The following is a 57,671-nucleotide window of genomic DNA, read 5'->3' on the forward strand; positions in this document are numbered from 1 at the left end:
CGTCTTCATTATAGATAAACCGTGTTCCACTATAAATTACATTTGCTTGTGTAAAAAAAGTAGAACACAGAATTATGATAAATAAAATATAAACATTATACTTCATAATAAAATAATCCTGTGTTTTTTTAATTAAGAATATTTAACGGTAAAATTTACTGATGTATTGACAGTTCCTGATGTTGGATTTGGAAGATAACTCGCGTAATTGGCATGGAATTTATAAGTTGCTGTTTTATTTTCAATTCTCTTAGTTATTGCTTGGTTACCATTTAAATGAATAATATTTTTATTACCTTCATCACTACGAATGAAAATTCCTACTCCTTTAGCACTATTATTTGTGATGCTTTTATTCTTCATAATTTTATTTTCACCGGCTAAATCAGTGCCGTTAAATGTTAATGTTGCATTATTATTGCCACAATCTAATAGTTTAATTTCAAAATTACTACCTGTACTGCTTTTGGCATTGGCCCAATCTTTATCTAAGACTATTTCCGATTTATTAATTGTAGGCAAAGTGATAGGAGAACTAGGGCTATCTATATTGCAGGATGTTGATATTACTGTTCCACTAAAATTAATAATATTGTTATTTTTCTTTTCTGTTGTTTTGCTATTATCTGCTAATACATTCATGCTAGAAGAGATAACTAATAATGCAGATAGTAATCTGATATGATTTTTTATTTTCATCGTTTTTCCTTTAATAAATAATTTGATAATGCAATAGGTTTATCCTATTTGTTGCGACGGAGTGGATAATATAGTTTTCTAACAAAAAGTAAATAAAGTGTATTTATCTACTTTTTGTTGAAAAATCAGTTTATTTGTCTGTCTATGATATTACTTATGGTTGTATTAACTAAAAATAATATATTTTATTGTGTTATTCACTGGTTTTTTAAAAAACATCATATAAAAAATGAATTTTATATAAAAATTATATGTGTAAATTGTAGTCAATTAGGGAAATAATTAGTTACAACATACAATTTATCCTTCTAATATAATGCACTTAACCATCATCAATAATATTTACTTGCTAAGTAATCAAAACATGGCGTTATTCAATTTCTAATGACAAAGCTTAAGGAAATGAACAAGAGAAGCTTGGGTAGAAAAAAAGGGAGTGAAGGGAAAGAGATGCCCCCTTGCTTCTTTCTCAAGGGGGAATATAGATCTTAATTAAATACTAAATAGCCACAAGCAGGAATTGCGCCAATTAATACCATCATCAGTAGTATTTTTTCACTAGTATTTAATGACTGTTTATCTTTATATTGTTTTCGTGAATATAAAAATATTAATACACCGGGTGCATAGAGAACGACGGAAAGTAATAAATTAATTACACCTGATGCATAAAGTAACCATAAACCATAGAGGCTTGCAGGTATTGCTATCAGTAATAATCCTCGGCTACTGCGTTCTATGGCAACTTTAAATAAGAAAGCACCAACCAGGAAATAAGGAACGAGGATCATTTCTGACGCGATGGTCAGTAGGGTATTGTAATTACTACCAGTAAGCCAAATTAATACTAGTGATAATTGAACAGCTAAATTAGTAAACCACAAGGAAGAGGAAGGCGCATCATTGTGATTTTGTTTACTCAGTTGTTTGGGAAAAGAGTGGTGTAATGCGGCAATATAAGGGACTTCAGCAGCCATAATTGTCCAGCTTAAATAAGCGCCACATACCGATAGAATAAGGCCGGCGGCAATAACTATCTCACCTATATTTCCAATTAGTTGAACCAGTAAAGGTGCCATAGATGGGTTTTTCATCATAGCAAGCTCTGGTTGGCTAACTAATCCTTGAGATAATAGGGTAACGAGAATATAAATAATCAGCGCGATCACAACCGCAAATATTGTCGCTAAACCAACATCTCTTCTATTTTTTGCTCTTGCAGATACGACAACGGCCCCTTCAATACCAATAAATACCCATAAAGTAATTAACATGGTATTTTTTACTTGTTCCCAAACGGGCACGCCCATTTTTATCCCTTCGAAATCAAGGGTAAAAATATCCATATTAAAGGCAAGTAGGGCAACAATAATAAATAACCCCAATGGTATTAATTTTGCCATCGTGGCCATTAAATTGATACTAGCGGCTGTTTGCACACCTCGTAGAACTAAAAAGTGCACAACCCAAAGTAAGATTGATTCACCCAACAATGCCTGCCATGTATTACCATCACCAAAAATAATATTATTAGGGCTGTCGGTAAAAAAACTCACAGCAGCGAAAACGATGACTAAATAAGAGACATTGGCAACTACCGCACAGACCCAATAGCCCCAAGCAGAACAAAAGCCAATAAATTCACCAAATCCTTCTTTCGCATAGGTAAAAATACCGCCATCAAGATCAGGTCTTAAGCGAGAAAGCAATAACAATGATAGGGCGAGAAAAAGGATGCCAACCCCTGTTATTATCCAACCGATAATCAGTGCCGCAGGGCTTGCAACCTCAGCCATATTCTGAGGCAAACTGAATACACCTGCACCAACCATTGAGCTTAGCACTAACGCTGTTAGTGACATTAAACCAAGTTTTTTATTCAAAGATAAGTTCCTGCATGATTAAAATTGTGAATAAATAGCGTATTTTCTTGTTTTTGGTTTAATAATTAGCATAAATATGAATCTGTTAATTTAAGACAAAGATAAAACCACTAAAAAACAGCGAGATTTTACGGAGAGTTGACCTGGTTGTCTATGCATAAAATCATAAATTTTATGCATAAGGATAAGAAATTGAGTGAGGTTATTTGGACAAGTATAAAAAAACCTTGCATAGAGCAAGGTTTTTAAAAGAGAAAGTAACAACAGATTATTTAAATAAATCCGCTGTGATTGTTACCGTACCACCATTACTCTGCCATTCACGAGTAATATGGTAGTATTTTGCACCTTTCTCTGCGGCACGTTTAGCAACTTGATAAGAAACTTCCGGTGAGTTCACAAAATAACCACTGAAAGTAATGGTATCAAAAGGTTCCATTAATGCAGCCGCTGCTTTATTAACCTCTTGAATTTCAGTGCCATCAGGTAAGGTGACAGTGTAACGTCCGCTTTTACCTGATGATTGTGTTTCAGCAAATACACCTACATTTCTATCAAAGTCACTATTTGACGCAAGTCCTGGTTTTTCAACTTTATTGGCTGCACTTCCACCTTCGGCAATAAGCGCTCGACCCGCATCAGAGTCATAAGGAACCACGGCTTCTGAAGACTGTATGGCTCTTTTAGGGGCATCTTTTTTATAGATATAAGCAGTAACTTCTTGGTTACCACCATCATTTACCGAGATATTACGGACAATAAAGAATGATGCTGCACCTTTTTTTGCTGCTTCTTTCCCGATTTCGTTATTAATATCAGGTGTTGTTGGATAGTAACCATGAATAGTAACGGTATCAAAAGGCTGTAGCAAAATAGCTTCAGGTTTTGGTAATTCTTTTACACCATGAAATACGCGGTATTCTTCTTCAGTTGCTTTTGGTGCATCTTTTCGATACAGATCGGCAGTCACACTCATGTTACCACTATCACTGATATCATCTAGACCTTGAATGTAAAAACTATCAGCACCGATTTTATCAGCACGACGAGATACTGCGTCAGCTGCTTCATAAATCGCATTAAAACGACCGATGACTGTAATTCTTTCAAATGGTTTTAGCTCTGCCGCTTGTTCTGGAGACAGTTCCTGTGCAGCCTGCGCAACAGTAATATTAGTTAAAGATAACACCGCTGCTGCGATGACTGAGGTTTTCAGCTTCATACAAAATCCTTCCGCCTTGCGCAATTAATATTGGTCATGTGCTGAACATAGTGATCTATCACATAGAGTGCAATTATTACATGTAATAATAGCGTTTGTCGCATTATTTTATTTAGTGAATAGCCACTGGGTCAAATGACCAGTATATGTTACCAGATATTTACTTAAATATAGTGAATAATTCATTAATATGCCTTTTCGACTAAAATGATCGCATTAAGTTCAATTTTAGCTTTACACAGATCTAGATTATTGGTTTTATTTTCAGTAGGTTATTAGTACCCCAATAAATGGCATGTGAATGATAATGCTTAACAATTTTTTTGCATATTAATGAAATTAGCCATGAAATTTTAACAGTTTTCGGATGGATAAGAAGGGAAAATTATGCGAATTGGTATACCCAAAGAGCGACTTTCTAACGAAACAAGAGTTGCAGCAACACCTGCTACAGTCACACAACTCTTGAAATTAGGATTTACAGTCGCGATAGAAAATGAAGCTGGCATTGCTTCTAGTTTCGATAATGACGCTTATCAACAAGCAGGGGCTGAGATCTTAGATTGTCAAAATATTTGGCAATCCGACATTATCTTAAAAGTTAATGCCCCCCTAGAAGATGAAATTGCTTTACTCAAAAAAGGCTCGACTTTAATTAGTTTTATCTGGCCCGCACAAAATGCACCATTGCTAGAAAAATTAGCTGAAAAAGAGATTAATGTAATGGCTATGGATAGTGTACCGCGTATCTCCCGTGCACAATCTTTAGATGCATTAAGTTCAATGGCGAACATTGCCGGCTATCGTGCCGTAGTTGAAGCCGCTCATGAATTTGGCCGTTTCTTTACTGGGCAAATTACCGCTGCAGGTAAAGTACCACCAGCCAAAGTGATGGTGATTGGTGCGGGTGTCGCTGGGCTTGCCGCTATTGGGGCCGCAGGTAGTTTAGGCGCTGTTGTTCGTGCATTTGACACTCGACCTGAAGTCAAAGAGCAAGTGCAAAGTATGGGCGCTGAGTTCCTAGAGCTTGATTTTAAAGAAGAAGCGGGGAGTGGTGATGGCTATGCTAAAGTGATGTCAAAAGCATTTATTGATGCAGAAATGGCATTATTTGCAGAGCAAGCCAAAGATGTTGATATCATTATTACAACAGCACTAATTCCAGGAAAACCTGCACCACGTTTAATCACTAAAAAGATGGTTGATTCAATGAAACCAGGCAGTGTGGTGGTCGATTTGGCAGCCCAAAATGGTGGTAACTGTGAATATACCGTTCCTGGTGAGATTTTTACCACTGAACATGGTGTAAAAATTATTGGTTATACTGATTTAGCTGCCCGGTTACCGGCTCAATCATCTCAACTTTATGGTACTAACTTAGTTAACCTATTGAAATTACTCTGTAAAGAAAAAGATGGTAATATCAATATTGATTTTGATGATGTGGTTATTCGTGGTGTTACCGTTATTAAAGCGGGGGAAGTGACATGGCCGGCGCCTCCTATTCAAGTTTCAGCGCAACCTAAAGTAGCTCCTGCTGCAAAACCCCAAGAAAAACCCGTTGCAAAACCTATTTCCCCGTGGAAAAAATATGGTTTATTGGCTATTGCCTTTTTACTGTTCGCATGGTTGGCTAATGTTGCGCCAAAAGAGTTCTTATCACACTTTACTGTCTTCGCACTTTCTTGTGTTGTTGGTTATTACGTTGTTTGGAATGTCAGCCATTCATTGCACACCCCATTAATGTCAGTGACAAATGCCATTTCAGGTATCATTGTCGTTGGTGCATTACTACAAATCGGTAGTGGTGGTTGGGTAAGCTTTTTCTCATTTATCGCTATTTTAATTGCCAGTATTAATATTTTTGGTGGATTTACCGTCACTCAACGTATGTTGAAAATGTTCCGTAAAGGATAAGGGAGACAATTATGTCCAGCGGTGTTGTTACAGCGGCATATATTGTCGCCGCAATATTATTTATTTTTAGCCTTGCAGGGTTATCCAAACATGAAACCTCAAAACAGGGGAATTACTTTGGTATTGCAGGGATGGCTATCGCGTTATTTGCGACTATCTTTGGGCCTTATGCTGATAATGTAGGTTGGATCATTGTTGCTATGGTTATTGGTGCCGTTATTGGTATCCGTTTAGCCAAAAAAGTTGAAATGACGCAAATGCCAGAGTTAGTGGCTATTTTGCATAGTTTTGTAGGTTTAGCCGCGGTTCTGGTTGGTTTTAATAGTTATCTAGATCACAATCCTGCCATTGATCCTGTAATGGCCAACATTCATCTCACAGAAGTCTTTTTAGGTATCTTTATCGGTGCGGTTACTTTTACCGGCTCCATTGTCGCTTATGGCAAGCTAAGTGGCAAAATGTCATCCAAACCTATGATGTTGCCTAATCGCCATAAACTTAATTTAGCGGCTTTAGTTATTTCATTTTTATTAATGATCTGGTTTGTCAAAACTGACAGTGTTGGTTTACAAGTCTTTTTAATGATTGTGATGACTGTCATTGCATTAGCATTTGGTTGGCATTTAGTTGCCTCCATTGGTGGTGCGGATATGCCTGTTGTTGTGTCAATGTTGAACTCTTATTCGGGGTGGGCCGCCGCCGCCGCTGGTTTTATGTTAAGCAACGATTTGTTAATTGTAACCGGGGCATTAGTGGGTTCATCGGGCGCTATTCTTTCTTATATCATGTGTAAAGCAATGAACCGCTCATTTATTAACGTTATTGCCGGTGGTTTTGGTACAGATGGTAGCAGCTCCAGTGACGAAGGAGAGATGGGGGAATATCGTGAAACAACCGCAGAAGAAGTTGCTGAACTATTGAAAAACTCAAGTTCAGTGATTATTACGCCGGGTTATGGCTTAGCAGTGGCACAAGCACAATACCCAGTACATGATATAACAGAAAAGCTTCGTCAGCGTGGTATAAAAGTACGCTTTGGTATTCATCCAGTTGCGGGTCGTCTACCGGGGCATATGAATGTATTGTTAGCAGAAGCGAAAGTACCTTACGATATTGTCTTAGAAATGGATGAAATCAATGATGATTTTGCTGATACAGATACCGTTTTAGTTATTGGTGCAAATGATACTGTTAACCCAGCCGCACAAGACGATCCTAATAGTCCAATAGCAGGTATGCCGGTATTAGAGGTATGGAAAGCTCAAAACGTGATCGTGTTTAAACGCTCTATGAATACCGGCTATGCGGGGGTACAAAATCCATTATTCTTTAAAGAAAATACCCAAATGTTATTTGGTGATGCTAAAGCCAGTGTCGATGCGATTTTAAAAGCCTTGTGATCTGTTTAGCTAATAATCTTTAATAAAAAACGCCCGACTATTTAAGCGATAGCGGGCGTTTTGCTATACAGTATTAAAAGCGTTATTCGTTATCTGAATCGACAGTGATAGGACAGGTAAAGCCATCAGGTTTGATAGCGAGTAAATCACATTTTATATGGTCGATCAGCTGTTCTGCTGTATTGCCTAAGAAAGCGGCAGAAAGTCCGGTTCTCCCTAAAATACCTAATACGACAATACCCGCGTTTAGCTCTTCGCATACTTGAGGGATAACTTGCTCAGGCAATCCTTCTTTGACATGTGTTTTTTCCTCAGGAATAGAGAATTTCTGGCGAAGCTCTTTCATTGCTATAAGGTGTTGTCCACGCAAGGCATTGTTATAAAGATTAGGATCAAAGTCAGGTAACTCAATTGCAATATTAATGGGTGCAACAGGGTAGGCACTGAGTAAATGAACGTCGGGATCTTTTTGTATACGGTGAGATAAATCGTTAGTTAATTCAATTAACTTTAAATTTAATGCATCATGATATGACTCTTCATTGGACAGATTAGCGGCGACAACAATAGTGCCGTATTCTGGCCACTCTTTATCTTTTACCATCCATACAGGAGCAGGGCATTTTCTTAACAATTGCCAATCTAGGGGAGTAAAAATTAAGGAGCCTAACTTATCATGTTGATGAGCCATTTTAATCAGTAAGTCATGCTTATCGGTGATCACTTCTTCAATAATGGCTTCATACGGTCGGTTATGCCAAATCACTTTTATGTCGATTTGAATGCCGGCTTCAAGATAATAGCGAGCTTGCTGTTTTATCCAAGCGGTTTTTTGATTAATCACGCCTTTGCGCATCGCATTACGTTCATCGGGAGATAAAAGGGTGGTCATGTCATATGAGAGATCATAAACAGGTAGAAAAGCTTTTATCCGCCCACCATTACGCTGAACGATATAAACAGCACGACGTAGTGCTGGTTGGTCATCTTGGTTAGGATCAATGACAACGAGAAGGTTTTGATATTTTTCCATTGCTATATCCTCTTTAGGGCTGGATTTATCCATCTACATTTTTAAAGATAACCCAAGAAGCTAAAATGCAATAGCACAAAATAGAAAACGGGACACAAATTTGTGTGCCCCGTTATAAAAATAGGTGATGTAATGTAAAAGATTAAGCTTCTGTTGAGGAAGGCAGTTTGCCTGCGAGTTCACTTAACATTTCACTATCTTCAATAGTGATGTATTTACCTTTTACACTTAACATACCACTTTTCTGGAAACGACCTAATAGTCGGCTAATGGTTTCTACTGTCAGGCCTAAGTAATTACCAATATCACCACGAGTCATGGTTAAACGGAACTCACGAGGTGAAAAACCGCGCTGCGCAAAGCGGCGAGAGAGGTTATAAATAAAGGCGGCTAAACGTTCTTCTGCATTTTTCTTTGATAGCAGTAAGATCATCTCTTGGTCACCTTTGATTTCGCCACTCATTAGACGCATCATTTGTTGACGTAAATTAGGCATTTTGCCTGATAAATCATCTAGTGTTTCAAATGGTATTTCACAAACCATTGATGTTTCAAGAGCTTGTGCAAAGCTTGGGTGTTCGGTGTTGATAATGGCATCAAATCCAACCAAGTCACCTGCAAGATGAAAACCTGTGATCTGTTCGTCGCCTTCTTCAGTGATCGTATAACTTTTAATAGTTCCTGAACGAATGGCATAAAGTGACTTCAGCTCATCACCGGCTTTAAACAAGGTTTGACCTTTCTGGATAGGTTTTTTACGCTCGATAATATTATCCAGTTGATCAAGCTCATGCTCGTTTAAAGTAAACGGGATGCAGAGCTGGCTAATACTGCAATCTTGACAATGGATTGCACAACCGCCAGATTGGATTCGGCGAACGACGCGTTTTTCTGGGATCATAAGCTTGCTCATTACAAATAAAAATATTGATATGTGTCAATTTTAACACACATTGCTGTAATTGGTAAGGGGAATAATGGTACGCATAGAAATAATTCTGAATGTAAAAAACGATATAGATTGATTAAGCCCGTGTTTTGTTTGGTGACTTATTTAGAATAATTTGCGCTAACCCTATACACGATTGGTATATTATTCGATTTTTTAAGGAAGTCATAGGGTATTTGCTAAATTATCTTTGGTAAAACTAAAAATTAGGAGGGAACTCAAGAAATTTTATTCAAGGATTAACATCTTATTCACTTTATTTTCTTAACTTTTCGTTTTGCCAACAGAAATTAATCATCTGTTAACACTTCCTAAGTAAAGTTAGCTAAATGTATTTTTGATACAACTTAATGCTAACTTGAATTAGCTTTTCCTTATAAAATGGCAGATCCCATACAAAGACGAATGGAGTTTTGAAACATTCGCTTACCTATTAAGTGGTATTGATATGTATCAATAAGGGTTATCCACTATCTTTTATCATTTTCATTAATAAAAATAGTTATGTGAGAATGATATGTCTATAAAAAAACAAGAAAAAAGGCTTGCTAATCAAGAGGGGATGCCATTAACGCGTCGTCATTTTGTACAAGCCAGTGCAGCATTAGTGAGTATGCCTTTTTTCGCACAAAATGCACAGGCCAATCTTGATAAAAGCCTACCTATTGCCAACATTGATGAGAAACCTGCTACTGTCGTCGCAACATGTAGCACCTTTGACTGTGGTGGTAAATGTGATATCCGAGCTCATGTTAAAGAGGGGATTGTTACCCGTATTACCACAAGACCAGATGCTGATTTAGATGAACAAATGCCGATAATGAGGGCCTGCGTAAGAGGTAGAGGTTATCGTAAATTCACTTATCATGCGGATAGACTTAAATATCCCATGAAACGTGTGGGTAAGCGCGGTGAAGGCAAATTTGAGCGTATCTCTTGGGATGAAGCAACCTCTTTAATTGCTGATAATGTAACACGATTAACTCAACAGCATGGTGCAGCAAGCCGTTTTCTTACGGTAAATACCGCCGTCACTGGGGGGATCTTCTCTGGTGATACTATGATGAAAAAACTCTTTAATCTCACAGGAGGATATCTTCCTTATTATCATTCAGTGAGCTTAGGGAATACCGCTAAAGTAACACCTTATACTTATGGCGTATCTAAAACAGGAAGTTCTCTTGATACTTTAGCGGATACGCCTTTAGTTATTTTGTGGGGACATAATCCCAACGAAACCATTTTTGGTCACACCAATCACTATTTTCAAAAAATGAAAAATAATGGGACCAAATTTATTGTTGTCGATCCTCGTTATTCAGATACAGCTCAATCTTTAGCTGATCAATGGATCCCATTACTTCCTACCACAGATAATGCACTGATGGATGCAATGATGTATGTCATTGTGACCGAAAATTTACATGATAAAGCGTTTATCGATAAATATGTGGTAGGTTTTGATGAAGATCATATGCCAGAAGGGGTACCAGCTAACGAATCATTAATGGCTTATTTGTTAGGGAAAAAAGACGGTATAGCGAAAACCCCTGAATGGGCGACAAAAATCACACGAGTCCCAGCCAATACTATCCGTCAATTAGCACGTGAATATGCGATGACAAAACCCGCGGCCTTAATTCAAGGTTGGGGGCCACAACGTCATATTTGTGGTGAACGTACCGCCCGTGGTTCAACGTTATTAGCAGCAATTACTGGGAATGTGGGTAAAAAAGGGGCTTGGGCGGCTGGATATGGCGGAATTGGTAACCGTCAATCTATTCGTGGTCCCAATATTGGCAAAAATCCGGTAACTGCACAAATATCCATTATGAATTGGATGCAAGCTGTTGAGGACGCGAGTAAAGTGACGCCAGAAGATGGTCTTATTGGCGTCGATAAACTTGATAGTAATATCAAAATGATCTTTTCTTTAGCGGGTAACTATCTTGTCAATCAAAACCCTGATGTTAATGCGGCAGCTAAGTTACTTGAAGATGAATCTAAAGTAGAGTTTATCGTTGTTAGTGATCTATATATGTCTCCGTCAGCCAAATACGCAGACTTAGTTTTACCAGAAACGAGCTTTTTAGAGTGTTGGAATATCGGTAATACTTGGGGAACGGGCAACTATTTCTTACTGTCAGAAAAAGTCGTTGAACCTGCTTTTGAAAGACGTTCTGATTATGAATGGATCAGCGATGTTGCTGAGAAAATGGGAGTCAAAGAGGCTTTTACCGAAGGACGAACAGAAAAAGAGTGGATAGCTTATCTCGTTAATACTAACAAAGAACGCTTTAAAGATAGACCTGATTTCCCAACTTTTGATGAATTACTCAAGACTCGCCGCTATCTTTTCAAAGATGCACCTTTTGTTGCATTTGAAGAAAATATTCGTGATCCAGAAAATCATCCTTTCCCAACTCCATCAGGAAAAATTGAAATTTTCTCTAAACGTCTCTATGACATGAATAATGTCGATATTCCTGCATTATCTCATTATGTTCCTGCAATTGAAGGTCCAGAAGATAAATTGACCGAGAAATATCCACTACAAATGTTAACTTGGAAAGGAAAAAATAGAACCAATTCAACGCAATATGCTAACCCTTGGTTACAAGAAGTACAACGCCAAGAAATGTGGATAAACCCTATTGATGCACAAAATAGAGGCATCAAAAATGGCGATATGGTGCGTATCTATAACGACAGAGGGATCACCCAAATACCCGCTTTAGTTACCGAGCGAATTATTCCTGGTGTGGTTGGTTTACAGGCGGGGGCTTGGTGGTCTCCTGATAAAGACGGTGTTGATCATGGTGGGTGTCCTAACGTTTTGACATCAACACGTATGACACCATTAGCCCATGGTAATTCACATTTAACCGTTTTAGTTGAGGTAACCAAAGCATGAGTGAATTCAAACAATATGCGCCTGTTAGCGATGAACAGCTTGGTTTTTTTATTGATTCTTCTCGTTGCTCAGGTTGTAAAGCATGCCAAGTTGCATGTAAAGATAAAAATAATTTAGAGGTTGGGCGCCGTTTTCGCCGTATTTATGAAATACAGGGCGGGGGATTTGCACCTAATGGGCAAGGTGCATTTGAAAATAATGTCTTTGCATACACATTAACGATTTCATGTAATCACTGTGACGATCCTATATGTGTAAAAAACTGCCCAACAACAGCAATGCATAAACGCCCCGGAGATGGCATTGTCCGTGTTGATACCAGCAAATGTGTTGGGTGTGGTTATTGCTCATGGTCATGTCCTTATGGTGCACCACAAATGAATACTGAAACAGGACAAATGTCGAAATGTGATTTCTGCGTAGATTTATTAGCAGAAGGTAAAAATCCTATTTGTGTTGATACATGTCCATTAAATGCGATTAAGTTTGGAAAAATTAAAGATCTACGCGCTAAATATGGTCATTTAAGCCAAGTTCAAGGGTTACCTGATTTTACAATCACTCACCCTAATTTGGTCATTAAACCACATACTGGTGCAATTAAAAAAGGAGGGAACCAAGCATGAGTGAATGGCCATTAGTTACCTTTACTTTGTTAGTACAAAGTTCTGTTGGTGTTACTATTTTTACTGCCCTCTATTTTTGTTGGTTAGAAAAAGAAATAGGTAATCAACGAGCAACACGCACTTTGCGCCCCGTATTACTGACAAGTGCTATATTGGGATGCTTAGGATTATTAGCCTCAACACTGCATATGGGATATCCGTGGAATGCGTTTCATGCCTTACGCCATATATCATCATCATGGCTAAGCCGTGAGATTATCTTTGCTGCTCTTTACCTGGGCGCACTATGTTTATATACCTTGCTAGTACTAATAAAAGGTCATATGAATAAAACCCTCTTAGCCATTATCGGTTTACTGGGGTTAGTGGATATTTTCTGTATGGCTTCACTTTATTACAGCACATCGATGATAACTTGGATGCATGTTAATACCTATTTTATGTTTATCGGCTCTGTTTTTTCTGCGGGAGCGGTGATCACGTTATTAATCACTTCAATAAGGGTTAAAGCCTTTGCTGATGGCGAACTTACTAAAAAAATAGTATTAAGTGCTTTAGTTGGTATTTTTCTTGCCGTGACTATCCGTATGGCAGAGCAACCACTTTATTTATCATGGATGTCAGAAATACAATTAACCAATGATGCAATTACTTTTCCTCATACCCCTATAATTGCGTATAATGAGACTTTCGGATTAAGAATATCTGCATGGATATTGTCTATTATCAGTATATTAATGATGGGATATAGCCTGTATAAATATCGTATAGCTGTATTTACTTCTGGGTTATCTCTAATTTGGGGTAGCGGTATTGTCCTGTTAATTGCTGAAATACTTAACCGATTTGCATTTTTTATTGTTAAGTAATAGTAATGGAGTCATGAAGTATGAGGCGTTTTATTAGGGTAGATCTTCCTCCTGAACCTATCATTAATGATAAATGTGTTAGGAAACGCCTCAAACAAAGCCTTTGTGATAGCTGTTCAAAAGTCTGTCCTGTGGACGCTATCACTTTTAGTCTTTTGAACGTTGAAATAGATAATGAGCGTTGTTTCCAATGCGGTAATTGTCTATTTACTTGTCCTGTTGATGCTATAGAAAATATCTCCCCCCATGAACGTAGCTTTCAAGATAATCTATTAGTCATTAATCATGATGAACCACTGGCCAGTATTGAAGAGCTTTTGGTTTGGCATCGACAATATCAAATACGCGGTATGAAAATAGCGGAACCCTTGGTTGATAAGTGGCTGCCGATACTCGCACAACTTAATTTGCAATTAAAAACCTTACAAGAGCCTATTTGGCAATTAGTTTTAGTGGAGCCTGAACCGGTCGATAGTGGTCGTCGCTTTATGCTATTTCGACAAAAATTAGATGAAAAGCCACTTAATAAAGGTCACGTAAAAACAGGATTAAATGCAAGGAAACAGCTTTATCCGCAAGATAGCTGGTTCCATATTCAATTAGATAAAGAAAGTTGTATTCTTTGTTCTGCATGTGCCAAGGTGTGTGATGAAGGTGCAATCACAATCGAAGATAATCGCTTTATCATTGATGAAAAACGTTGTACCGGTTGTATGAACTGCCAAGTTGTCTGTTTTCCAAAATCAATAAAAGTCGTAGAACAAATTGCTAAAAATAGCACACCGACACACTACCATTATTATGATGCGCAATGTGATAAATGCCGCCTTGCTTTTTTGGCTTGGGAGCCTAATGCCACCTTATGTCCGATTTGTACTCAGCATCAAAAACAGGGATGGCTATAACAGTGTTTATAATTTGTTCTATGCAAAAATAAATTTATCTCAATAACATCATTACTTAAATAAAATGACTATTTTTATGCGATAGTGATTGTTGATAAAGATCTCATTCATTTCTAAGTAAGGTGACATCATGATAAAAAATAATGACTTACCTGCTTTTATGACGCAAGTGGTTATTACTGAACCCGGTGGCGTTGATAAACTGCAATTAGAAAATAGCCCATTACCGTCATTGCCCCCTCATTATATGTTGGTAAAAGTTAATGCAGCGGGTGTTAATCGCCCTGATATTTTTCAACGTCAAGGTAGTTATCCACCGCCAGCCGATGCATCTCCTATATTAGGATTAGAGATTGCTGGCGAAGTGGTGAAATTAGGTGAACATTGTACAAAATGGGCAATAGGTGATCGTGTTTGTGCTTTAGTTGCTGGTGGCGGTTATGCTGAATATTGTTTAGTCCATGAAGATATCGCTTTACCGTCGCAAGGATTAACCGATATTGAAGCGGCAGCATTACCTGAAAATTTATTTACTGTTTGGGCAAATCTATTTCAACTCGGTCAGTTAAAAGCCGGGGAATCGGTTTTGATCCATGGGGGCACTTCTGGGATTGGCTCTATGGCGATTATGTTAGCACACAATCTTGGTTGTGAAATTTACACAACGGTAGGTTCAAAAGAAAAAGCCGAAGTTGCCCAAAAATTAGGGGCTAATCATGTTATTAATTACCGTGAGAAAGATTTTGCTACAGAAATTCCTGTATTAACTCAAGGCAAAGGCGTTGATGTCATACTTGATATTATCGGCGGCGATTATGTGGAAAAAAATTATCAAGTTGCGGCGAAATTTGGCAGAGTGATCCAAGTTGGCATGATGAAAGGGGCCCCTAAAAACTTAAATATGATGCCACTGATGCTTAAGCGATTAATTCATACAGGTTCTACCATGCGTTCTAGAACGCCAGAAGAAAAAACACATATAGCACAAGAATTAAAACAACAAGTATGGCCGTTGATTATCAAAGGTCAAATTAAGCCTATTATTAATGCGGTCTTTTCTTTACAAGAAGTTGCCAAAGCACATCAATTAATGGAGTCTGGTGACTTAATTGGTAAAGTAGTGCTTGAGATTGATATGAATAAATCACTTGTGTAGAGCGAAAATAAATTTATTTTATTTATTATAAGTTATAAAAGCATTCTCATTCTCAATCACGATTATTCTGAAAAAACACATAATAAAGATATTATGTGTTTTTTTATTCTCTATAAAAAATTTAAGAAGCTTTAATATGATCCTGTGCTTTTTGCGTCATTATAAAAATAAACCTCACTTAATAATCCATCTTATCTAAGATAAAAAATCACTTATTTAAAATAAAACAGATTTAAGTATCGACTATGGTAAAAATATTATAATAAGTTTTGAAAAATAGCATAAATCAAAATTGATAATGAAATTTATAAACTAATTAATAAAACTAAATCATTTATCATGAAAAAGTAAAAACTTTAGAACGAACTTGGAAAATCTTATCTGATATCAATAAAATAAAGAAGATTCTTACTCATCATGTAGTATATCATTTAAAAAGAGACTAATTATTTACGTAAAATAAACTCAATTCTGATTAAAATTGATAACAAAAATTTATATATAGGTGCGATGATGGCAAATCACAAAGAAACCTGTCTGAGTGCTGCAGAGCGTGTGTTTGATACCCGAACCGTGGATACCCTAACATGTTATCATCGAGAGATGGTAAAGATGTTGATGGATAGTGAGTCCTTTTATTCTAGTCCAAATAACTCACAGATAAATACTAATGAGAGATTAGAGAACAAAATAAAAAGCAATACTATTGAAAATAAAGCTGTGAAGGGATCTTATGGTGATATTTTAAATAATTTAAACCAGCAGCTAATGAATAATAAACCTGAGATTGAGCCTTATTTCTCACATTACAACTCTCCCGTCATGCGATTGGCGAAATTAGGCTACCTTTCTGCACTGGCCTATAATGCTGATAATGTTTTTAACAAACATTCACCCATACAAAAACAGCAAGAGCAAAAAATAACTCATGATTTGTGTAAACTAATCGGTTTTGAGCCAGATAAAGCATTTGGACATATTACCACCAGTCATGTTTTTGCTTGTTATGAAATTTTGTGGGCTTTGAGAAATTTAAAAACACTGCCGATGGCGATTGCACGTCATCCAAAATCAAGAGATCTGGTTGCAGATAAAAAAGCATTTGAGTTATTTAATATGTCTATCACTGATATTTTATCCATCAGTGAACAGCTATATGAGCGAGATATTTTTGATGATGTCAGCCATTTAACTTGTCGTGGTACAGGCATGACAAGAACGATGCATTTAGGTAAATTACTAGTACCGATATACCGCTTCGAATTTTGGAAGAAGGCGATGGATATCTTGGGGTTAGGTTATGATAATCTCATTGCCTTACCAATAGATGAAGAGTTTAAAACAGATATAGCTAAAACGCGTCATATTGTGCTTCGCTTAATAGAACAGGGAGAGCCGATACTCGGTATTATTGGCGTGTTAGGCTCATCGACATACGGTAGCATTGACAAACTTAAGCCTCTTTTCGAATTACGTGAAGAGTGTGAAAAACAACATAACAACTCATTCTATATTCACATTGATGCATCCCAATTAGGCTATATGAAAAGCCTTTTTCTTGACGAAAATAATAGCATCATCCCTTATAACATATTGTGCGATAAACTTAAGCAAGAAGCACCTTTACTTGAGTTAACCTCGGATATTTATGATAGTTTTACTCAGCTATCAAGAGCTGATTCTGTTTCTTTTGAGCCATTTCAAGCGGGATTTTCTCCTTATCCTACGGGGATTGTTTGTATAAAAGATGCTCGATTAAGCCGTTTTCTCGCTAACCCGCCAAAACTGTGCCCAGAAGAGGGGAATATTCCCGATGAAATTGATGGGATCCAATCAGCACCTGCGGTTGCATCAATGTGGGGGATCCATCAGCTATATGCTTTTAATCATTTTGGGTATGGGCAATGCGCTCAAAATCAATGGGAAGCTAGAGTAAAACTGGAACAACAATTAAAACAAGAGAACGAATTTGAAAAATCGGGTATCTCTTATGCTATTCATATTTTGCCAGTTTCAGATTTTAATAAACTCACTTTTGCCATTGCAATTAAAGGCAACCAATGTTTAAAAATACAAAATCAGCTAAATAATGCTATTTATAAAAATTTAGAAATAAAGAGCCAATATAAGCAAGATCTCAACCTATTAGTGCTGTGTGCTCGTAATAGCGATGATATACCTGCTCAGTTTTGTCAACAATGTCATTTAGGCAAAGATGAATGGAAGCAAGTTAACCACTTAAGTCTTTTACAATTAACGATAAAAAACACTGACAAATGGAGTGAAGAGCATATTAAAGCAGGGTGCGACTATATTAAAAAAGTTGTCCTATCTGCATTAAAATAGCTATTTTGTTCTATTTATTATTTAACATAGTAAAAGTTAGCAAGGAAAAGGTTGCTAACTTTTTTAGTTTACCCTTATAAAAGTGACGCTGTCACTAAAGTTACTCCTTCCTTTGCTTGTTTCGTTTGTCTAGCTCCTTATTTTCGTTATAAATAGCACATAAAATCAAGCTCGAGAATGAGAATCATTCATAATTAGGCGTGAATGATAGAATGTAACTATAGATAAATCATATTGTTACTATTCCTTATGATAGATAAAAGTAAATAGATATATCTAAAACTTGATCATTTAGATATATCGGATTATATTGGTCATCAATGATTTCGATATATCTAAAAAATGAGGGAATATTATGATGATCCAAGCGTTACATTCGCTTTATCAACAACACACCGATAATGGTGGTCATGGCATCGGACGTTGTGGTGGTAAAGGTAAACACAGAGGACAACACCATAATGGCAATAATGAACATTGTTGTCATGGTGAAAGAGGCCATCACCAAGAAGGTCATGGCAAATGTTGCCAACAGGGTGAGCAAAGTCATGAGCATAATGATCATGCCGAACATGGCTGTTGTCACGGTGAAAAACAGCAAGAGCATGGTAAACGACATGGCCGAGGTTGTGGTGCTAGTAAAGGAAAAGGAAGAGGCCAAGGTCGTCAATTAAAACGTATGTTTGACCATGGTGATTTACGTGTCCTTTTGTTGAGTATGATCGCGGCAAAACCTAGCCATGGGTATGAAATTATTCGAGGAATAGACGAAGCATCTTCAGGACTATATGTACCAAGTCCAGGGGTTATATATCCAACACTGACACTATTAGAAGAGCAAGATTTAGTTGTTGCTAATATCGCTGAAAAAGGCCGTAAAAATTATAGTATTACGCCAGAAGGTTCAGCATTTTTAGCAGAAAACCAAGAAACAGAAAAAAATATTCAAAATAAACTGGCTTATGCACGTGATTTATCACAAAACGCAGGGGGAGTTTCTGAGGAAATCGAATTTGCGGTAGGAAAATTAAAAGCGGTATTACGTCATAAGTTAGTATTGAAACAACTTTCTGTAGAAAAAGCGCAACGCATTGCTTTTATACTTAATGAAGCAGTCGAAAAAATAGAAGCCATTAATGAGGCATTGATCTCTGAGGTAAGGGAAGATGAATAAAACAGAAACACCATTACGGAACAGAAGCAAAAATAATGATATTGAAAAAGAAGAGCTAGAAAATAATCCAGCCGTCAAAGAGCAAATTTGTCCTAAAATGCCAGTATCCTATTTTCGACGAGCGTTACGAAAAACAGGTAGACTATGATAATGCTAGACAGAGGCTATCCATATGCTATAGCTTCTGTCGTTTTGAGCATGCTGCCTCGCATATTTCTTTTATCATGTCATTATTTTTTTCAACGCACTGTTTTTTCAAATAGTTCTCACTACTAATGAGGCACTTTATAACTATTTCGGTGGTTTTTTATTAGTTTTTTATTATAAGTTGTGAGACTCCTCGCTTTTTTATTCTTAGTTCATTACTTGCTGATTTTATTGATACTGTTATTTTTTAATTTGTCATAATATTCGAGATACCATTGATATATGGTAAAACCAAAATGCTACCCATGCATCTATATGAATAAGATGATAGATAGATAAATAAGATGACAGATAAGATAGACAGTACCTATATGCCTTACAAACATTATAAAAATAGCATAGCAATATTATTTCTCGCCTCTGCCTTGCTACCTAGATTTTCTGTGGCTGAACCACTCACTCATTTACCTCAAAAAGATCGCATTTCTTATTTTGCTCAAGCGGAGAAAATGGCCATCACTGGTGTGGCTATCAAAACCAAACCCGTTTTAGCCAGACCTGCAAAAGAAGGGGAAGTGATCACCACTTACATAAAAGGTGAAGGGGTTGAAACTATTTCGGAGCCAGCCAAAGCGGGTGATTGGGTTGTACAAAATATTTGTCCAGCAACAGGTAATGAAGAAATTCTGGTCAGAAAAGATAAATTTGCTCAGCGCTATAATCTGGCTGATGCAGACAAAGCGAAAAGCATCACACCGATAAGGCAAGGCTATCAAGTTTTTATCCCTAAAGGGATTGAAATGAATTATTTTATTGTTCCAAAACAAACCGCTGAGTTTGCAATGGAAGCGCCTTGGGGAGAGCTACAACGTTTTCAAGCCGGTGATGCAGTTGTGCAATCTACCACCGATAAACAAGATATTTATCGGATCCAGCAGGCCGCTTTTAAATGCACTTATACTATTTTAAAAACCGCCAAAGAGATTTGATCTATATATATGTGATAAAAAGCGCTAAATTGAAAAAATAATTGTTACTTTTTATAGAGTTAATTTTATATTTTTACTGCTAAAAATAGCAATAATTAGCTTGTTTTGTCATTAAATCGTGTTTTTTTGTATTTTTTTTAGTCATTTGCGTTAGTCGCTACATTTCGTTAATCTATCTCTATCAATTTATTAAACTCATTAGGTAAAACCTATTGATATGATAGTAGGAATGTATTAGATATTCTCAATTGGAATAGGTACATTAGATTCATACCAAACAGGAGGAAATACAATGTCTTTAATTAATACCCCAATCAAACCATTCAAAAACATGGCATTTAAAGACGGTCAATTCGTAGAAGTGACTGAAAAGGACGTAGAAGGCAAATGGAGCATTTTCTTCTTCTATCCAGCTGACTTTACCTTTGTTTGTCCAACAGAATTAGGTGACTTAGCTGATCATTATGAAGAATTCCAAAAAATGGGTGTAGAAATTTACTCTGTTTCTACTGACACTCATTTTACTCATAAAGCATGGCATAGCAGCTCAGAAACTATCGGTAAAATCAAATATGGCATGATCGGTGACCCAACTGGCGCATTAACTCGTAACTTTGAAAATATGCGTGAAGCGGAAGGTCTGGCAGATCGTGGTACTTTCGTTGTTGACCCACAAGGTATCATCCAAGCAATCGAAATTACTGCTGAAGGTATTGGCCGTGATGCAGCTGACCTGTTACGTAAAGTAAAAGCGGCTCAATATGTTGCTAGCCACCCAGGTGAAGTTTGCCCAGCAAAATGGAAAGAAGGTGATGCAACTTTAGCTCCATCACTGGATTTAGTTGGCAAAATCTAAAAAATTCTAAATAAGAATCAAGCCACTAAAGAAGCTACTAACGTAGTTATTTATCGGGTGTTTCGGCACCCGATTTTATTGAGGGTGCAAAAATGTTAGATAATAATTTAAAAGCTCAACTGAAAGCTTACCTAGAACGATTAACCCAGCCAGTTGAGTTAGTTGCAACATTAGACGACAGCAAACATTCTGCTGATATCCAAGCCTTATTAAAAGAAATTGAACCGTTATCTGATAAAGTCACATACCGTGAAGATAACAGTGCTAATGTGCGCAAACCATCTTTTCTTATTACCAACCCAGGGAAAACAACTGGCGTTCGTTTTGCAGGCTCGCCATTAGGTCATGAGTTTACTTCTTTAGTATTAGCATTATTACAAACCGGTGGTCATCCATCTAAAGAAGCCCCAGAATTACTTGAACAAATTCGTCAGTTAGACGGTGAGTTTCATTTCGAAACCTATTATTCGCTCTCTTGTCATAACTGCCCTGATGTTGTTCAGGCATTAAACTTAATGGCGATTTTAAATCCGAACATCACCCATACGGCGATCGACGGAGGCATGTTCCAAAATGAAATTCAGGAACGTAATATCATGGGCGTTCCTGCGGTATTCTTAAATGGCAACGAGTTTGGCCAAGGTCGTATGACTTTAGCTGAAATTGTTAGCAAAGTAGATAGCAATGCAGAAAAACGCACTGCAGAGTTATTAAATAAAAAAGATGCCTTTGATGTTTTGATCGTCGGAAGCGGCCCTGCGGGGGCGTCAGCGGCAGTATATGCTGCACGTAAAGGCTTAAATACAGGTCTTATCGGTGAACGTTTTGGTGGACAAGTTCTCGATACTGTTGATATTGAAAACTATATCTCTGTACCTAAAACAGAAGGTGCAAAATTAGCTGGGGCTTTAAAAGCTCATGTTGATGATTATCAAGTTGATGTCATTGACAGCCAAACTGTCAGCCGTTTAATTCCGGGAGCAGCGGAAGGTGATCTACACCAAATTGAAACCGCATCTGGTGCGATTTTAAAAACCCGTAGCTTAATTATTGCCACGGGTGCTCGCTGGAGAAATATGAACGTACCGGGTGAAAACGAGTACCGTACTCGCGGTGTAACATACTGCCCACATTGTGATGGTCCTCTATTTAAAGGTAAAAGAGTGGCTGTTATTGGTGGTGGTAACTCCGGTGTTGAAGCTGCCATTGACTTAGCGGGTTTAGTGGAGCACGTGACCGTACTAGAATTTGCCTCAGAAATGAGAGCCGATGCTGTTTTACAAAAGAAACTGCGTAGCTTAAGTAATGTCGATGTTATCTTAAATGCCCAAACAACAGAAGTATATGGAGATGGTACTAAGTTAACAGGACTGAAATATAAAGATCGCACTAACGATTCAATGCATGATATTGCCTTAGCGGGTATTTTCGTCCAAATTGGTTTACTGCCAAACACACAATGGTTAGACGGAACTGTTGAGCGTAATAAAATTGGTGAGATCGTGGTTGATTCACGTGGTGAAACCAATATTAAAGGGGTATTTGCTGCGGGTGACTGTACAACTGTTCCTTATAAACAAATTATTATCGCCGCAGGTGAAGGCGCAAAAGCCTCATTAAGCGCCTTTGATTACTTAATTCGCACGACTGCAAAATAAGTAAATCAAAATAATCAATAAGTTATAGAGAAAGGCATCTTTTTTAAGATGCCTTTTTTTGTATATAAAATCATCAAAAATGGCTGAAAAGTGCCCTTAAGTATTCAAGTATGGACAGAATGTTGTTTAAAAATAATTTCTCAAAACAAAAGCCGTTTTCTGCCTATTTAATTTTTAAGCAATTTAACCATTCCAATTAAGATACTTTTTACATCTATTTTTCTTTGTTCAAGAAAAATGCTATTCAAAATTTTTAAGCAACCTATACTATTATTCCACTACTTAAATAATCTATACGGAAATTGATTGATATGGTTCTAAAAAAGAGATGTTTTAGACAAATTGCTCCTGCGCTTATTTTTTCTTTACTAACAATTGGTACTTTCTCGGCGAATGCGAATATCGATGTTCGCGATGAAACCTTATTTGAAGCACATCAGCGTTTTAAAACACAAATTATAAATGATAGTTTTGACAATACTGAAGCACCTTGGGAAGCGCCAGCAGAAATATTCAATGTAGTTAAATATCCCGCCAAACTAGGTGATATGTATGCTTATTTAACCCCTCCGCCGGCGAATAAAAAAAATAAACTACCTGCGGTTATTTGGCTGAATGGAGGATATGGTGGGATAGGAGGAGATGATTATTTTTGGACACCACAACCAGTTGAAAATGACCAAACAGGAGCGACGTTTCGTGATCCTAATATGGTACTCATGATACCTTCTTTTCGTGGTGAAAATACCAACCCTGGTCGCTATGAAATGTTTTATGGTGAATTAGAAGATTTAGACTCAGCTAGAGAATATTTAGCGTCATTACCTTATGTTGATCCTAAACGTATTTACGTAGTAGGACATAGCACTGGGGGAACGAGAGCATTATTGGCTAGTGAATACAGTGATAAATTCAGGGCAATATTCTCTTTAGGAGGAATACCTGATCTTAAACTACGCACAGAAGGGCGGATGATGGTTGAATTACCCTTTGATAAAAACAACGAAGAAGAATTTAATGTCCGCTCTGTATACCGCTATATTAAATCAATAAAAACACCAACATTTTATTTTGAAGGTCATGATTATTTTTGGGATGAATTCAATGAATTACGTGTGGTTGCAATGGAACACGATATTCCTCTGAAAATTTATAATATAAAAAATGGAGACCATTTTAATATTATTGTCCCTGTTAGCCAATTAATTAAAGACAAAGTCTTGCAAGATACTGATACAAATAAAGAAAGCAATATTCGATTCACTAACGAAGAAATTAAGTGGATCAATAAAATGGTGAAATAAATTTCAAAATGATAAAACCGCTCTATTATCAATTAGATAAAAGAGCGGTAGTGTCTATTTTGAGCCGATATAGTGAGTCTAAAATTTCATCATATGTGCTTAAAAGTATTTAGAACTTTGTTGATTGTCTCTTTCAATAATCAAAATAGAAGATGTTAGAATTGCTTATACTGTCTTATAAACATATAGGTTTAGGTAAAAATATTAAGTATATTATATATGATATGAAAGAATACAATTTTAAAATAGAAAGGATTGAATATGAAAACTAAAATAGTTTATCAATGGAAGGAAAAAAGACGGGATAGACTCTCTTTTTTAGGAGCAGAAGTGGTTTTTTCTGTGTTATTTGGTATTGTAAACGGTTTAATATATATGTTATTTATGACCTTGTTACCTGATTCCGTTGAGAATGATCCTGATAAATTATTTTTCTACCAATTCTCTTTTAGTTCTTATGGTATAGTCGAATTCATATTATTAATAGCACAAATCTACGTATTTACACTTATTTTAACTCAACGAGTAAGAGATTTCGGTTTCAAATATCCTATCACTATTGCACTGATCTTTACCATTGGCACCATGGTCCTTACACCATATCCATTACTTATTTCTTCAGATACAATGGTGATAGTGCGTTTTATTTTATTATTAGGATATATTATTGCATTATTATTGCCATCTTCGAATAATGTTGAGTGTAATAACGATGAAAATAACAAGATAACTATACTAAAATAGTTAACTAACAAGTGAATTAGCCTAAGTGTATCAGGCGTAATGGATACACTTAGGACATTATAAAAATAATCTTATAATAGTGATATAAAAATAAAATAGTGAATAATAACTTCTATAATTGCAATATATACAGTGGCTAATGAGGTTATAATGGAAGGTGTTCAACTTAGGCTTGCGGAGCCTCATGAAGCAAAACGATTATGGTATTTAAGAAATAAAGCGTTACGTTTTGGCTGTCAACATGTCTATCCGCCCGATATATTAGCCGCTTGGACTCCTGATGAAATGCCTGACGGCTATAGACAATCTATTATTAATAATCCTTTCTATGTTATTGATGATAAAAAATTATCTATTCCCGTAGCTTCTGGATTTTTAGATCTTAAAACAGGCTTTGCTGAAGCTATTTTTACATTACCGGAATGCATGGGAAAAGGATATGCAGGACTTATTCTTAAACAGCTACAATATGAAGCTAAACAAAGAAATTTTGTTCAGTTATTTTTAGATGCAACGCCTAATGCGATGCTATTTTATTTAAAACAAGGGTTCACTGTTTTAGAAGAGCGAGAGTACTATTCTAGCTTGGCTCAGGCAAATTTACACTGTTATCGAATGTATATTGATTTATAAAATTTATAAATAGTGCCTTATTGACATAAAAATTATACCTAGCATTATAGAACAGAAAAAGTTGGGCTTAAAATGCGAAAATTTTTTATTTTTATCATTTTTTGAATTAGCTTTTATATTAACAATATCAGTTGGTAATTTTGCTAATGTTACGATATTGTAAATTATGACTATTTTTCTGGGGCAAACACTATGCAAAATGTGTTGTTAACGTTATGGCCTTTATTTGCGTTAATTGCGCTAGGCGCTATTTTAAGAAGAAATAAAGCATTTGAACCTGCATTTTGGGTAGGGGCTGAAAAATTAAATTATTTTTTACTCTTTCCTGCATTACTTCTCAATAGCTTGGCTAATGCTCCTTTATCTGATCCTCAATTACCTCACCTTGCTGGGGCTATTTTCTCAGTAGTCATCATTACCACTATTTTGTGTGTTATTTTAAAAAAAATAACCGGTTGGTCTGCTGGCCGTTTTGGTGCGATCGTTCAAGGCAATATTCGGTTTAACACTTATTTAGGTTTAGCTATTGTCGCTGATTTATTTGGGGTTGAGGGTTTAGGAATAGCTGCTTTGATATTAGCAACCTTGGTTCCTCTATCAAATGTGACTTCAGTGCTTTGTTTAACCGCAGGACAAAATGTAACTTTTCGTCAATTAATCTTCCCAATTATTAAAAATCCATTAATTATCTCTTGTGTAATAGGGATTGTAATCAATTTATCAGGAATAGGGCTTCCTTTTGGTAGCGATCAGTTTCTAAAATTGTTAGCTGCGACTAGTTTACCTTTAGGGCTTATCTGTATTGGTGCGGCATTACATTTATCAACATTAAAAGCAGAAAGTAAAATGATTAGTATTAACACAGTGACTCGGTTGCTTATTGTACCGATAATTGCATATAGTGTTGCTAATTTTTTAGGTTTGTCTTCATTAGTTATGATGCTTTTAGTCATTTTCTTTTCTATCCCTACAGCCCCAACTTCTTATATTTTAACTCGACAGCTAGGAGGGGATTCTGAGCTAATGGCGGGGATCATTACATCACAAACCATGCTTGCAGCAGTTACCTTGCCGATCGTATTAAGTTTTTTAATTCCATAAACTTAAAGGAAATACGACTAATATGATTTATAGTGGGTGATTTTTTATAGCATAGTTTCACTAAAAGTGTTCTTCTCTTAAATGTAATTTTAATTATTATATGGTTAATTTAAGAGGAAAATATGATGAGTGTAAAAATTAATCACAATGATATTTCTAATTCACAAATATTAAGAATATCACAAGGAGAAAAAACAAAAGATGTGATGTCATTATGGGATAAAATAAAAGACTGGTTCCAATCAAACAAAAGAGAAAAAGCACTAAAAACAGTTGAAAATATTGTATGTCAAGATCTATTTGATGACAAAAATCATTTTAAAATGCTATATCATGTTTTAATGCTAAAAACTATGGCTTCAGATGCATATAAAGAAAGAATAAAAATCAATACTAATGATAATGATAAAAATATTACGATTTCAATAGATAATTATAATATTTCTATAACGGATATAGACAATGAACAACTTAATAAAATGTCAACAATAATTAATGCATTTAATCGGCATTCATTAATTTTTTCTAATGAAATTGCATTGAAATGTCTATATGAAAAGTTAGATAAAAATGAGCTTAATGATCAAATTTTTGCTGAGTTGTATATTGAATTAGATAATAAAATACGTTCTGGTGAAATAGACTTAAAGCTTAATAAAAGTAACTTTAATCAAGTTAACTTTAGTGCTATAAGACAGCTCGTAAGCAAAGCGATAGAAAATGATAATACTAACTTAGATACAGAAAATGATAATGCTAACTTAGAAAATGATAATGCTAACTTAAATATAAAAAAGGCACTAATAAAAGATATAAATAGAAATACTTATATTATCAATGGTGAAGAAATAAAAAGTAAAGATCAAGACGAGGCAATGAAAGAATTTGAAACTTTAACTAAAGATATCTCAGAGGAAAATAAAAAGGCAATTTATTATTTACTAAATCAAGAAGGGATAACCTTAATTAAATCATATAATGATTCTTTTGATTACTACACATTAACAACATCTTTTTCTAGCAATGATGTTGTTAAGCAAGAACAAATTTATAGTATAAAGACTCTTTCTGATGATTTAATTGAATTAAAAATAAAATTTTTTAAAAAAAGTAGCGATAAAATAAATCTAGATATTCCCTTAGCTCAACCATTTGAAAGTAAGTTATATAATTTTATCTATGATATGGTTGCTATTAATAATAATATCGAAATAACTTATGATAAAATTTTAAATGAAAAGATGAACGAGATAATAAAACAACTAAATAATAAAAAACCAAGGCTAGGAGAGCTATTCTCCCATCTATTGAGTCGAAATAAAATCATTAAAGAAGACAGCGTTGATATTACGTTAAAACTAAATAAAGGACAACTAGTCTCATTAGGTGGAGAATGCTCATATAATTTTTATTAATTTTATTCTTTGGTCAAAATAGAGCTTCTTGCTATGATGTGAAAAACGTGAGAATAAGTAGAGGCTCCTTTATGTCAAAACCTCATAACCCAGAAATTCAAAAAATTATTAATGAGTTAAAACAACAATATCAAAATGCTGTTGATGCCTTACGTAATGCTATTATTATGTATGCTCAAGATGGAAAATTACCTGATATAAAACAAAGGGCTGAAGGTCTATTTGCTTATCCGCAATTAACCGTACATTGGTATGGTGATGTTAAAAAAGAAGATAAAACAAGAGCTTATGGGCGTTTATCAAAATCAGGTACTTATTCTACTACTATCACCAATCCAACTTTATTTGAAAATTATTTAACTGAGCAACTGCAACTTATTGCGGATGCTTATCATGTCTCTTTTGAAGTGACGGCCTCAAAACAGGAGATACCATATCCTTTTGTCATTGATGGCACTGGCATTGGTTTTGATCGGTCAATGAGCGCTTCTTTAGCAAAATATTTTCCGACTACCGATCTCTCTAAAATTGGTGATGATATTACCGATGGTTTAATTGATGACAGCGAGCTTTTACCTCTTTCACATTTTGATGCACTACGGACGGATTTTTCTTTGGCTCGTTTAAAGCATTATACCGGAACTTTACCTGAAGATGTGCAACCTTATATTTTATTCACCAATTATAACCGCTATGTGGATGAATTCGTTCGTTGGGCCTGTGCACAAGTTGCTGATAAAAATAGTCCATATTGCGCACTTTCTTGTGCAGGTTTTCAGCAAATAACCGCCGATACGGTTGATCCGGAAAAATTAATTTCTGATCTGACATGGAAAAAATATCAAATGCCCGCCTATCATTTAATTGCAAAAGAAGGGCCGGGAATAACATTAGTGAATATTGGTGTTGGGCCGTCAAACGCCAAAACAATTTGTGATCATCTGGCGGTTCTACGTCCTCATGTTTGGTTAATGATTGGTCATTGTGGAGGCTTAAGAGAAAGCCAATTATTAGGTGATTACGTTTTAGCTCATGCTTATTTACGAGATGATCATATTTTAGATGCTGTATTACCGCCAGATATTCCTATTCCTAATATTGCTGAAGTTCAGCGTGCACTTTATGATGCCACTAAAGCCATTAGCGGTAAGCCTGGACATGAAATCAAACAACGATTAAGAACAGGAACGGTTGTGACAACCGATGATCGCAATTGGGAATTACGTTTTTCAGCAACATCAAGGCGATTTAGTTTAAGTCGAGCCGTTGCCGTGGATATGGAAAGTGCCACTATTGCCGCTCAAGGTTATCGTTTTCGCGTTCCTTATGGCACTTTGTTATGTGTATCTGATAAACCGTTACATGGTGAAATAAAATTACCAGGACAAGCTAATCACTTTTATGAAGGTGCGGTATCAGAGCATTTGCAAATAGGTATTCATGCAATTGAGTTATTAAAAGACGAAGAAGATAAATTACATTCTCGTAAATTAAGAACCTTTAATGAGCCGCCATTTAGATAAGCCATAGCTAAAATTAATAAGATGAAAATTTATATACCCAATATCATTGATTGAATTGGGTATATTTTTACAATATAAAAGGTTAAAAACGTAAATGTCGAGCCGCTTTTCTAAGACGATCATCACCACGTCTATCATAGCGCTGTGTAGTCATAATACTGGCATGACCCATGGCATCTTTTACGGTTACAATATCTTCGCCATTATCTAACATTGCAGAGGCAAAAGTGCGTCGCAGATCGTGAGGAGCAAATTTATCAATGCCACTTTCTTGTTGGCGTGTCTCTAAAATATAATAAATGGCTTGGTCTGTTATTCGTTCATCCGTTACATCATCAAAGCGGCGAATACGTGTGAAAAGGGCGCCATCTTGTGATCCCCTTATTTCATCGATCCATAATTGAACACGCTCCCAAGTATCTTCTGGCATATAGGATATTCTTTCTTTATTACCTTTTCCTCTAACAATAAAAGCTTGATCACGAAATTGAATATGCTCGTAATTAAGCGCAACAATTTCTGAACGGCGTAATCCACAACCAAGTAGTACACTTAATATGGCCGCATCTCTTAAACCTTTTGAGGAGTGGTCTTTTTCACAACAGCGAAAAAGTGCGCGAATTTCATGTCTAGTAAGCGCTCGACCTTTAGGTAATCGACTTCCTCTTACCGATTTTACTTGGCGAATATGTTGATAGCTTTCTGTATCCATCAACTTCATCGCCCATGCTTCTAAAGCGACACCTTTTAGTGCAGCTAAATAAGTGTTAATTGTGGCGGGTGCTTTATCCGCATCAGATAACATGTCGATAATTGCTTGAATATGGTGGCGGCGAAGTGCTCCCCATTGGCAATGCTTTATTGAAGAGAAACCAATCATTTTTGCCACGATCGTTAAAAACGATCCCATCGTTTGGCGACTACGTTTAGAGCCTAAACTGCGTAAATAAGCCAGTGCAGGGTTAGTTTGTGTCGGAGAGGTGAAAGTTGCATTGAGATCTAATAATGGTTGTTTTTCCGCCAATACAAGTGATGTTTCTGGTGTTATTTCTTGATCGTCGTGGTGAAAATCCACAGCAATTTCCTTATTAAATCAATATAACTATGCTGAATATTCTAACAGATCTAAAAAAGAAAAAAGCTACTTTTTCAAAGGATCATTTTAATAAGTAGAGGCGATCATGTTTGTTTTTAGTGCATAATGTTTGTTTTATAAACGGTTTTAGAGTGCGAAGTGAACAGTGGGTTTTACCCATGAAAGGAATAAAGAGATCAAAATAGAGGGATGATCGTGGAAATGGCTTAATATTATGCCTTTGGTTTATCTGTATTTTTAATAACAGTCGCTAAAAACCAAAGGCATAGTTTTAAAATAATGAAGGTTAATCTTTATAAATGGCGACTAGTGGTTTGCCATCATTACCAATGGTGCCTCGATACATTCCCTCAGAGTTAAAGCTCATCGTGTAGTTTCCAGATTTGTCTAATACGATAACACCACCACTTCCATTTATCGCTTTTACTTCATCAAGTGCATTTTGTGCCGCTTGCTCTAGAGGTAGTTTTTGATATTTAACTTGGGCTGCAATATTAAATGCGGTCAGCGTTCTAATAAACATTTCACCTGATCCTGTTGCCGATACCGCAACCGTTTCATTATCCGCATAATTACCTGCACCGATAATAGGGGAATCGCCCACACGACCATAACGTTTATTGGTCATCCCACCTGTTGATGTTCCCGCCGCTAAATTACCATGTTGGTCTAATGCAACAGCGCCAACAGTGCCATATTTATAATCATACATCATCGGATCAGCAAAAAGAGCCGCAGTTTTACCATCATGATCTAATACAACTTGTTCTTTTTCTAATGCTTTTTGTAGTTGTTGCCAACGATATTCAGTACGAAAATAACTCGGATCAACGATGGTTAACCCTTGCTCTTTGGCAAAAAGATCAGCCCCTTGAGAAACCATCATAACATGTGGACTTTTTTCCATTACCGCAATCGCGGCATTAATCGGATTTTTTACTGTGGTAACACCAGCAACAGCACCCGCTTTGCGCGTTTTACCATCCATAATAGAAGCATCAAGTTCGTTTCTACCATCGTGAGTAAAAACAGCACCTTTACCTGCATTAAAAAGAGGAGAGTCTTCCATAACATTAATCGATTTTTGTACGGCTTCAATACTGGTGCCTCCACTATTTAAAACAGCATATCCAGCATTTAATGCTTCGGTCAGTTTGGCTTTATATTCTTTTTCTTGTTCTGGGGTGATGGTATCTTTCGTTATTGTACCTGCACCACCATGAATAACGAGGCGGATAGGGGCTTGTGTATTATTAGCTAACGCAGAAGAGGCAAAAAGAGTACAAAGGGTAAGTGTAGCGAGCTTATAGTTAATGTTTTTCATATAAACCTTCTCTTAATCGGATTGAGTTGTGTATTTGCAGGGATGTTATTACTTTAATTGTATATTGTTATTTGATATATAATTATTAACTGCAATAATCACTATATAAAAACTTTACCTAATAAGTGGTCTGATGACAGGCAAAAATAACAAATAATTTTAATTTAAATTAATGCTATAATAATCAAACTGTTATATTTAAGGAGTTTTATGCAATTAATTTAAAATTAAACCTTGCAAATAAAATATTAAAATAAAAGTATGTTGGTTATTATTTATTTTTAACGCTGTTAAATTTATAGCAAAATCAAAAAATAGCTAACTCCATCAACATTAAATATGTGACTTCGATCAATTATCGTAACCAAGTGTTATTATTATATTTTGATTTTAATAAAGCTAATGGATGCTAAATTTTATACATTTTGTGTGTTATCTCGAATAATCAAATTTTGATAGTGTATTATGTGATAAAAGTACTACATTAAATTCACACAACACACTATCATATTCTTATTATATTTTATAATTCATATGGTTAACTTTTGTTTTTCTCTTTTTTTATTTTATTTTAATTCGCTTTATATATATAAATGGACTATTTTTAAAGTAGATGAAATAAAATTAAAAATTGTTATTTAACTATTTTCTTACACACAGTAAATCACAAAAAATTGGGTTATTTATGGCAAAAGGAAGGTTAAATAATTTATATGAAAAATCAAAAAACGAATCGTTTTTTTGTTTACGGCATTATTATTGTTGCAATTATTGCAGCAGGTATTTTTTGGTGGAAAACACAAGCACCAGCACTCCCTGATGGGTTTGCTCAAAGTAATGGGAGAATTGAAGCTACTGAAATTGATATTTCAACCAAAACACCAGGAAGAATTGACACTATTTTGGTTAAAGAGGGGGATTTTGTTAAAGCGGGTGAAGTGTTGGCAACAATGGATACTCGTACCTTAAAAGAGCAACTTCATGAAGTTCAAGCCCAACTAGAGCAAGCCAAAAGTAGCGTTATGACGGCAGAGTCGGCACTTTCTCAACGTCAAAGTGAGCAAGTTGCAGCGCAGGCGGTTGTTCGTCAGCGTATTGCAGAGCTTGACGCATCAGTAAAACGCCTTAACCGCTCTCGAGCATTAGTTAAAACAAAAGCAATTTCTATTCAACAACTGGATGATGATATAGCAAGAACCGAAGGGGCTCGTGCTGCTGTTGAAGCTGCAAAAGCACAAGTGACTGCAACTATTGCGGCAATTGATTCGGCAAAGTCTGGAATTATTCAAGCAAAAACCAAAGTTGATGCAGCAACAGCTACCGAACGACGTATTATGGCTGAGTTGGATGATAGTATCTTAAAAGCTCCTCGTAATGGCCGTGTACAATATCGTGTTGCGGAACCCGGTGAAGTGCTAGGCGCTGGCGGTCGAGTGTTAAATATGGTCGATCTTAGTGATGTGTATATGACATTCTTTTTGCCAACTGAAGCCGCTGGCAAAGCAGCCTTAGGCAGTGATGTCCATATTATTTTGGACGCAGCCCCACATATTGTGATCCCTGCGAAAACGACTTATGTTGCCAGTGTTGCACAGTTTACCCCTAAAACGGTTGAAACTGACAATGAACGTTTGAAACTGATGTTTCGTGTAAGAGCGAGGATCTCCCCTGAATTACTAGAGAAACACCTTGAATATGTCAAAACAGGTTTACCGGGACGTGCCTATATTCGCTTAGATAATAGCCAACCTTGGCCGACTGATTTAGAGGTGAAATTACCACAATGAGTCAACTAATGAGAACGCAAAGTCATTCTCATATCATTGAATTGACTCATGTATCCCAACATTATGGTGATACCAAAGCACTTGATGATGTGACATTGACTATTCCTGCCGGAAAAATGGTCGGCTTAATAGGCCCGGATGGTGTCGGAAAATCGAGTTTAATTTCTCTTATTTCAGGAGCCAGAGAAATTCAGCAAGGGCAAGTGATAGTACTTAATGGTGATATGAATGATGTTAATCACCGGCGAGCTGTTTGCCCCAAAATTGCCTATATGCCACAAGGGTTAGGTAAAAATCTTTATCACACACTTTCTGTTTTTGAAAACGTCGATTTCTTTGGTCGCTTATTTGGTCAATCCAAACAAGAGCGAGAAGAGCGCATCAATGATTTACTTGAAAGTACTGGGTTAGCGCCTTTTAAGGATAGACCTGCGGGTAAACTATCTGGTGGTATGAAGCAAAAACTGGGGCTTTGCTGTGCATTAATTCATGATCCACAATTGCTGATCCTCGATGAACCCACCACAGGGGTTGACCCATTATCACGGGCGCAATTTTGGGAGTTAATTAATCGTATTCGTAAACGTCAAACCAATATGAGCGTATTGGTTGCGACGGCTTATATGGAAGAGGCTGAACGCTTTGATTGGCTGGTTGCAATGGATGCAGGTAAGGTTTTAGCCACAGGTCATGCGGAAGAATTAAAGGCGCAAACGGCGACAGATGAATTAGAAGCTGCTTTTATTGAGCTTTTACCGGAAGAAAAACGTAAAAACCATCAAAAAGTGATTATTCCTCCACGGGATAAAAGTGATGACGATATTATCGCCATTGAGGCCAAAGAGTTAACAATGCGCTTTGGTCAGTTTGTTGCTGTTGATCATGTCAGTTTTCGTATTCCTAAAGGCGAAATTTTTGGTTTTCTAGGCTCGAATGGTTGTGGTAAATCCACCACCATGAAAATGCTTACAGGTTTACTTGAGGCAAGTGAAGGGCGCGCTTGGTTATTTGGGCAAGAGGTTGATCCAAAAGATATCGAAACCCGTAAACGCGTTGGTTATATGTCGCAAGCATTCTCACTGTATAGCGAATTAACGGTTCGACAAAATTTAGAGCTACATGCCAAACTCTTTCATATCCCAGAACAGGATATTCCTCAACGTATCAAAGAAATGAGTGAGCGTTTTAATTTGACCGATGTGGAAGATATGATGCCTGACGGTTTACCTTTAGGTATTCGACAACGCTTATCGTTAGCGGTGGCTGTGATCCACAAACCAGAAATGCTGATCCTTGATGAACCCACCTCTGGGGTTGACCCTATCGCTCGAGATATGTTCTGGAAGCTGATGGTTGATCTCTCAAGACGTGACGGTGTCACTATTTTTATCTCTACCCACTTTATGAATGAAGCGGCGCGCTGTGACAGAATGTCTCTGATGCATGCCGGAAAAGTGCTAGTGACAGATACTCCGGCTAATTTAGTGAAAAATAGTCAATTTGATACACTAGAAGAAGTATTTATTGATTATTTGAAAAAAGCATCCGGTGAAACAGAAACGCCCGATATTGAAGATAAACAGCTACAATTGCCCGCCTCTAGTGAAGAAAGTGCGGAAAAAGCGTTAAAACAACGATTTAGTTTACGCCGTTTATTTAGTTATAGCATTCGTGAAGGGATGGAATTACGCCGTGACCCAGTACGCCTTACCTTAGCATTATTAGGCACGGTAATATTGATGTTTATTATGGGTTACGGCATCAGTATGGATGTTGAAAACCTACGCTTTGCCATTATGGATAGAGATCAAACAGGGCTAAGTCAGGCTTATAGTCAAAACCTATCAGGCTCTCGCTATTTTATTGAAAAAGCGCCGATTACCGATTATAACCAACTTGAGCGTCGTCTCCGCAGTGGTGATATTACTGTTGCGATTGAAATTCCGCCTAATTTTGCTCGAGATGTTGCTAAAGGACATAAAGTAAAAATAGGGGTTTGGATTGATGGCGCGATGCCAAATCGTGCAGAAACTGTCCGTGGGTATATTCAGGCAATGCATCTAACTTGGATGTTAGATATGGCCATGCGTCAACCTACCAATATGGTTGATCAATTTTCCCCCATTGATATCGAAACCCGTTATCGTTATAACCCTGATGTAAAAAGTTTACCCGCTATAGTACCTGCGGTTATTCCGTTGTTGTTGATGATGATCCCCGCGATGTTAAGCGCCTTGAGTGTGGTACGTGAAAAAGAGCTAGGCTCTATTATTAATTTATACGTTACTCCGGTCACTAAAGCCGAGTTTTTATTAGGCAAACAGATCCCCTATATTTTATTGGGAATGTTTAACTTTTTTATGCTCTGTGCGCTTTCGGTATTTGTTTTTGGTGTCAGTTTTAAAGGAAGCATGTTAACACTCTCATTAGGGGCGTTGCTTTATATCACTATTGCTACGGGAATGGGATTACTGATTTCTTGTTTTATGAAAAGTCAGATTGCGGCTATTTTTGGTACTTCAATTATTACCTTAATTCCTGCTACGCAATTCTCCGGCATGATTGACCCAGTATCATCATTAGAAGGTATTGGTAAATGGATAGGGCATATTTATCCGACTTCTCACTTTCTTACTATCACTCGAGGAACGTTTTCAAAAGGACTTAACTTATTTGATTTGCCTTGGTCTTTTATTCCGTTACTTATCACGATCCCCATTGTGATTGGGCTGAGTGTCTTTTTCTTGAAAAAGCAGGAGGCTTAAATGTGGCATACCGTACAAAATATTTTTAATTTAGGAATAAAAGAGTTACGAAGTTTATCCCGTGATAAGGCGATGCTGGCATTAATTGTGTTTGCCTTTACCGTATCAATATACTCATCGGCTACTGTAACACCGGGCTCATTACACCATGCGCCGATAGCGGTGGCTGATCAGGATAAATCTCAACTTTCGGCTCGTATTGTCAATAGCTTTTATATGCCTTACTTTTTACCCCCTGCAGATATTACAACCGAGCAGATTGATGGTTTATTAGATAGAGGAACTTATACTTTTGCGTTAGATATTCCGCCTAATTTTCAACGCGATCTACTCGCAGGACGTAAGCCAGAAATTCAAGTCAATATTGATGCAACACGGATGAGTCAAGCTTTCTTAGGAAATAGCTATATTCAAAATATCGTTATGGGAGAAGCGAAAACTTTTCTTGCTAAAGAGCGCACTAACGATCCACTGCCTGTGGATTTAGAAGTTAGAATGAGCTTTAACCCAAACTTAACACAATCTTGGTTTGGCTCTGTTATGGCGATAATCAATAACATTACCATGCTATCTATTGTATTAACCGGGGCGGCACTAATACGAGAGCGAGAGCATGGCACTATTGAGCATTTATTAGTTATGCCTGTCACACCATTTGAGATCATGCTGTCTAAAATATGGTCAATGGGATTGGTTGTATTGTTAGCGTCGGCCATGTCTTTAGTGCTAGTGGTTAAATCACTGCTACATGTGCCGATCGAAGGCTCTGTTTTGTTATTTATGTGTGGGGTGGCGTTAAGTTTATTTGCAACGACATCTATTGGTATTTTCTTAGGCACAATGGCGCGCTCAATGCCACAATTTGGTTTATTGATGATTATGGTATTGTTGCCATTAAATATGTTGTCTGGAGGGATGACCTCAAGAGAGAGTATGCCTCAGTTTGTACAAGATGTGATGCAAACTATGCCAACTACACATTTTGTCAGCCTTGCACAAGCGATATTGTATAGAGGCGCAGATTTCTCGATTGTTTGGCCTCAATTTATCGTTTTAATTATTATTGGCTCAGTCTTTTTTGCATTGGCACTGTTACGTTTTAGAAAAACGATATCTGCAATGGCTTAGTCGTTCTGATAAACCGAAAAAAGAGACTTAAGGCATAAAACGATAACCGATCCCCGTTTCAGTAATTAAGTGCACTGGACAGGTGGGATCGGTTTCTATTTTCTGACGTAGATGCCCCATATAAATTCGCAAATAATGGCTATGCTCTACAAAGTTAGGCCCCCAAACATGCTGCATTAAATGACGTTGAGTTAATACTTTTCCACTATTGTTGACAAGTTCACTGAGTAGACGAAACTCGGTCGGAGTAAAGTGAATGGGTACGCCTTGGCGAGTGACTACTCTTTTAACCCAATCAATAGTGATATCACCAAATGTAAATTGAGTCGTTTCTGTTTCTTGTTTGACAAAGCGACGTAATGAAGCACGAACCCGAGCTAGTAATTCACTCATACCGAAGGGTTTAGTTAAATAATCATCAGCTCCAGCGTCTAAAGCATCAACTTTATCTTGTTCAGAATCTCTGGCGGATAACACAATAATCGGCGTGCTACTCCATTGGCGGAAATCTTGAATAAAGCAAAGCCCATCTTTATCAGGTAATCCCAGATCAAGAATGACTAAATCAGGTTTTCTTGATGCTGCTTCTATTAATCCTCGTTGACATTCTGAGGCGTCATAAACACGAAAACCTTCGTTCTCTAATGCAAGGCGAACGAATCGTAAGATCTCTTTTTCATCTTCAACAATCAATATGTTATATGGCGTCACTGTTTTATTTCAATCTCATCAATATTCGGTAGTGATTTTAAAGGTAAAACAAAGTGAAAACTGGCTCCACCTTTTTTATTATTTTCAGCCCAAATTTTACCTTCATGTAAGTGGATAATAGCACTGCAAATAGCAAGACCCAGCCCAACCCCCGGAATGGCGGACTCTTTTACTGCACGTGAAAATTTATTAAAAATAAGCTGCAATTGTTCAGTGGGAATACCTGCGCCTTCATCCCAAACTTCAACATGAATTTGATCCTCTTCAACCGTAGCTTTTATGCCTAATTTAGTTTGTGATGCGGTATATTTGACTGCATTTTCTAACAAATTAGTTAACACGCGCTCAATTAACAGACTATCGCAATAGAGTAATAAATCAGCTGGAATATCAATTTGTAATGGGTGTTTATCAAGTAAATAAGAGAGTGAACGTATTGCACTTCCAGCAATTTCTTGCAGTAAATTCCACTGCAAGTTGACTTGGATCCCACCTGATTGAATACGTGCCATATCCAGTAAATTGTTGACTAAGCGGGAGGTCGTCAAAATTTGTTGGCGGATCTGACTGACTTGTTCAGTATGAGCAGAGCCTTCAGCACTTAAGTCTAGAAGAAGAATTTCAGACTGGCCAAACAGGACGGTAAGTGGTGTTTTTAGATCATGAGAAAGGGCGGCTAAGAGCGCATTTCTTAATTGTTCTCGTTCTATATTAATACGAGATTGTTCGGCCATTTCCGCCTGTTGTAACCGTTCAAGAGCATTGGCAATTAGGCCATTAAATGTCTGTAGGAGTTGCTGTTGTTCAGGAATAAGTACTTGGCGTAGATTATTTGGCTCAATCGCTAAAATCGCTAATACTTGTTGAGATGCGCTAATAGGGTGCAACTGATAAGGGACACTAGGTAGGGTATCCGTTCCTGCACCTGCGATTTGATCTTTATCCCAACACCAACGGGCAATACCACTATCAATGGGAAGTTGTCCCATACCTTCAGCATTGTATGGCGTTAATTCACCATGATGATTAGGCATTAATAAACAAACTTTGGCATCAAAAGCACTTGATAAAAAATGATAACTAGTACGTACCACTTCTTCTAAAGTCAGTGCCCGACTCAGCTCTCGGGTCATTTCAAATAAATGACGAGTGCGTTGTTCTCTATAACGAGCAACCCGGGTTTGATAACGCATTCCCGCAGTTAAATTACCCACCACTAACCCAACAATGAGCATTACGGAAAAAGTCACTAAATACTGCATATCTAATACAGCCAGTGAAAAATGCGGTTGTACAAAGAACAAATCAAAGCTTATCACATTGATTAAAGCAGCAAAAATAGAAGGGCGACGACCAAAAAATAGCGCGATAAGAACAACGCCTAATAAATAAAGAGTAACTAAATTCGCCTTATCTAACGCTAACAAAAAAGTACGTGAAAAAAGCGTAATAGCTAGACATAAACCAATAGCTGTTAGATAGCCTTTAAGATTTTGACGCCATTTATCATTTTGTGGCACAAATGTTTTTGTTTTATAACGCGGTTCTTCTTCATTTAAAGCGACACTGATAACATGCAAGTCAGGTGCATAACGCGCTAACCTTTCTGCGAAACGCATACGGACCCAACGTTTTAACCATTGCCACTTTTGATAGGGGCGTTGACCGATAATCACCTTGCCTAAATTATGCTCTCTGGCATAGCGGATCACCGCTTTTTCCGCTTGATTATCAGAAAGGATCGCCGTTCTTGCCCCTAGGTGTTGTGCTAACTTGAGGGAATGTAAAATAGCACGGCGTTTATGCTCACCTATCTGATGTAGCTTTGGTGTTTCAACATAAATAGCATGCCATTGGCAACCAAAAGCAGCAGCATAACGAGCGGCAGTACGCACTAATTTATCATTTCTTCCATGAGCACCAAGACAAACCATTAAACTATCAGTAGTATGCCAAACAGGCGTACCACCTTGGCTATCACGGAATTCTTTTACTTGGGAATCAACGCGATCTGCCATTCGTCTTAGGGCAAGCTCTCGTAATGCAATCAAATTACCTTTACGAAAAAAATGCTCTATTGCACGCTCTGCTTGTCCTGCCAGATAAACTTTGCCTTCATTTAAGCGCTGTTGTAGGTCGTCTGGTGGTAAGTCGACCATAACTACTTCATCGGCATTATCAAAGATATAATCAGGAATCGTCTCTTGAACGCGAATGCCAGTAATACTACCAACAATATCATTAAGACTTTCAATATGTTGTACATTAATGGTGGTTAAAACATCGATGCCCGCATCAAGTAACTCTTCAACATCTTGCCAACGTTTTGGATGGCGACATTTATGTGGATTACTAAAAGCCAATTCATCCATTAAGATCACCGCAGGATGTCTTGCTAAGGCCGCATCTAAATTAAAGGCAGAGAGCTTTCTACCACGATAATGTAATTTTAATGGCGGTAATAACGGTAATCCCTCAAGTTGTTGTGCCGTTTCTTGGCGCTGATGGGTTTCTACAACCCCAGCTAAGACATCAATACCTTGCTGATGTAAACGTTGAGCTTCTTGTAACATGGCGTAGGTTTTACCTACGCCGGCACAGGCACCAAAAAAGATCTTTAATCGTCCTCGATGGGGTGCTCGCGTTAATGCCAGCAAATCATCAGGAGAAGGGCGTTGCCACTGCGGAGCTTGTTCCATTTTATTACCCGCTCACTTTATTGTTTTTTTCTGCACTCAATCTATCAAGTGCCTGATTGAGTTTAAAGACATTCACCACAGGTTCACCTAAAAATGGTATTAATGGCGATGTCGTATTTTCTGTAATTAATTGTTTTATTTCATTTATTGTGAATTGACGTAATAACGCAATATGCGGTGCTTGGTAATAAGCGGCAGCCAATGAAATATGAGGATCAAGCCCACTGGCGGAAGCGGTCACTAAATCAACAGGAACGACTTGATGATTATCAACCCTTTTTTGCCATAAACGAACACCTGCAGCCACTTTCTCGCTTAAGAGTGGATTTGATGTAGCAAGTTGGCTAGCGCCGGAAGCCATACTATTGTAAGGCATTTCACTTGTCATTGAGGGGCGACCTTGAAAGTAATCGGCTCGATTAAATGACTGTCCAATCAATTCAGAGCCAATCAGTTTATCGTCCTGATAAACCAGTGAACCATTTGCTTGCCAAGGGAAAAACAATTGAGCTAATCCGGTTATAAATAAAGGATAGGCTAATCCAGTGATAAGTGTCAGTAATACTAACATCACTAAAGATGAACGAAAAAGATGCATAGTATTCTCCTTAAAGCCCAATAATAGCTAAAATCATATCGATGAGTTTAATGCCTAAAAAAGGAACAATTAACCCACTTATTCCGTATAAAGAGAGATTACGGCGTAATAATGAATGAGCAGAAACAGGACGATAATGCACACCTTTCAACGCTAAAGGGATCAAAAAGACGATGATCAAAGCATTAAAAATAACGGCTGATAACATCGCGGATGCTGGGGAGTGTAATCCCATAATATTGAGCATATTCAATTGTGGATATGTCACCGCAAAAGCTGCGGGAATAATGGCAAAATATTTTGCGATATCATTGGCAATACTAAAGGTGGTTAGGGCGCCACGGGTCATAAGCATTTGTTTACCAATATGAACGACTTCAATTAATTTGGTGGGATTTGAGTCCAAATCAACCATATTGCCTGCTTCTTTAGCGGCTTGCGTTCCTGAATTCATAGCCACAGCAACATCGGCTTGTGCTAAAGCCGGCGCATCATTAGTACCATCTCCGGTCATAGCGACAAGTCGACCTTCTGATTGATATTGACGGATCAACGCCAATTTAGCCTCTGGAGTGGCTTGCGCAAGAAAATCATCTACACCGGACTCGGCAGCAATGGCCGCCGCAGTAAGATGGTTATCACCGGTGATCATCACGGTTTTAATGCCCATTTGGCGAAGTTGAGCAAAGCGCTCTTTGATCCCCCCTTTGACGATATCTTTAAGTTCAACTACACCAAGGATATTTTGATTTTCAACGACGACTAATGGCGTAGCACCAGCTCTTGCGACTTGCTCGACTATGGTGTTGACTTCATCGGGAAAATGACTATGACTAACTTCGATATGGCGACGAATAGCATCAACCGAGCCTTTACGTATAATACGCTCGCCAATATTTACGCCACTCATTCTGGTCATCGCTGAGAATGGAACAAAAGAGGCTCCCATCGAAGTTAAATCTCGTTCACGTAAATTAAAGCGCTGTTTGGCTAATATAACGATGCTACGACCCTCAGGTGTTTCATCTGCTAAAGAGCTTAATTGCGCCGCATCTGCCAATTGTTTTTCAGTTATTCCTGATAGAGGAATAAAACGAGAAGCTTGGCGATTACCTAAAGTAATTGTCCCTGTTTTATCGAGTAATAAAACATCAACGTCTCCTGCGGCTTCTACTGCACGCCCACTAGTCGCAATCACATTAGCGTCTAACATCCGGCTCATACCTGCCACACCAATAGAAGAGAGTAGTCCGCCGATGGTTGTAGGGATCAGACAAACTAATAATGCGATTAACGTTACAACAGAAATAACCTCACCATGCTCTTGGAATTGCACGGCAAACACACTAAAAGGATAGAGTGTGGAACAAGCGAATAAAAAGATCAGCGTTAGGGCCGTTAATAAAATAGTTAATGCAATTTCATTCGGCGTTTTTCTGCGTTTAGCCCCTTCCACCATACCAATCATACGATCGAGGAAAGAGTTACCCGCTTCAGCACTACAACGAATAATCAACCAGTCAGATAACACACGAGTCCCTCCAGTAACAGAAGAAAAATCGCCACCTGACTCACGAATAACGGGAGCTGATTCACCGGTGATCGCACTTTCATCAACAGAAGCGCCACCTTCAATCACTTCACCATCACAAGGAATTACCTCGCCAGCATTGACCAAAACAATATCGCCTTTATGTAATAAAAGTGAATCAATGATTTCTTGGGGAGCGTGAAGATCAGCATGCTGTAAGCGCACCGCTTTAGATTGTTGTTTCGCACCTCGTAAGCTTGCCGCCTGTGCTTTACTACGACTTTCTGCTAAAGATTCAGCAAAATTGGCAAATAGTAGGGTTATCCATAACCAAAGCATGACTTGAAAAGTAAAATGATTATCTGGTGGTAGATACCCCAGTAAAACGGCAAACCAAATACCCGTAGTGAGTAGTGCACCAACATAAACAATAAACATCACCGGATTATGCCATTGGGCTTGAGGGGTGCATTTTTTGATAGCATCCAAGAAAGCTGACATCATTGTTTTTCTATTAAAAAGAGGTGTTTTTTTCATGATGAGTGTCCTTATTTAGCCCATAACAACTGTAAATATTCAGCAATAGGGCCTAGTGCTAATGCCGGAACAAAGGTGAGTGCACCAATCATTATTACTGTGAGGAACAATAGAAAAATAAATAGCGGTGAAGTAGTGGACAATGTGGCTAAACTTTCAGCTTGGCGTTTTTTTATTGCCAAACTACCGGCGATAGCTAAGACAGGCAACATGACACCAAAACGTCCGACAAGCATAGTGATACCTAATAACAGATTATAAAAAACAGAATTAGCATTCAGTCCGGCGAAAGCACTACCATTGTTATTGGCAGCTGAAGTAAAAGCGTATAAAACTTCACTAAAACCATGAGGACCAGGATTTAAAATCGCTTCGCGACCTACTTGGCTAAAGAGGGCAAGTGTTGTACCTAATAAGGTGATTGCTGGTGATATTAAAATAGCGACAGCAACCCATTTCATTTCTGCTACACCAATTTTTTTGCCGAGATATTCAGGTGCTCGACCCACCATTAATCCAGCGATAAAAACAGCTAACAAAACATACAAGATCATGCCATAAAAACCAGAACCAACACCGCCGAAGATGACTTCTCCAGTTTGCATTAACCACATAGGAACCATACCTCCTAATGCAGTTAATGAATCATGCATGGCATTTACTGCACCACAAGAAGCGGCTGTAGTGACGGCAACAAATAACGCACTGCCTATTAAACCAAAGCGACTCTCTTTACCTTCCATATTTAATGAACTATCCGCACCCATTAACGTAAATTGTGGGTTACCTCGCCATTCAGCCCAAACAATCACGCTAACCGCAACAATAAAAATCAATGTCATTACCCAAAGTAAGGTATAGCCTTGCCGTTGTGTGCCACTCAGTCGGCCAAAGGCGAAGCATAGCGCGGTAGGTAACAGGAATATGGCAAGTATTTGCAAAAAGTTACTGAAAGAGGTTGGGTTTTCATAAGGATGAGCAGAGTTTGCTGCAAAATAGCCTCCTCCATTGGTTCCTAACAGTTTAATTGCCTCTTGAGAAGCAACGGGGCCCATTGGTAACCATTGCTGATTTTCAAGTCCTTGGCTTAATAGCGCGGGATGGAAATTTTGGATCACGCCTTGGCTAACAAATAACAGTGACCAAATAATGGCTAAAGGTAGTAACAGATATAGGGTAATACGACCGATATCTACCCAAGCATTACCAATGGAATGGCAAGAAGATTGTGTTAATGCTCTGATCAATACAAAGGCAACAGCGATCCCCGTTGTTGCTGATAAGAAATTTTGTACTGTAAGCCCCATCATTTGGCTTAAATAGCTGACGGCTGTTTCACCGCTATAGGCCTGCCAATTGGTATTAGTAATAAAACTAATGGTGGTATTTAATGCTAAATCCCAACTCATATTAGGTGCAAACTGTGGATTTAAAGGTAAATAACCTTGATTAAGTAAAATTACCAATAATAAAAGTGCTCCCATTGAGTTAAAAATTAACAGGGCGAACATATAGTGATACCAACTCATAGACTGAATCGCTTTGCCGGCAGGTTTAAAACCACAGCTACGCCAAATAACCTGTTCTGTTTTTGTTACCCAATGAGGTAAATCACCTTCTATGAGACGAGCAAGATAATTGCCAATCACTTTTCCCATAATCAGTAAGACGGTGAGAAAAACGGCAATATAGATCAACGTTGTTGTTGCCATTTTTAAAATGCCTCTGCATGAAACAACACATAAATAAGATAAGCAGTGAGCACAATAACTAATGCCACAGCACCGAATATCAACATTTGAACTATCCTTTTGCGATTTAGATTGAGTAAAGCTACTGAAAGAGGTGTAAAGATGTTGATAAAAGCGCTATGGCGGATGTAAAAAAAGTATAAAAATGCTGACCAAACCTAAATCAAGGCTTAATGGTGGAATATTTTATTCCTCAATAGGTTGAAATAATGCCATCCCTTTGTTAGATGTAATAAATGGTCGAATAATCTGCTGATTAAGCAGGCTGAAAATACCCCTTCACGAGGAGAGATTGAATGAATGCTATCTATTTAAAGACCAAGTGGTTTTTCTACTTCTTAGGCCTATTAATGGTTTCATCTATCTTTATGGTAAAAGCAATGGCAAATTCTGATAAAGCAGATCTAGTAACACTGGCACAAGAGGGAAACTTGCCAGAATTAAAGCGCCAGATAGCGCAAGGAGAGAATATTGAACAACGAGATATCAAATTGCGTACACCGCTAATGGCGGCTACTCATGCGAATCAAATTGAGGTGGCAAAATACCTGATTGAACAAGGGGCTAACGTCAATGCCCGCGATGCTATCTATGATTCACCTTATCTTTATGCTGGAGCGAGAGGATTTGCAGGAAATTTTAGCTTTAACCTTAGCCCATGGCGCAGATCTGAATAGCATCAACCGTTATGGTGGTACGGCATTGATTCCTGCGGCGGAGCGCGGCCATGTTGCCACAGTAAAAACCTTGATTGATGCCGGTGTAGATGTCAATCATGTTAATCGCCTTGGTTGGACTGCGTTAATTGAAGCCATTATTTTAGGTGATGGAAGTCAAAAATATGCAGATATCGTGACGTTGCTGATCGATGGTGGGGCGGATGTTAATTTGGCTGATGGATCTGGACGTACACCATTAACCTTAGCGAAAGATAAAGGCTATACCAATATCATCAATATTCTTCAACAAGCAGGGGCAAAATAATGTCAGATAAGCAATTTATACAGCAAGCCATTTCGCTTGCCACAGAGAATGTGAAAGTTGGTGGGCGTCCCTTTGGCGCGGTGATCGTGAAAAATGGCCAAGTGATTGCTCATGCTGTTAATCAAATTACAGCGACAAATGATCCAACTGCACATGCAGAATTATTAGCATTACGAGAAGCCGGAAAAGTGTTAGGACGAGCAAAATTGGATGATTGTGTGGTTTATGCCAGTGGTCAACCTTGTCCAATGTGTTTGGCGGCTATGCGTATGGCGGGGATCTCACAAATATTTTATGCTTACTCTAATGATGATGCCCAGCCTTATGGATTATCGACAGCCAATATTGCTAAGGCATTAAGAGTCGCTCCGGAGCAACAAGAAGGGTTGCAATTTGTGCAAATAAAACCTGAAGACGAAAAACAACCGGCACTTTATCAGCTTTGGTCTCAACAATCTTAACTAAAAATAACAGCCCAATTAGGGCTGTTCTTCTTTTGATCAAATCAGTCGATTAGCAAAATAGCTGTTTTTCAACAGGAGTAATCGAGAGTAGGGATTGCCAGCTTTTAAGCGTTAACGTTGCTAACATGGCAAGACCTTCATAATAAGGGAATGCTCCTTGTAAGGACAATTTCTCTAGATAGCGATAAGCCCAAGGTAATAAATGTTCAGCAAGTAGTTCAGTTAATTTTTCAGGGCGTGTTTCTGCAACCCATGCCACCATCATCACCATTAAACCAAAGTGATCTTCAGGTTCATTTTGAGTCAAGGCAATATCAATACCATTCTCCAGCATCCATTCACGTAAATCTAAGGTTGAATCACCAAATAAGACATTCTCATGATCAAGATACACTGATCCCCAAGGTGGTGCAGGTAGCGCATAAGGCCCAATAAATAAACGTTGATAGGCTTGTGCTAATGTTTCATCTTGATAGGTAGTTTGCGCCAATAATGAGGCAATGCGTTGTTTTTCTTCTTCAGAGCCATAAGGCCATTCAGTTAACCATTTGCCGCTTGAGAGTAACTCAACAATGTCACTTTTTTCAGTTGGTGGGTAATAGAAAGCAGCCCCAATAATACGGGCAGAGAGAGAAATATCTGTAATAACTTGTTGTTCCATAATATTTTTATTATCCGCTGAAATGTATATTATCTATAATAGGTTATTCCCTATATAAACATAATGACTAAGATTAAAAAAGGGTAACACAGTAAAAGAAAACCGCCATTACGGCGGTTTTTAAGGATAAATAGGTTGATTAACCTACAACAGCCATTCCTACTGTCATATGTAAGCCATAGAATACGCCACGACCAATAAATTCACCAACAAACACCAAAATAAAACCTAACACCATTAAAGAAACAGAAGGATTATTTTTGCGTAATAACGGTGCTATCCAACAAGCTAACCCTAATGTTAGGGCAATCAATTTAATGCCCATTAAAAAACCGTAATCAGGAACTAAATCAACCGCTTTTTGTACGGAGGTTTGAATTGAACCCAATTCAAAGCCTTGAGAGGTAGCCACAATAGCACTGATAATAATGGCGATGACACTTAATAGCGGTAATGCACTAATACAATTTAAGTTAAAACCGGCAATACGCATTAACAGTGCCGCTAAAATAGGGCCACCAATAAATGCGGTTAGTACGAAGTTAACTGTGGTATAGCCATTATACCAAGTAGGTACAGTATCAATTTGATAAACTCGCGAAATAGCCGTGATAAATAGCACCGCAAGTATCATGACAACCACTAGCCACAATTTACCTAATGCAGCGGGCATTTTATTTAACACACTAATTAGCCAATATAAGCCACCTAAAGCAAAGAATGTGGCACCACTGGCAATTTCATTACTTAACGATGAATGACCAAAACGGATAAAAGAGTTAAAGGCACGCATTGGGGTTCCCATGTGGATCATGGAGAGTAAAAAACCAATCCCCATTAATAACCACAAACCAAACATGCTGTAATGCACTTTGCGATTTAACGCTTCAGGCAGTTTGCCTGAAAGAATGGCGCAACCCATAATAATAAAGGCGCCAGCCACACTTTGACCAATAACGGTAAAGAACATCAGTGGCCATTCATGTAATCCCATGCCCATCTTAAACCTCCTCTGGGTTAGCCAGATGCCCGGTGGTGTCACCTACAGGTCGGCTATTGGCATTTAATTTAAGTACAATATTCGGTTTAGTGTATTTCGCAGATGGAAGAGGGGCTATTTCAGCAAGATCACCATATTTAGCGCGTAACTCTTCAATCGGTGCCATATCTAATGCACGCAATGGGCAAGATCCGACACAAATTGGCTTTTTGCCTTCAGCAACACGCTCATAACAACCATCACATTTGGTCATGTGGCCTTTGACTTCATCAAACTGCGGTGCACCATAAGGACATGCCATATGGCAATAACGACAGCCTATACACACTTCTTCATTCACCACCACAAAACCATCTTCGCGTTTGTGCATGGCGCCACTTGGACAGACTTTTACGCAAGCCGGATCGTCACAGTGGTTACATGAAATAGATAAGTAGTAAGCAAAAACGTTTTGCGTATACACACCATCTTGCTCGGTCCAATCACCACCGGCATATTCATAAATACGGCGGAAATTGACCTCAGGGGATAAATTTTTAAAATCCTTGCACGCGAGTTCGCAGGTTTTGCAGCCGGTGCAACGACTTGAATCGATATAAAAACCATATTGCGTTGACATAACCAGACTCCTTACGCCTTGACGACTTCAACAAGATTACTGTGAGAAGGATTACCCTTAGCAAGTGGTGAAGGGCGTTGGGTCGTTAACACGTTAATGCAACCTGCATGATCAATACGGTTACTGTCTGGGTTATACCAAGCCCCTTCACTTAATCCGACAACACCCGGCAAAATACGTGGTGTCACTTTAGCGTTGATACGTACTTCACCGCGATCGTTATAAATACGGACTAAATCGCCGTGTTTGATACCACGTTTTGTAGCATCAACAGGGTTTATCCAAATTTCTTGTGGACAAGCCGCTTTTAATACATCCACGTTGCCATAAGTTGAGTGGGTACGAGCTTTATAGTGAAAACCCGTCATTTGTAATGGGTATTTATCCATAGCAGGGTCGCCATAGCTTTCAAAACCTGCGGAGTAGATTGGCAGTGGATCAATCACATCGTCTGCCGCTAATTCCCATGTCGCTTTAATTTCAGCTAATTGCGAAGAATAAATTTCAATTTTTCCTGACGGCGTTGTCAGTGGATTGTTGAGTGGATCAGCGCGGAATTCACGGTAAGCCACATGATGGCCTTGTGGATCACGTTTTTTAAAGATACCTTGTGCCCGAAATTCTTCAAAGGTAGGCAGTTCTGGTAAATTTTGACGAGATTGCTCATAAAGATGGCGTAACCACTCTTCTTGGGTACGATTTTCGGTAAATTTCTCACCCACCCCCATACGTTTAGCAATTTCGCTGGTCATCTCATAGATATTGCGACTTTCAAAACGTGGCTTAATCGCTTGGTCAGCGAAAATCACGTAAGCCATATTCCCCGCAGAAGCATCCATACAGAAATCCATTTGCTCTGATGCCGTGCAATCTGGCAGTAAGATATCTGCATATTTTGCCGATGCGGTCATATGATTATCGATAACCACAATCATTTCGCATTTTTTATCATCTTGTAGGATTTCATGAGTACGGTTTATTTCTGAATGTTGGTTAACTAAGCAGTTCCCCGCATAGTTCCAGACCATTTTAATAGGTACATCCAGTTTATCTTTACCTCGCACGCCATCACGTGTAGCGGTCATTTCAGGGCCACGTAAAATGGCATCTGTCCACATAAACATAGAAATACTGGTCGTGACAGGGTTAGTTAAGGTTGGCATACGGACAAAAGGAATGCTGTAAGAGCCTTCACGGGCACCGGTATTGCCCCCATTTATTCCCACATTACCTGTTAAGATAGCGAGCATTGCAATAGCGCGAGAGGCTAATTCGCCATTTGAACGGCGTTGTGGGCCCCAACCTTGAGTAATATAAGCCGGCTTAGCACCGGCGATTTCACGGGCTAATTTAACAATACGTGCCGCGGGAATGCCGGTAATTTGTGCTGCCCATTCTGGGGTTTTGGGTTGACCATCTGCGCCATCACCTAAAATATAGGCTTTATAGTGGGCGTTTTTAGGTGCCCCTTCTGGCATCGTGGTTTCGTCGTAACCTACGCAGTATTTATCTAAGAAGGGTTTATCGACTAAATCTTCTTTGATCATGACATAAGCTAACGCATTAACTAAGGCTGCATCAGTACCTGGACGAATGGGGATCCACTCATCCTCACGACCTGCACCCGTATCAGTATAGCGAGGATCAATAATTATCATGCGAGCATCTGATTTTTCACGAGCTTGCTCAACATAATAAGTTACACCACCGCCACTCATACGTGTTTCGCCGGGATTATTACCAAACATAACAACCAATTTAGTATTTTCGATGTCTGAAGGACTATTGCCGTCAGCCCATCCCCCGTAGGTGTAATTTAAGCCTGCCGCGATCTGCGCAGTACTATAATCGCCATAATGGTTGAGATAACCACCACAGCAATTCATTAAACGGGCAATAAGGGTTGCTCCTGGTGGCCAAGATTTTGTCATGGTGCCACCGAGGGTACCTGTACCGTAATTTAGATAAATAGATTCATTGCCATAATCTTTTATCAGGCGTTTCATGGTGTCGGAAATAGTATCAAAGGCTTCATCCCAAGAGATACGTTCAAATTTACCTTCACCACGTTTACCTACGCGTTTCATGGGATAACGTAAGCGATCTGGATTATAAACACGCCGACGCATAGAGCGACCACGTAAGCAAGCTCGTACTTGATGGAACTCGTCGTAAACGTCATTGCCGGTATTGTCTGTTTCAACGTACTTAATTTCGCCATCAACGACATGCATACGCAATGGACAACGACTACCGCAATTGACGGTACATGCACTCCAGACGACTTTTTCTTTATTGGTAGATGTCGGCGCTGTTTGCTCCGAAGCCATGGCTTGGCTAAAGGGGAGAGATAATCCACCCGCCGTTGCAACTAATCCACCAGCGGCTCCCACTTTTACAAAGCGTCGGCGAGATAGGGGGGTGGAAAGTAACGTCATCTCTTTGATGTTTTTCATACATTACTCACTTAATTATATTTTTAAGAAGAAAAATAAAGAGCTTATATAGAAATTATTGTTATCATTTTTGTTAATAAATAAGCACGCTAACGTAAGATAATAAAACCCAACTGTTAATGTGGATATTACTTACTTATAAAAAGTGGTAGTTGCTTTACATCAAAGAAAGATGATTTATTACGAAGGTTATCAATTGTCGCTGTTTTCTTAACCCTATGTATTATTTAAAATTAATCAATTGATTAATATTGATATATAATTTAATACATATCGATTAATAAGAAAAAATAAACTAAATAACTAAAATAGCCTAATAAAGTCCAATTTATAATGTGTAATATACAGAATCATTAACTCATTATTTTTATCAATGATTACATCTGTGTTTTTTTATTATTGTTATTTAACAAGTGTCATTTGATATCGAGTAAACATTAAAAAAACGTCGGTTAGCTTGAACTGTGTATCAATAATCTCTTATGTAATAAAACAAATAAACCGTCAGTTAACATGATATTTACAAAATCAGCTGGTTCTAAAATAGAACATTGAAAATCAATGTACTTATAATAGACTGATTTTTCTTACGCTTAACAAACTCCTCATCAGATAAAGATTCGTTTCATCTCTCATTTTCCAGCTATCACAATTGAATTACTGTTAAAAAAATGTGATCTAAGTTGTTCGGATTTGGTTTTGCTTCCGTTTTTGGTTTTTTGTTTTGAATGTTATCGCAAAATCATCGGCTGGATATCCTTATTCTCGTATTAATGATACGGAGGCACTTTATATGTTTTCAGAAGAAAGACGACAGGAAATCTATAGCATTATTAGGGAACAGAAAAAAGTTAAAGTGGCTCAGCTAGCGGAAAGATTCAACGTCACATTAGAAACGATCCGCAGTGATTTGAAATACCTCGAAAATGAAGGGTTGATCAAACGTTGTCATGGTGGCGCCATACTAGGGAAACAAGAAATAAAAAAGATCAGTAAATTTAGTGATAGTTTTGATATCTCATGCTTACTACACGATTTATTGATCGTCAAAGAACATAAAAAGAAAACACCAGAAGGTAAAGTGTGTGTATTAGGCTCTTTTGTGGTGGACATTATTGCTAATGTTGATGCATTTCCTCGTGTAGGGGAATTGGTAAATTCAAAAGGAAACTCAATAGGTCCGGGTGGAAAAGGGACGAATCAAGCCATTTCTGCCAGTTTTTCTGATGCAAAAGTGCATTTAATTACCAAAGTCGGTGAAGATCATTTTAGTAAGTATGCTTATAAATATTTGCAAGAGAGCGGTATTGATTCATTTACTATTTTTCAAACAGAAATAGAGCCAACAGGTAGCTCAATTAGCTATTTAGCAGATAAAACCCAAAATAATATTACGGCTACCTATTTAGGCGCAAATAACACTTTTACCCTGCAAGAGGTCGATATATCACTGCCTTATATTAGTGAAGCTGACGTGTTATTACTGCAAGGGGAAATTAATATTGATGCTAATGTGAAAGCCGCTTCTTTTGCTCATTCTATTAATAAAACCGTCATACTTAATGTCGCTCCGTATAGCGATGATTTAAAACAACTTTATTTATATGTAGATTTTATTACGTTAAACGCTTACCAAGCTTCAGATTGGTCAGGTATTGAAATTAATACGATTAATGATGCCAAGCAAGCCGTAGAGATTATTGCCGGTAACGAAAAGAAAAAAGTGATTATCTACATAGATGAATTAGGCGTGGTGTATTTTGATGGGAGGAATACTTTTCATATTCCGCCACTACCTTCTCTACGTGTTGATACGATGGCAGCAACAGATGCTTTTAATGGTGCATTTGCCTCAAAAATAGCCGCAGGAGGCACAATGCCAGAAAGTGTTTTATTTGCTAGTGCTTTCTTGTCTGCATTTATAGAACAAAAAGGGGTGACTTCAATGCCTTCACTGTCACAAGTACAAGCACGTCTTAAATTAAGAATTGAAGATATTCGACCACAAGTAATCTGCAATGAGAAAAGGTGCATATAATGAAAAAAACTCTCTTAGCTCTGACCCTATGCAGTTCTGTTTTTACTGTTCCTGCTTTTGCACAATGGCCTGAAAAACCTATTACGATTATTGTTCCTTGGGCTGCTGGTGGCAATACCGATACCGTTGCTCGTTTAGCAGCAAAAGGATTACAAGAAGAATTAGGTGTGACGGTTAATGTCGTTAATAAGACCGGAGGAAGTGGCGTTGTTGGACATGATGCTATTAAAAATGCCAAGCCAGATGGTTACACATTAGGTATTGCCACGGTTGAAATTGCGATGATGCATCATCAGGGGATGACTAATTTAACCTATCAAGATTATACCCCGATCACACGTTTAGCGGTAATCTACGGTGGATTACAAGTTGCAAAATCATCGCCTTTTAATAATGCACAAGAAATTATTGATTATGCCAAAGCCAACCCAGGGAAATTAAAAGCGTCAGGGAGTGGATTAAACTCTATCTGGCATCTTAATAATATTGGTATGTTACGTGCAGCAGGTTTACCTGATAACGCAATCCGCTTTATTCCTTCCCAAGGAGCCAGTGCGGCATTACAAGAGTTAGCTTCAGGGGGCGTTGATATTGTAACGTCTTCATTAGGTGAGGCTGACAGTATGGTCAAAGCCGGATTAGTCAAACATATGGCCATTATGTCTAATGAAAAATCGGCATTTTATCCTGATGTTCCTCTCTTTAAAGAAGCAACAGGTTATGATTGGGATTTACAAGCATGGAATATGTTAGTTGCCCCTAAAGGACTTGATAAAGAAGCACAAGATAAGCTTACCGCAGCAATGAAGAAAGTTTATGCTTCAGGTGAATTAGCTGAATTTGCTAATAAACAAGGATTTGAAGTCATTGAATTGTATGGTGATGATGCGACACAATTTATGGCCAATGAAGATAAAAAGTTTGGCGAAATTATAAAAAAATAACTGAGGAAACGGCTGATAATAGCCGTTTTTATGCCTATGCTAAATCGTCATATATTATCATTTATATTTTGCCTATTTGGATTATTTCTTATTATTTATAGCGCCTATTCATTAGGTGATTTTAGTGAATATGGTGCGGCTTTTATGCCTTCACTAATTGGTGGAGGAATAATTATTTTTTCATTATTAGATATTTTTGCAAAAAAGCAGCAAATGGATACACCTTTGGTGACATGGCATGAAATAAAATTTGTGTTATTAATTATTGGTATCATTCTATTTTATGTGTTTTTTGCTGAATACCTTGGTTTTATTGTTACAGGATTTATTGTTATTGCACCATTAATGATGAAATACGCAAAAGTAAAACCAATATTTAGTTTTATTATTTCTGCTGGAATTGTATTAGGCGTTTACTATTTATTTACCGCTGTACTGTTAGTACCGCTACCTCAATTATTTTAATAAATAGAGAAAAACAGTATGGATATATTTATTAGCGCATTAGCTTATATTGATTACACGACAATACTTGTTGTCATCGGCGCTTGCTTATTTGGTTTATTTGTTGGAGCAATTCCGGGGTTAACATCAACCATGGCAATTGCTTTAATGGTGCCTTTTACTTTCTTTCTTGATCCAATTCCTGCATTAGCACTGATGATCTCCGTAGGTGCATCCTCGATATTTGCCGGCGATATTCCAGGGGCATTATTAAATATTCCCGGAACACCCGCCTCTGCAGCTTATACTAACGATGCCCATACATTGGTTAAAGAAGGTAAAACTAATCGTGTATTAGGGATGTCATTAACAAGCTCCGTTATTGGTGGGGTGATCGGCACAATTATTTTAGCGTCAACCGCTCCGTTGTTAGCCGAGTTTGCACTTAAATTTAGCTCTTACGAATATATGTGGCTTACTTTAATTGGATTAAGCTGCGCCACTATTGTTTCTGGCGCTCAAATTAGAAAAAGTTTGCTAGCACTGTTTTTCGGTATTGCTTTAGCCACTATTGGCTACGATGAATTTACAGGACAAGCCCGTTTTACCTTTGGTGAAGTCTCTTTAATGCAAGGTGTTAGTTTTATTCCCGCCATGATAGGGCTATTTGCTATCTCTGGTGCGATTAAATATTACGTCGATCGCTGGAAAGAAAAGCAAATTAAATTAGCAGTTAATACAGATAATAGCTCATATAATATTTTTAAAGGGGTGGGAAAGGTTGTTTGCCAACGTAAAGGGGGCATTTTCCGTAGTGGTATTATTGGTACATTGATAGGTGCTTTACCCGGTGCTGGTGCCGATATCGCTGCGTGGATCTCTTATGCGGTATCTAAAAAATTATCAAAAAAACCGCAAAAGTATGGGCAAGGCTCAGAAGAAGGTATTGTTGATGCATCAGCAAGTAATAATGCTAGTTTAGCAGGAAGTTGGATACCTTCATTGGTTTTTGGTATTCCCGGTGATTCTGCGGCAGCTATTATCATTGGTGTATTGTATATGAAAGATATGCAACCTGGACCAACTCTCTTTTTATTTAATCCAGATAAACTGTACGCCGTTTTTATCATTTTCTTTATTGCGAATTTAATCTTATTACCTATAGCTTTTATTGTTGTTAATTTTTTAAAGAAAATTGTTGCTATTGATAATGCAATTCTTTATCCAGCAATTATTTTATTTAGTATTGTCGGTTCATTTGCTATTACCAATACGATGTCATCCATTGTGGTTATGATGGTGATGGGAGTTATCGGCTATTTTCTTCAACAGCGTAACTTTCCTATCTCACCGATTATATTAGGGATGATTTTAGGACCGATGCTAGAGAAGAATTTACTTTCTTCGTTGATGAAATCGGACGGAGAGCTAATTAATTTTGTTAATAGACCTATTTCAATTGTATTAGCCAGTATTTTCCTATTAATTGTCGCTATGCAAATTAGGAGCGCATTTAAAACCAAATAACTAATAAGCTATTTATTATTTTCAAAAATATACACATATTCTATCCAATACCAGGGAAAATGCTTCTTAAATAATTAATTTTTAATTTAAGAGGGCAATATCCGTAGATAAATAAAAATATCGGGTGTTTTTATGAAAAAGATATTAAATAAACCAGAAAATTATGTTGATGAAACATTAGCTGGCTTATGCCTTGCACATAATGATATTTATCGTCAACCACAACCACGTTTAATTACGCGAGCTAACAGCTCAGATAAAGCTAAAGTGGGAATTGTTACTGGCGGAGGATCAGGGCACCTTCCCGTTTTCACCGGATATGTAGGTGAAGGTTTATTAGATGCCGCCGCAGTCGGTGATGTATTTGCCTCACCGTCAGCAGATCTAATGGCTGATGCGATACGCGCTGCGGATAATGGGCAGGGGGTATTACTGCTCTATGGTAATTATGGTGGCGATATTATGAATTTTGATATGGCTTCTGAAACGGTAGATTTTGAAGATAATATTCGATGTACAACGGTGTTAGCGACAGATGATATTGCTTCTGCAACACCAGAAGAAGCGCATAAACGTCGTGGTGTGGCTGGAATGATTTATGGTTTTAAAATGGCAGGGGCCAAAGCTCAAGAAGGGGCATCTCTTGATGAGGTGACCCGCATTGCTCAAAAAACCATGGAAAACACGCGAACAATAGGCTGTGCCTTAACATCTTGCACCTTACCCGCTGTTGGACATCCTACCTTTGAAATAGCTGACGATGAAATGGAAATGGGAATGGGGATCCACGGTGAACCAGGAATTTGGCGCGATAAATTACGTAGTGCAGATGATATTGCTGAAGAAATGTTTCAACGTTTACAAGCCGAATTATCACTAAAAAAGGGTGATAAAGTCTCAGTACTAGTCAACTCGTTAGGTGCAACGCCTTTAGAAGAACTCTATATTTTATATAATAAAGTTGTTCAACTTATTGATAATACAGGGGCGACTATCATTCACCCATTAGTCGGCCGTTATGCAACATCAATGGAAATGACCGGTGCTAGCTTAACTTTTTGTAAACTTGATGATGAGCTTGAAGCTTTATTGAATGCACCTGCACACTGTGCATTTTGGAGAGTGTGATGATGACTAATATTAC

At 37.7% G+C, this 57,671-nt stretch carries 45 protein-coding genes and 1 pseudogene (1 of these 46 running past the window's edge); 30 read left to right on the plus strand and 16 right to left on the minus strand.

Annotated elements, in window-relative coordinates; genetic code table 11:
- Positions 1-132: 132 nt before the first annotated feature.
- The 3 genes from AACU98_RS14035 to ydgH all read right to left on the minus strand — a co-directional run bounded on the left by AACU98_RS14035 (position 133) and on the right by ydgH (position 3,804).
- Complete coding sequence (locus AACU98_RS14035; RefSeq protein WP_004242818.1) at positions 133-699, minus strand: fimbrial protein; 567 nt, start codon at positions 697-699, stop codon at positions 133-135.
- A 488-nt stretch (positions 700-1,187) separates the two neighbouring features.
- A complete protein-coding gene (locus tag AACU98_RS14040) occupies positions 1,188-2,582 on the minus strand; it encodes an amino acid permease (protein ID WP_004248014.1) in 1,395 nt (464 codons plus the stop codon).
- A 268-nt stretch (positions 2,583-2,850) separates the two neighbouring features.
- Entirely contained in the window at positions 2,851-3,804 is a 954-nt protein-coding gene (gene ydgH, locus AACU98_RS14045; RefSeq protein WP_004242823.1) for a DUF1471 family protein YdgH, read from the minus strand.
- Positions 3,805-4,191: 387 nt separating this feature from the next.
- Here ydgH and pntA point away from each other — a divergent pair, with 387 nt between their 5' ends.
- Positions 4,192-5,721: a Re/Si-specific NAD(P)(+) transhydrogenase subunit alpha gene (gene pntA, locus AACU98_RS14050; RefSeq protein WP_049210301.1), complete on the plus strand. Its 1,530-nt coding sequence runs from the start codon at positions 4,192-4,194 to the stop codon at positions 5,719-5,721.
- A gap of 11 nt (positions 5,722-5,732) precedes the next feature.
- Positions 5,733-7,121, plus strand: coding sequence for a Re/Si-specific NAD(P)(+) transhydrogenase subunit beta (gene pntB, locus AACU98_RS14055; RefSeq protein ID WP_161734937.1), 1,389 nt, complete (start codon positions 5,733-5,735; stop codon positions 7,119-7,121).
- An 82-nt stretch (positions 7,122-7,203) separates the two neighbouring features.
- On the opposite strand, the gene uspE is transcribed toward pntB, so the two are convergent.
- Positions 7,204-8,154 (minus strand): universal stress protein UspE, encoded by a 951-nt coding sequence (gene uspE / locus AACU98_RS14060; protein WP_004248016.1) that lies wholly within the window; start codon positions 8,152-8,154, stop codon positions 7,204-7,206.
- A 142-nt stretch (positions 8,155-8,296) separates the two neighbouring features.
- Positions 8,297-9,055 (minus strand): FNR family transcription factor, encoded by a 759-nt coding sequence (locus tag AACU98_RS14065; RefSeq protein WP_004248018.1) that lies wholly within the window; start codon positions 9,053-9,055, stop codon positions 8,297-8,299.
- Between the two features lie 565 nt (positions 9,056-9,620).
- Between AACU98_RS14065 and AACU98_RS14070 the strand changes: the two genes are divergently transcribed.
- The 17 genes from AACU98_RS14070 (at position 9,621) to AACU98_RS14150 (ending at position 29,463) form a co-directional block, all read left to right on the plus strand.
- Complete coding sequence (locus tag AACU98_RS14070) at positions 9,621-12,017, plus strand: DMSO/selenate family reductase complex A subunit (RefSeq protein ID WP_161734940.1); 2,397 nt, start codon at positions 9,621-9,623, stop codon at positions 12,015-12,017.
- Complete coding sequence (locus tag AACU98_RS14075; protein WP_004242832.1) at positions 12,014-12,643, plus strand: DMSO/selenate family reductase complex B subunit; 630 nt, start codon at positions 12,014-12,016, stop codon at positions 12,641-12,643. Before AACU98_RS14070 ends, AACU98_RS14075 begins: the two co-directional genes overlap by 4 nt.
- Positions 12,640-13,512: a dimethyl sulfoxide reductase anchor subunit family protein gene (locus AACU98_RS14080; RefSeq protein ID WP_060554650.1), complete on the plus strand. Its 873-nt coding sequence runs from the start codon at positions 12,640-12,642 to the stop codon at positions 13,510-13,512. The genes AACU98_RS14075 and AACU98_RS14080 overlap by 4 nt, the downstream gene beginning before the upstream one ends.
- A 20-nt stretch (positions 13,513-13,532) precedes the next feature.
- Complete coding sequence (locus tag AACU98_RS14085; RefSeq protein ID WP_161734943.1) at positions 13,533-14,417, plus strand: 4Fe-4S binding protein; 885 nt, start codon at positions 13,533-13,535, stop codon at positions 14,415-14,417.
- Between the two features lie 130 nt (positions 14,418-14,547).
- Complete coding sequence (locus AACU98_RS14090; protein WP_004248024.1) at positions 14,548-15,573, plus strand: NAD(P)H-quinone oxidoreductase; 1,026 nt, start codon at positions 14,548-14,550, stop codon at positions 15,571-15,573.
- A 513-nt stretch (positions 15,574-16,086) separates the two neighbouring features.
- Positions 16,087-17,919: a swarming inhibition tyrosine decarboxylase DisA gene (disA, locus tag AACU98_RS14095; protein WP_161734974.1), complete on the plus strand. Its 1,833-nt coding sequence runs from the start codon at positions 16,087-16,089 to the stop codon at positions 17,917-17,919.
- A gap of 355 nt (positions 17,920-18,274) precedes the next feature.
- Positions 18,275-19,093 (plus strand): PadR family transcriptional regulator, encoded by an 819-nt coding sequence (locus tag AACU98_RS14100; RefSeq protein ID WP_161734946.1) that lies wholly within the window; start codon positions 18,275-18,277, stop codon positions 19,091-19,093.
- Positions 19,086-19,241 carry a hypothetical protein gene (locus AACU98_RS14105; RefSeq protein ID WP_004242841.1) on the plus strand — a complete coding sequence of 52 codons (156 nt, stop codon included), beginning with the start codon at positions 19,086-19,088 and terminating at the stop codon, positions 19,239-19,241. Before AACU98_RS14100 ends, AACU98_RS14105 begins: the two co-directional genes overlap by 8 nt.
- A 343-nt stretch (positions 19,242-19,584) precedes the next feature.
- Entirely contained in the window at positions 19,585-20,229 is a 645-nt protein-coding gene (locus AACU98_RS14110; RefSeq protein ID WP_161734949.1) for a hypothetical protein, read from the plus strand.
- A gap of 292 nt (positions 20,230-20,521) precedes the next feature.
- Entirely contained in the window at positions 20,522-21,085 is a 564-nt protein-coding gene (gene ahpC / locus AACU98_RS14115; RefSeq protein ID WP_004242845.1) for an alkyl hydroperoxide reductase subunit C, read from the plus strand.
- 92 nt (positions 21,086-21,177) lie between these two features.
- Positions 21,178-22,743 (plus strand): alkyl hydroperoxide reductase subunit F, encoded by a 1,566-nt coding sequence (gene ahpF / locus AACU98_RS14120; RefSeq protein WP_017628129.1) that lies wholly within the window; start codon positions 21,178-21,180, stop codon positions 22,741-22,743.
- Between the two features lie 311 nt (positions 22,744-23,054).
- A complete protein-coding gene (locus tag AACU98_RS14125; protein WP_088207213.1) occupies positions 23,055-24,047 on the plus strand; it encodes an alpha/beta hydrolase family protein in 993 nt (330 codons plus the stop codon).
- Positions 24,048-24,308: 261 nt separating this feature from the next.
- Positions 24,309-24,791 (plus strand): hypothetical protein, encoded by a 483-nt coding sequence (locus AACU98_RS14130; RefSeq protein ID WP_049199694.1) that lies wholly within the window; start codon positions 24,309-24,311, stop codon positions 24,789-24,791.
- 150 nt (positions 24,792-24,941) lie between these two features.
- Positions 24,942-25,424: a GNAT family N-acetyltransferase gene (locus tag AACU98_RS14135; RefSeq protein WP_004248035.1), complete on the plus strand. Its 483-nt coding sequence runs from the start codon at positions 24,942-24,944 to the stop codon at positions 25,422-25,424.
- A 192-nt stretch (positions 25,425-25,616) separates the two neighbouring features.
- Positions 25,617-26,525 (plus strand): AEC family transporter, encoded by a 909-nt coding sequence (locus tag AACU98_RS14140; RefSeq protein ID WP_004251269.1) that lies wholly within the window; start codon positions 25,617-25,619, stop codon positions 26,523-26,525.
- A 122-nt stretch (positions 26,526-26,647) separates the two neighbouring features.
- Positions 26,648-27,940 carry a hypothetical protein gene (locus tag AACU98_RS14145; protein WP_036900111.1) on the plus strand — a complete coding sequence of 431 codons (1,293 nt, stop codon included), beginning with the start codon at positions 26,648-26,650 and terminating at the stop codon, positions 27,938-27,940.
- 71 nt (positions 27,941-28,011) lie between these two features.
- A complete protein-coding gene (locus tag AACU98_RS14150; RefSeq protein WP_004248038.1) occupies positions 28,012-29,463 on the plus strand; it encodes an AMP nucleosidase in 1,452 nt (483 codons plus the stop codon).
- 82 nt (positions 29,464-29,545) lie between these two features.
- Here the strand turns inward: AACU98_RS14150 and AACU98_RS14155 are convergent, their stop codons facing one another.
- Positions 29,546-30,538, minus strand: a complete 993-nt coding sequence (locus tag AACU98_RS14155) for a tyrosine-type recombinase/integrase (protein ID WP_161734952.1) — start codon at positions 30,536-30,538, stop codon at positions 29,546-29,548.
- A 307-nt stretch (positions 30,539-30,845) separates the two neighbouring features.
- Entirely contained in the window at positions 30,846-31,883 is a 1,038-nt protein-coding gene (locus AACU98_RS14160; protein WP_004242876.1) for an isoaspartyl peptidase/L-asparaginase family protein, read from the minus strand.
- A 713-nt stretch (positions 31,884-32,596) separates the two neighbouring features.
- Between AACU98_RS14160 and AACU98_RS14165 the strand changes: the two genes are divergently transcribed.
- Genes AACU98_RS14165 through AACU98_RS14175 form a run of 3 tightly spaced genes read left to right on the plus strand, consistent with a single transcriptional unit; the run spans position 32,597 to position 37,563 of the window.
- Positions 32,597-33,670 carry an HlyD family secretion protein gene (locus AACU98_RS14165; protein ID WP_004242877.1) on the plus strand — a complete coding sequence of 358 codons (1,074 nt, stop codon included), beginning with the start codon at positions 32,597-32,599 and terminating at the stop codon, positions 33,668-33,670.
- Positions 33,667-36,435: a ribosome-associated ATPase/putative transporter RbbA gene (gene rbbA / locus AACU98_RS14170; RefSeq protein ID WP_012367912.1), complete on the plus strand. Its 2,769-nt coding sequence runs from the start codon at positions 33,667-33,669 to the stop codon at positions 36,433-36,435. The genes AACU98_RS14165 and rbbA overlap by 4 nt, the downstream gene beginning before the upstream one ends.
- Complete coding sequence (locus AACU98_RS14175) at positions 36,436-37,563, plus strand: ABC transporter permease (protein WP_049201957.1); 1,128 nt, start codon at positions 36,436-36,438, stop codon at positions 37,561-37,563.
- A 27-nt stretch (positions 37,564-37,590) separates the two neighbouring features.
- Here the strand turns inward: AACU98_RS14175 and kdpE are convergent, their stop codons facing one another.
- The 5 genes from kdpE to kdpA are packed head-to-tail and all read right to left on the minus strand — an operon-like array spanning position 37,591 to position 45,351.
- On the minus strand, positions 37,591-38,274 hold the full coding sequence (gene kdpE / locus AACU98_RS14180) for a two-component system response regulator KdpE (RefSeq protein ID WP_049203318.1): 684 nt from the start codon (positions 38,272-38,274) through the stop codon (positions 37,591-37,593).
- Positions 38,271-40,973, minus strand: coding sequence for a two-component system sensor histidine kinase KdpD (gene kdpD / locus AACU98_RS14185; RefSeq protein ID WP_004251249.1), 2,703 nt, complete (start codon positions 40,971-40,973; stop codon positions 38,271-38,273). Before kdpD ends, kdpE begins: the two co-directional genes overlap by 4 nt.
- Positions 40,974-40,977: 4 nt before the next feature.
- On the minus strand, positions 40,978-41,571 hold the full coding sequence (gene kdpC, locus AACU98_RS14190) for a potassium-transporting ATPase subunit KdpC (RefSeq protein ID WP_004248042.1): 594 nt from the start codon (positions 41,569-41,571) through the stop codon (positions 40,978-40,980).
- A gap of 10 nt (positions 41,572-41,581) precedes the next feature.
- Positions 41,582-43,639, minus strand: a complete 2,058-nt coding sequence (gene kdpB, locus AACU98_RS14195; RefSeq protein ID WP_161734956.1) for a potassium-transporting ATPase subunit KdpB — start codon at positions 43,637-43,639, stop codon at positions 41,582-41,584.
- Positions 43,640-43,650: 11 nt separating this feature from the next.
- Positions 43,651-45,351: a potassium-transporting ATPase subunit KdpA gene (gene kdpA, locus AACU98_RS14200; RefSeq protein WP_161734959.1), complete on the minus strand. Its 1,701-nt coding sequence runs from the start codon at positions 45,349-45,351 to the stop codon at positions 43,651-43,653.
- A gap of 335 nt (positions 45,352-45,686) precedes the next feature.
- Between kdpA and AACU98_RS14205 the strand changes: the two are divergent.
- Together AACU98_RS14205 and AACU98_RS14210 are read left to right on the plus strand one after the other, a co-directional pair.
- Positions 45,687-46,374, plus strand: a pseudogene (locus AACU98_RS14205) (ankyrin repeat domain-containing protein).
- Positions 46,374-46,835 carry a nucleoside deaminase gene (locus tag AACU98_RS14210; RefSeq protein WP_004242888.1) on the plus strand — a complete coding sequence of 154 codons (462 nt, stop codon included), beginning with the start codon at positions 46,374-46,376 and terminating at the stop codon, positions 46,833-46,835. Before AACU98_RS14205 ends, AACU98_RS14210 begins: the two are co-directional and overlap by 1 nt.
- Positions 46,836-46,887: 52 nt before the next feature.
- Here AACU98_RS14210 and dmsD read toward each other — a convergent pair whose 3' ends face one another.
- The 4 genes from dmsD to dmsA form a co-directional block, all read right to left on the minus strand.
- The gene (gene dmsD, locus AACU98_RS14215; protein ID WP_004242890.1) at positions 46,888-47,499 is read right to left on the minus strand and encodes a Tat proofreading chaperone DmsD; all 612 of its coding nucleotides are present in this window, start codon (positions 47,497-47,499) and stop codon (positions 46,888-46,890) included.
- Between the two features lie 139 nt (positions 47,500-47,638).
- Positions 47,639-48,499 (minus strand): DmsC/YnfH family molybdoenzyme membrane anchor subunit, encoded by an 861-nt coding sequence (locus AACU98_RS14220; RefSeq protein WP_004242891.1) that lies wholly within the window; start codon positions 48,497-48,499, stop codon positions 47,639-47,641.
- 1 nt (position 48,500) lies between these two features.
- Positions 48,501-49,118 carry a DMSO/selenate family reductase complex B subunit gene (locus AACU98_RS14225; protein ID WP_004242892.1) on the minus strand — a complete coding sequence of 206 codons (618 nt, stop codon included), beginning with the start codon at positions 49,116-49,118 and terminating at the stop codon, positions 48,501-48,503.
- 11 nt (positions 49,119-49,129) lie between these two features.
- Complete coding sequence (dmsA, locus tag AACU98_RS14230; RefSeq protein ID WP_017628118.1) at positions 49,130-51,574, minus strand: dimethylsulfoxide reductase subunit A; 2,445 nt, start codon at positions 51,572-51,574, stop codon at positions 49,130-49,132.
- A gap of 793 nt (positions 51,575-52,367) precedes the next feature.
- On the opposite strand from dmsA, the gene AACU98_RS14235 reads away from it, so the two are divergent.
- From AACU98_RS14235 to AACU98_RS14260, 6 genes are all read left to right on the plus strand, one after another.
- The gene (locus AACU98_RS14235; protein WP_004242894.1) at positions 52,368-53,612 is read left to right on the plus strand and encodes a PfkB family carbohydrate kinase; all 1,245 of its coding nucleotides are present in this window, start codon (positions 52,368-52,370) and stop codon (positions 53,610-53,612) included.
- A complete protein-coding gene (locus AACU98_RS14240) occupies positions 53,612-54,556 on the plus strand; it encodes a tripartite tricarboxylate transporter substrate binding protein (protein ID WP_004242895.1) in 945 nt (314 codons plus the stop codon). The genes AACU98_RS14235 and AACU98_RS14240 overlap by 1 nt, the downstream gene beginning before the upstream one ends.
- Positions 54,557-54,586: 30 nt before the next feature.
- Complete coding sequence (locus AACU98_RS14245; RefSeq protein WP_004242896.1) at positions 54,587-55,021, plus strand: tripartite tricarboxylate transporter TctB family protein; 435 nt, start codon at positions 54,587-54,589, stop codon at positions 55,019-55,021.
- Between the two features lie 18 nt (positions 55,022-55,039).
- Entirely contained in the window at positions 55,040-56,527 is a 1,488-nt protein-coding gene (locus tag AACU98_RS14250; protein ID WP_161734962.1) for a tripartite tricarboxylate transporter permease, read from the plus strand.
- 132 nt (positions 56,528-56,659) lie between these two features.
- Positions 56,660-57,655, plus strand: a complete 996-nt coding sequence (locus AACU98_RS14255; protein ID WP_004248047.1) for a dihydroxyacetone kinase subunit DhaK — start codon at positions 56,660-56,662, stop codon at positions 57,653-57,655.
- On the plus strand, positions 57,655-57,671 hold the 5' portion of the coding sequence (locus tag AACU98_RS14260; RefSeq protein ID WP_004242903.1) for a dihydroxyacetone kinase subunit L. Its footprint extends 595 nt past the window's final position; the window shows 17 of its 612 coding nt (coding positions 1-17); the start codon lies at positions 57,655-57,657; its stop codon lies beyond the right edge, outside the window. Before AACU98_RS14255 ends, AACU98_RS14260 begins: the two co-directional genes overlap by 1 nt.

Source organism: Proteus sp. G4380, from assembly GCF_963885725.1.
GTDB classification, from domain to species: Bacteria; Pseudomonadota; Gammaproteobacteria; order Enterobacterales; family Enterobacteriaceae; genus Proteus; species Proteus mirabilis.

Bases quoted from the DNA above. Each gene is read 5' to 3' on its own strand.
- AACU98_RS14240 (WP_004242895.1), top strand. From the start codon at position 53,612: ATGAAAAAAACTCTCTTAGCTCTGACCCTATGCAGTTCTGTTTTTACT.
- AACU98_RS14245 (WP_004242896.1), top strand. From the start codon at position 54,587: ATGCCTATGCTAAATCGTCATATATTATCATTTATATTTTGCCTATTT.
- pntB (WP_161734937.1), top strand. From the start codon at position 5,733: ATGTCCAGCGGTGTTGTTACAGCGGCATATATTGTCGCCGCAATATTA.
- AACU98_RS14165 (WP_004242877.1), top strand. From the start codon at position 32,597: ATGAAAAATCAAAAAACGAATCGTTTTTTTGTTTACGGCATTATTATT.
- AACU98_RS14065 (WP_004248018.1), bottom strand. From the start codon at position 9,055: ATGATCCCAGAAAAACGCGTCGTTCGCCGAATCCAATCTGGCGGTTGT.
- AACU98_RS14235 (WP_004242894.1), top strand. From the start codon at position 52,368: ATGTTTTCAGAAGAAAGACGACAGGAAATCTATAGCATTATTAGGGAA.
- dmsD (WP_004242890.1), bottom strand. From the start codon at position 47,499: ATGGAACAACAAGTTATTACAGATATTTCTCTCTCTGCCCGTATTATT.
- kdpB (WP_161734956.1), bottom strand. From the start codon at position 43,639: ATGAAAAAAACACCTCTTTTTAATAGAAAAACAATGATGTCAGCTTTC.
- AACU98_RS14080 (WP_060554650.1), top strand. From the start codon at position 12,640: ATGAGTGAATGGCCATTAGTTACCTTTACTTTGTTAGTACAAAGTTCT.
- ahpC (WP_004242845.1), top strand. From the start codon at position 20,522: ATGTCTTTAATTAATACCCCAATCAAACCATTCAAAAACATGGCATTT.
- AACU98_RS14075 (WP_004242832.1), top strand. From the start codon at position 12,014: ATGAGTGAATTCAAACAATATGCGCCTGTTAGCGATGAACAGCTTGGT.
- AACU98_RS14160 (WP_004242876.1), bottom strand. From the start codon at position 31,883: ATGAAAAACATTAACTATAAGCTCGCTACACTTACCCTTTGTACTCTT.
- AACU98_RS14150 (WP_004248038.1), top strand. From the start codon at position 28,012: ATGTCAAAACCTCATAACCCAGAAATTCAAAAAATTATTAATGAGTTA.
- dmsA (WP_017628118.1), bottom strand. From the start codon at position 51,574: ATGAAAAACATCAAAGAGATGACGTTACTTTCCACCCCCCTATCTCGC.
- AACU98_RS14100 (WP_161734946.1), top strand. From the start codon at position 18,275: ATGATGATCCAAGCGTTACATTCGCTTTATCAACAACACACCGATAAT.
- kdpD (WP_004251249.1), bottom strand. From the start codon at position 40,973: ATGGAACAAGCTCCGCAGTGGCAACGCCCTTCTCCTGATGATTTGCTG.
- ahpF (WP_017628129.1), top strand. From the start codon at position 21,178: ATGTTAGATAATAATTTAAAAGCTCAACTGAAAGCTTACCTAGAACGA.
- pntA (WP_049210301.1), top strand. From the start codon at position 4,192: ATGCGAATTGGTATACCCAAAGAGCGACTTTCTAACGAAACAAGAGTT.
- AACU98_RS14140 (WP_004251269.1), top strand. From the start codon at position 25,617: ATGCAAAATGTGTTGTTAACGTTATGGCCTTTATTTGCGTTAATTGCG.
- kdpC (WP_004248042.1), bottom strand. From the start codon at position 41,571: ATGCATCTTTTTCGTTCATCTTTAGTGATGTTAGTATTACTGACACTT.
- uspE (WP_004248016.1), bottom strand. From the start codon at position 8,154: ATGGAAAAATATCAAAACCTTCTCGTTGTCATTGATCCTAACCAAGAT.
- AACU98_RS14145 (WP_036900111.1), top strand. From the start codon at position 26,648: ATGATGAGTGTAAAAATTAATCACAATGATATTTCTAATTCACAAATA.
- AACU98_RS14135 (WP_004248035.1), top strand. From the start codon at position 24,942: ATGGAAGGTGTTCAACTTAGGCTTGCGGAGCCTCATGAAGCAAAACGA.
- AACU98_RS14175 (WP_049201957.1), top strand. From the start codon at position 36,436: ATGTGGCATACCGTACAAAATATTTTTAATTTAGGAATAAAAGAGTTA.
- ydgH (WP_004242823.1), bottom strand. From the start codon at position 3,804: ATGAAGCTGAAAACCTCAGTCATCGCAGCAGCGGTGTTATCTTTAACT.
- AACU98_RS14220 (WP_004242891.1), bottom strand. From the start codon at position 48,499: ATGGGCATGGGATTACATGAATGGCCACTGATGTTCTTTACCGTTATT.
- AACU98_RS14105 (WP_004242841.1), top strand. From the start codon at position 19,086: ATGAATAAAACAGAAACACCATTACGGAACAGAAGCAAAAATAATGAT.
- AACU98_RS14130 (WP_049199694.1), top strand. From the start codon at position 24,309: ATGAAAACTAAAATAGTTTATCAATGGAAGGAAAAAAGACGGGATAGA.
- rbbA (WP_012367912.1), top strand. From the start codon at position 33,667: ATGAGTCAACTAATGAGAACGCAAAGTCATTCTCATATCATTGAATTG.
- kdpA (WP_161734959.1), bottom strand. From the start codon at position 45,351: ATGGCAACAACAACGTTGATCTATATTGCCGTTTTTCTCACCGTCTTA.
- AACU98_RS14210 (WP_004242888.1), top strand. From the start codon at position 46,374: ATGTCAGATAAGCAATTTATACAGCAAGCCATTTCGCTTGCCACAGAG.
- AACU98_RS14035 (WP_004242818.1), bottom strand. From the start codon at position 699: ATGAAAATAAAAAATCATATCAGATTACTATCTGCATTATTAGTTATC.
- disA (WP_161734974.1), top strand. From the start codon at position 16,087: ATGGCAAATCACAAAGAAACCTGTCTGAGTGCTGCAGAGCGTGTGTTT.
- AACU98_RS14250 (WP_161734962.1), top strand. From the start codon at position 55,040: ATGGATATATTTATTAGCGCATTAGCTTATATTGATTACACGACAATA.
- AACU98_RS14110 (WP_161734949.1), top strand. From the start codon at position 19,585: ATGACAGATAAGATAGACAGTACCTATATGCCTTACAAACATTATAAA.
- AACU98_RS14255 (WP_004248047.1), top strand. From the start codon at position 56,660: ATGAAAAAGATATTAAATAAACCAGAAAATTATGTTGATGAAACATTA.
- AACU98_RS14090 (WP_004248024.1), top strand. From the start codon at position 14,548: ATGATAAAAAATAATGACTTACCTGCTTTTATGACGCAAGTGGTTATT.
- AACU98_RS14085 (WP_161734943.1), top strand. From the start codon at position 13,533: ATGAGGCGTTTTATTAGGGTAGATCTTCCTCCTGAACCTATCATTAAT.
- AACU98_RS14225 (WP_004242892.1), bottom strand. From the start codon at position 49,118: ATGTCAACGCAATATGGTTTTTATATCGATTCAAGTCGTTGCACCGGC.
- AACU98_RS14125 (WP_088207213.1), top strand. From the start codon at position 23,055: ATGGTTCTAAAAAAGAGATGTTTTAGACAAATTGCTCCTGCGCTTATT.
- AACU98_RS14070 (WP_161734940.1), top strand. From the start codon at position 9,621: ATGTCTATAAAAAAACAAGAAAAAAGGCTTGCTAATCAAGAGGGGATG.